The 54,613-nt window shown below is 43.3% G+C and carries 54 protein-coding genes and 2 tRNA genes (1 of these 56 running past the window's edge); all 56 read right to left on the bottom strand.

Features of this window, described 5'->3' with window-relative positions:
- Nucleotides 1–246 precede the first annotated feature (246 nt).
- Nucleotides 247–1,431, bottom strand: coding sequence for a KamA family radical SAM protein (locus PHV44_04560; protein ID MDD5592553.1), 1,185 nt, complete (start codon nt 1,429–1,431; stop codon nt 247–249).
- On the bottom strand, nt 1,424–2,431 hold the full coding sequence (locus PHV44_04555; protein ID MDD5592552.1) for an ATP-grasp domain-containing protein: 1,008 nt from the start codon (nt 2,429–2,431) through the stop codon (nt 1,424–1,426). Before PHV44_04555 ends, PHV44_04560 begins: the two co-directional genes overlap by 8 nt.
- Nucleotide 2,432: 1 nt before the next feature.
- Nucleotides 2,433–3,467, bottom strand: coding sequence for an ATP-grasp domain-containing protein (locus PHV44_04550; protein ID MDD5592551.1), 1,035 nt, complete (start codon nt 3,465–3,467; stop codon nt 2,433–2,435).
- 281 nt (nt 3,468–3,748) lie between these two features.
- Complete coding sequence (locus tag PHV44_04545) at nt 3,749–4,489, bottom strand: UPF0280 family protein (GenBank protein ID MDD5592550.1); 741 nt, start codon at nt 4,487–4,489, stop codon at nt 3,749–3,751.
- Complete coding sequence (hypE, locus tag PHV44_04540; protein MDD5592549.1) at nt 4,490–5,497, bottom strand: hydrogenase expression/formation protein HypE; 1,008 nt, start codon at nt 5,495–5,497, stop codon at nt 4,490–4,492. It lies immediately after the preceding gene.
- Nucleotides 5,498–5,664: 167 nt separating this feature from the next.
- Entirely contained in the window at nt 5,665–6,294 is a 630-nt protein-coding gene (locus PHV44_04535) for an HAD hydrolase-like protein (protein MDD5592548.1), read from the bottom strand.
- Complete coding sequence (locus tag PHV44_04530) at nt 6,291–7,298, bottom strand: PAC2 family protein (GenBank protein ID MDD5592547.1); 1,008 nt, start codon at nt 7,296–7,298, stop codon at nt 6,291–6,293. The genes PHV44_04535 and PHV44_04530 overlap by 4 nt, the downstream gene beginning before the upstream one ends.
- Nucleotides 7,299–7,310: 12 nt before the next feature.
- Entirely contained in the window at nt 7,311–8,441 is a 1,131-nt protein-coding gene (locus PHV44_04525; GenBank protein MDD5592546.1) for a M20 family metallopeptidase, read from the bottom strand.
- 24 nt (nt 8,442–8,465) lie between these two features.
- Nucleotides 8,466–9,110, bottom strand: coding sequence for a hypothetical protein (locus PHV44_04520; protein MDD5592545.1), 645 nt, complete (start codon nt 9,108–9,110; stop codon nt 8,466–8,468).
- Nucleotides 9,111–9,277: 167 nt separating this feature from the next.
- Complete coding sequence (locus PHV44_04515) at nt 9,278–9,907, bottom strand: endonuclease III domain-containing protein (protein MDD5592544.1); 630 nt, start codon at nt 9,905–9,907, stop codon at nt 9,278–9,280.
- Nucleotides 9,904–11,895 carry a PilZ domain-containing protein gene (locus tag PHV44_04510; GenBank protein ID MDD5592543.1) on the bottom strand — a complete coding sequence of 664 codons (1,992 nt, stop codon included), beginning with the start codon at nt 11,893–11,895 and terminating at the stop codon, nt 9,904–9,906. Before PHV44_04510 ends, PHV44_04515 begins: the two co-directional genes overlap by 4 nt.
- A gap of 2 nt (nt 11,896–11,897) precedes the next feature.
- Nucleotides 11,898–14,228, bottom strand: a complete 2,331-nt coding sequence (locus PHV44_04505) for a DUF3857 domain-containing protein (GenBank protein MDD5592542.1) — start codon at nt 14,226–14,228, stop codon at nt 11,898–11,900.
- Nucleotides 14,229–14,346: 118 nt separating this feature from the next.
- Nucleotides 14,347–15,441 carry a hydrogenase formation protein HypD gene (gene hypD / locus PHV44_04500; GenBank protein ID MDD5592541.1) on the bottom strand — a complete coding sequence of 365 codons (1,095 nt, stop codon included), beginning with the start codon at nt 15,439–15,441 and terminating at the stop codon, nt 14,347–14,349.
- A complete protein-coding gene (locus tag PHV44_04495; GenBank protein MDD5592540.1) occupies nt 15,428–15,637 on the bottom strand; it encodes a HypC/HybG/HupF family hydrogenase formation chaperone in 210 nt (69 codons plus the stop codon). Before PHV44_04495 ends, hypD begins: the two co-directional genes overlap by 14 nt.
- Before the next feature lie 3 nt (nt 15,638–15,640).
- Complete coding sequence (locus tag PHV44_04490) at nt 15,641–16,762, bottom strand: hypothetical protein (GenBank protein ID MDD5592539.1); 1,122 nt, start codon at nt 16,760–16,762, stop codon at nt 15,641–15,643.
- Entirely contained in the window at nt 16,752–17,585 is an 834-nt protein-coding gene (locus PHV44_04485) for an aminotransferase class IV (GenBank protein MDD5592538.1), read from the bottom strand. The genes PHV44_04490 and PHV44_04485 overlap by 11 nt, the downstream gene beginning before the upstream one ends.
- Nucleotides 17,586–17,621: 36 nt before the next feature.
- The gene (gene pabB / locus PHV44_04480; GenBank protein MDD5592537.1) at nt 17,622–18,992 is read right to left on the bottom strand and encodes an aminodeoxychorismate synthase component I; all 1,371 of its coding nucleotides are present in this window, start codon (nt 18,990–18,992) and stop codon (nt 17,622–17,624) included.
- Nucleotides 18,964–19,785: an exonuclease domain-containing protein gene (locus PHV44_04475; protein MDD5592536.1), complete on the bottom strand. Its 822-nt coding sequence runs from the start codon at nt 19,783–19,785 to the stop codon at nt 18,964–18,966. The genes pabB and PHV44_04475 overlap by 29 nt, the downstream gene beginning before the upstream one ends.
- Nucleotides 19,778–20,677 carry a phosphatidylglycerol lysyltransferase domain-containing protein gene (locus tag PHV44_04470; GenBank protein ID MDD5592535.1) on the bottom strand — a complete coding sequence of 300 codons (900 nt, stop codon included), beginning with the start codon at nt 20,675–20,677 and terminating at the stop codon, nt 19,778–19,780. Before PHV44_04470 ends, PHV44_04475 begins: the two co-directional genes overlap by 8 nt.
- The gene (locus PHV44_04465; protein MDD5592534.1) at nt 20,667–21,170 is read right to left on the bottom strand and encodes a YkgJ family cysteine cluster protein; all 504 of its coding nucleotides are present in this window, start codon (nt 21,168–21,170) and stop codon (nt 20,667–20,669) included. Before PHV44_04465 ends, PHV44_04470 begins: the two co-directional genes overlap by 11 nt.
- Complete coding sequence (gene metG / locus PHV44_04460) at nt 21,167–21,487, bottom strand: methionine--tRNA ligase subunit beta (GenBank protein MDD5592533.1); 321 nt, start codon at nt 21,485–21,487, stop codon at nt 21,167–21,169. The genes PHV44_04465 and metG overlap by 4 nt, the downstream gene beginning before the upstream one ends.
- 810 nt (nt 21,488–22,297) lie before the next feature.
- Entirely contained in the window at nt 22,298–23,425 is a 1,128-nt protein-coding gene (locus PHV44_04455; protein MDD5592532.1) for a glycosyltransferase family 4 protein, read from the bottom strand.
- A gap of 88 nt (nt 23,426–23,513) precedes the next feature.
- Nucleotides 23,514–24,473 carry a protease modulator HflC gene (hflC, locus tag PHV44_04450; GenBank protein MDD5592531.1) on the bottom strand — a complete coding sequence of 320 codons (960 nt, stop codon included), beginning with the start codon at nt 24,471–24,473 and terminating at the stop codon, nt 23,514–23,516.
- Complete coding sequence (gene hflK / locus PHV44_04445; GenBank protein MDD5592530.1) at nt 24,470–25,471, bottom strand: FtsH protease activity modulator HflK; 1,002 nt, start codon at nt 25,469–25,471, stop codon at nt 24,470–24,472. Before hflK ends, hflC begins: the two co-directional genes overlap by 4 nt.
- A gap of 258 nt (nt 25,472–25,729) precedes the next feature.
- A complete protein-coding gene (locus PHV44_04440) occupies nt 25,730–26,911 on the bottom strand; it encodes a cation:proton antiporter (GenBank protein ID MDD5592529.1) in 1,182 nt (393 codons plus the stop codon).
- Nucleotides 26,908–27,360 carry a CBS domain-containing protein gene (locus PHV44_04435; GenBank protein MDD5592528.1) on the bottom strand — a complete coding sequence of 151 codons (453 nt, stop codon included), beginning with the start codon at nt 27,358–27,360 and terminating at the stop codon, nt 26,908–26,910. The genes PHV44_04440 and PHV44_04435 overlap by 4 nt, the downstream gene beginning before the upstream one ends.
- Nucleotides 27,361–27,386: 26 nt before the next feature.
- Nucleotides 27,387–28,619, bottom strand: coding sequence for an aromatic amino acid transport family protein (locus PHV44_04430; GenBank protein ID MDD5592527.1), 1,233 nt, complete (start codon nt 28,617–28,619; stop codon nt 27,387–27,389).
- A 33-nt stretch (nt 28,620–28,652) separates the two neighbouring features.
- Nucleotides 28,653–29,513 carry a mechanosensitive ion channel gene (locus PHV44_04425; protein ID MDD5592526.1) on the bottom strand — a complete coding sequence of 287 codons (861 nt, stop codon included), beginning with the start codon at nt 29,511–29,513 and terminating at the stop codon, nt 28,653–28,655.
- 70 nt (nt 29,514–29,583) lie between these two features.
- Entirely contained in the window at nt 29,584–32,325 is a 2,742-nt protein-coding gene (locus PHV44_04420) for a cation-transporting P-type ATPase (GenBank protein ID MDD5592525.1), read from the bottom strand.
- Between the two features lie 13 nt (nt 32,326–32,338).
- On the bottom strand, nt 32,339–33,352 hold the full coding sequence (gene pyk, locus PHV44_04415) for a pyruvate kinase (protein MDD5592524.1): 1,014 nt from the start codon (nt 33,350–33,352) through the stop codon (nt 32,339–32,341).
- Nucleotides 33,353–33,379: 27 nt separating this feature from the next.
- Nucleotides 33,380–35,074 carry an alpha-glucan family phosphorylase gene (gene glgP, locus PHV44_04410; protein ID MDD5592523.1) on the bottom strand — a complete coding sequence of 565 codons (1,695 nt, stop codon included), beginning with the start codon at nt 35,072–35,074 and terminating at the stop codon, nt 33,380–33,382.
- Between the two features lie 42 nt (nt 35,075–35,116).
- A complete protein-coding gene (locus PHV44_04405) occupies nt 35,117–36,181 on the bottom strand; it encodes a mechanosensitive ion channel family protein (protein ID MDD5592522.1) in 1,065 nt (354 codons plus the stop codon).
- A 17-nt stretch (nt 36,182–36,198) separates the two neighbouring features.
- Entirely contained in the window at nt 36,199–36,582 is a 384-nt protein-coding gene (locus PHV44_04400; protein MDD5592521.1) for an OmpA family protein, read from the bottom strand.
- Between the two features lie 302 nt (nt 36,583–36,884).
- Nucleotides 36,885–37,811 carry a class A beta-lactamase-related serine hydrolase gene (locus PHV44_04395; GenBank protein MDD5592520.1) on the bottom strand — a complete coding sequence of 309 codons (927 nt, stop codon included), beginning with the start codon at nt 37,809–37,811 and terminating at the stop codon, nt 36,885–36,887.
- A 3-nt stretch (nt 37,812–37,814) separates the two neighbouring features.
- A complete protein-coding gene (locus tag PHV44_04390) occupies nt 37,815–38,198 on the bottom strand; it encodes a peptidoglycan-binding domain-containing protein (protein MDD5592519.1) in 384 nt (127 codons plus the stop codon).
- Entirely contained in the window at nt 38,183–39,001 is an 819-nt protein-coding gene (locus PHV44_04385) for a hypothetical protein (GenBank protein ID MDD5592518.1), read from the bottom strand. Before PHV44_04385 ends, PHV44_04390 begins: the two co-directional genes overlap by 16 nt.
- A gap of 3 nt (nt 39,002–39,004) precedes the next feature.
- Complete coding sequence (locus PHV44_04380) at nt 39,005–39,580, bottom strand: peptidoglycan-binding protein (GenBank protein ID MDD5592517.1); 576 nt, start codon at nt 39,578–39,580, stop codon at nt 39,005–39,007.
- A gap of 490 nt (nt 39,581–40,070) precedes the next feature.
- Nucleotides 40,071–40,146, bottom strand: a tRNA-Asp gene (locus tag PHV44_04375).
- Nucleotides 40,127–41,098 (bottom strand): LAGLIDADG family homing endonuclease, encoded by a 972-nt coding sequence (locus PHV44_04370; GenBank protein MDD5592516.1) that lies wholly within the window; start codon nt 41,096–41,098, stop codon nt 40,127–40,129. Before PHV44_04370 ends, PHV44_04375 begins: the two co-directional genes overlap by 20 nt.
- Before the next feature lie 11 nt (nt 41,099–41,109).
- Nucleotides 41,110–41,186 (bottom strand) — tRNA-Val (locus PHV44_04365).
- A 33-nt stretch (nt 41,187–41,219) separates the two neighbouring features.
- Entirely contained in the window at nt 41,220–41,669 is a 450-nt protein-coding gene (locus PHV44_04360; GenBank protein ID MDD5592515.1) for a V-type ATP synthase subunit K, read from the bottom strand.
- 9 nt (nt 41,670–41,678) lie between these two features.
- Nucleotides 41,679–43,430 carry a hypothetical protein gene (locus tag PHV44_04355; GenBank protein ID MDD5592514.1) on the bottom strand — a complete coding sequence of 584 codons (1,752 nt, stop codon included), beginning with the start codon at nt 43,428–43,430 and terminating at the stop codon, nt 41,679–41,681.
- 68 nt (nt 43,431–43,498) lie between these two features.
- Nucleotides 43,499–44,116: a V-type ATP synthase subunit D gene (locus PHV44_04350; GenBank protein ID MDD5592513.1), complete on the bottom strand. Its 618-nt coding sequence runs from the start codon at nt 44,114–44,116 to the stop codon at nt 43,499–43,501.
- Between the two features lie 44 nt (nt 44,117–44,160).
- Nucleotides 44,161–45,468 (bottom strand): V-type ATP synthase subunit B, encoded by a 1,308-nt coding sequence (locus PHV44_04345; GenBank protein ID MDD5592512.1) that lies wholly within the window; start codon nt 45,466–45,468, stop codon nt 44,161–44,163.
- Nucleotides 45,461–47,215: a V-type ATP synthase subunit A gene (locus tag PHV44_04340; protein ID MDD5592511.1), complete on the bottom strand. Its 1,755-nt coding sequence runs from the start codon at nt 47,213–47,215 to the stop codon at nt 45,461–45,463. The genes PHV44_04345 and PHV44_04340 overlap by 8 nt, the downstream gene beginning before the upstream one ends.
- 13 nt (nt 47,216–47,228) lie before the next feature.
- Nucleotides 47,229–47,753, bottom strand: a complete 525-nt coding sequence (locus PHV44_04335; GenBank protein MDD5592510.1) for a DUF2764 family protein — start codon at nt 47,751–47,753, stop codon at nt 47,229–47,231.
- Nucleotides 47,754–47,758: 5 nt separating this feature from the next.
- Nucleotides 47,759–48,358: a hypothetical protein gene (locus PHV44_04330; protein MDD5592509.1), complete on the bottom strand. Its 600-nt coding sequence runs from the start codon at nt 48,356–48,358 to the stop codon at nt 47,759–47,761.
- 13 nt (nt 48,359–48,371) lie between these two features.
- A complete protein-coding gene (gene pyrF, locus PHV44_04325) occupies nt 48,372–49,076 on the bottom strand; it encodes an orotidine-5'-phosphate decarboxylase (protein ID MDD5592508.1) in 705 nt (234 codons plus the stop codon).
- A complete protein-coding gene (locus PHV44_04320; protein ID MDD5592507.1) occupies nt 49,073–50,008 on the bottom strand; it encodes a dihydroorotate dehydrogenase in 936 nt (311 codons plus the stop codon). Before PHV44_04320 ends, pyrF begins: the two co-directional genes overlap by 4 nt.
- A gap of 1 nt (nt 50,009) precedes the next feature.
- Entirely contained in the window at nt 50,010–50,369 is a 360-nt protein-coding gene (locus PHV44_04315; protein MDD5592506.1) for a sulfite exporter TauE/SafE family protein, read from the bottom strand.
- Between the two features lie 97 nt (nt 50,370–50,466).
- Entirely contained in the window at nt 50,467–51,618 is a 1,152-nt protein-coding gene (locus PHV44_04310) for a glycosyltransferase (protein MDD5592505.1), read from the bottom strand.
- Between the two features lie 112 nt (nt 51,619–51,730).
- Entirely contained in the window at nt 51,731–52,591 is an 861-nt protein-coding gene (locus PHV44_04305) for a dihydroorotate dehydrogenase electron transfer subunit (protein ID MDD5592504.1), read from the bottom strand.
- A gap of 4 nt (nt 52,592–52,595) precedes the next feature.
- Nucleotides 52,596–53,279, bottom strand: coding sequence for an isoprenylcysteine carboxylmethyltransferase family protein (locus PHV44_04300; protein ID MDD5592503.1), 684 nt, complete (start codon nt 53,277–53,279; stop codon nt 52,596–52,598).
- Between the two features lies 1 nt (nt 53,280).
- Nucleotides 53,281–54,081, bottom strand: a complete 801-nt coding sequence (gene mutM, locus PHV44_04295; protein ID MDD5592502.1) for a DNA-formamidopyrimidine glycosylase — start codon at nt 54,079–54,081, stop codon at nt 53,281–53,283.
- A 136-nt stretch (nt 54,082–54,217) separates the two neighbouring features.
- Complete coding sequence (locus PHV44_04290) at nt 54,218–54,610, bottom strand: secondary thiamine-phosphate synthase enzyme YjbQ (protein ID MDD5592501.1); 393 nt, start codon at nt 54,608–54,610, stop codon at nt 54,218–54,220.
- Nucleotides 54,582–54,613, bottom strand: the final stretch of a protein-coding gene (gene carB, locus PHV44_04285; protein ID MDD5592500.1) for a carbamoyl-phosphate synthase large subunit. The gene runs 3,262 nt beyond the window's last position; the window shows 32 of its 3,294 coding nt (coding positions 3,263–3,294); its start codon lies off the right edge, out of view; it ends in the stop codon at nt 54,582–54,584. The genes PHV44_04290 and carB overlap by 29 nt, the downstream gene beginning before the upstream one ends.

Raw genomic sequence — 54,613 nt, 5'->3', positions numbered from 1 at the left:
GTATACCGCGTGTGCTGACTTGATTAATCGCATGCATACAGTATATCACACTTCCTACGTTATGGAAGACGCAGGAAACAGGCTCTCACCCCCGCCTTCACAGGCGGGGAACTCCCGCAGAGTTAGAGCCGCCACCAATAAAGTCAAAGCCACCTATTGGTTTCCGTATTTACAGTGATCCCGGAAAAGATTAAATATGCCTCGGCAGGACCCGCTACCTCGTAAAGCGAGAAAAAGGGGAAGGAATTATTCCAGATAGGTGTAGATTTTGCCTTTGTAGTTACGCAGGACGTATTTACCCTTTGCCTGGGAGAGGACGTAGTTAGGGCCTACCGGAATCTTACCGCCGCCTCCTGGCCCGTCGATAACATAAGTAGGCACGGCATAACCCGAGGTATGGCCCCTGAGTTTCTCGATAATATTTATCCCTACTGCCACAGGCGTACGGAAATGCTGGGTCCCTCTTACGGGGTCGCACTGATAGATATAGTATGGCCTGACCCTGATCTGTAAGAGTTCATGCACCAGGCGTTTCATCGCATAAGGCCGGTCATTTATGCCCTTTAAGAGGACAGTCTGGCTGCCTAAGGGTATGCCGGCGTCGGCCAACATATCGCAGGCAATCTTACAGCGTTTGGTAATTTCTTTGGGATGGTTAAAATGTATGCTCACCCAGATGGGCGCATATTTTTTAAGCATGTTCACCAGTTTTTCCGTAATACGGTGCGGTAAAGTTACGGGCACGCGGGTACCTATCCTTAAAAATTCCACGTGCGAGATACCGCGGATCTTCTGGATCAGGCTTTCAATCTCTTCATCCTCTAAGATAAAAGGGTCGCCGCCGGAAATCAGTACATCCCTGATCTTTTTGTTTGCTTTTATATATTCGACTGCCGCATCGAACCTGGAAGGAGAATCGCTCTCTGCGTGCTCTCCTACTAATCTGCGCCTGGTGCAGTGGCGGCAATACATGGCGCAGGATTCAGTAGCTAACAATAAAACTCTATCGGGATAGCGGTGCACAAGATGCGGTGCCGGAGAATCCCTGTCTTCGGCGCACGGGTCAACCATCTCGTGCGGAGACGCTGTGGATTCAAAAATTACAGGTACAGCCTGGCGCCGGAAAGGGCACTCGGGGTCTTCGGGGTCAATCAGGGTCGCCCAGTAAGGCGTAATCGCCATAGACAGCCTGCCGCTGGCCTTCTTTATGCCTTCTTCTTCCTCGCGGGTCAATTTTATCACCTCCGCGAGTTCCTCCCGGGAGCGGATGCGGTGCTTTAACTGCCAATGCCAATCTTCCCAGTCTAACGGGTTTACGTCTTTATACAAGCTGATCTGCTGGTAATCCTGCGGCCTTCTAGAGATACGCGTCTGTACTACGGTCTCTGCAAGCAACCTCTGGTGCTCTGCTACGCCTGTATTATTACTCATTTTTAACCGCCCTCCGTTCAGAGGCGCCCATTAATATGGCCTCAATAATATCTTCGTATTTCATACCGGCAGCATAAGCCATAACCGGAAAGTTTGACTCCGTAGGATTCAGCCCCGGCAAAGGATTTATTTCCAGTACATAAGGGATATTATCCTGGCTCAAACGTATGTCCGTGCGGGAAATATCGCAACAACCCACTGCCTGGTGAGTCTTTAGGGCCGTTTCTTTTACCAATTCCTCTGTTTCTCTATCTAACCTTGCCGGACAGTGGAAAGTAGGCACAAGGCCGAACTCTTTATTGCCCTGATATTCCTTCATACGCCAGGAATAAAAATATTCGCCGCTTTTTTTACAATTGGCAAAATCTATCTCTAGGATAGGTAATATTGTAGACTTACCGTTTTCTAAAATTCCTACGGTCAGCTCTTTCCCGTCGATAAACTCCTCAACCAGCACTTCCTGTTTATACGATTCCCGTATCTCTCTAATCTTATCTAAAAGTTCTGCCTTACCTTTAACCACGTTAGAGGCATTTATGCCTTTAGCCGAACCTTCGCGGTTAGGTTTTACTATAAGAGGAAATTTTAGTCCGGGATTCAATTCTTCGTTTCCTTTTGAAAAAACCTGAAAACAGGGGGTAGGTATATTTTCTGCCTTCAGTATTTTTTTAGTGAGGGCCTTATTCAGCGCTAAGGCCAGAGAAAAGGTATTTGAGCCGGTATACGGGATATCTAAATAGTCTAGTATCGCGGGTATCTCTGATTCGCGGAATTTTCCGCACTTGCCTTCTGCGATATTAAAAACCATATCTACGCGGTTCTTCCTGAAATAAGAAAATAACTGCGGTTGTTCGACATCCACCAGGTCAACCGTATGCCCTTTTTGTTTGAGCGCGCAGGATATGGCATCTATGGTTTCTTCGGAATCAAACTCCGAGAAATAATCTGCGGGCTTTGTCTCGTCTTTTTTCTTGAGGTTATAGGCAATGGCTATCTTCATCTTAATTCTCCCGCCTATCATTTAATCTGGTGGCGGGATCCCGTTTGGCGGGAAAATCGTACCTCTTAAGCGCGCTGTTTAATATTCTGCCGATTATCTCTTCGTAAGTAATTCCTATTTCCTTTGCCACCAGCATAAATACATCTTCCGTAGATAAAGAAGGCAGGGGGTTTATTTCTAATACATAAGGACGGCCGTCGTTATCTACCCTGAAATCCACCCTGCCGAAATCGCGGCATTCGACGGCATTGTATGTTTTTAAAGCCATTTCGGAAATCTTTTCCTTTAAATCATTGTTTATGCGCGCCGGACAAATATATTCCAGCCTGTCTGATTGAATACGCGCAAATGTATAAAATTTATCATTGAGTTTAAATCGCCCATCTATCTTTATCTGCACGATTGGCATAACTTCAGGCTGGTCGTTACCGACTATCGCAACCGTAAATTCCTCACCCCGGATAAACTCTTCGATTAGAGCGGGCTGCTTATAAGTATTCACTATATATTCAACCTGCTTTTTTAATTCTTGGGTATTTTCTACGCGGGAATTTTCGGTCAGGCCTTTGGATGAGCCTTCAAAACGCGGCTTTACGATCAGGGGGAACTTAAAATGGTTGGTATTCAATAGCGCCTCTGGCGCCTTTATTTCAAAAAACTTCGGGGTGGGAATCCCTTCGGCAATAAAAATCTTCTTTGCCATAATCTTGTCTAACGTCAGGCTCAATGTCAAGGCATCTGCCCCGACAAAAGGGATACCTGCCATTTCCAATAATATCGGCACCTGGGATTCCCTGTTCCTGCCGGACAACCCTTCAGAAATATTAAAAACAATATCTACGCCAAGATTATCTATCTTCTCAAGGAGATCTGAAACATTACCGATTCTTTTCACCTTAAAACCGCAGTCCTGGATAGCAGAGGCAATGACCTTTATGGTGGAAGGGGCGTCGAATTCGGCATTAGCATCCGGGGGATCGTCTTTTTTGAACTCGTAATCTGTCTTTAAATCGTAGGTTAAGCCGACTGTTTTCATCTGAATATAAAAAATAAGGGCTCCTTCATTTAAGAGCCCTGAATTCTTCGCCTACTTTTTTCAACTTAATTTATTTAACCTCCCAAAAGGCTTAAGAGATATATCCTAAATCTTGTATCTACATTCTTTTTTACCACAACATCTTGCTATTGTCAAGTATTTTTTGTTTTGGGATGAATTTACTGCCTTCCGTTTTATCGACGGGAAAATAAAAAAGCAACTATACAAAAGGGATTAATGAGCGGCGGGTTTAATTAATTTTCTTTTTTGAAAAGCGGATTTCAAGTTACAAATTCAACCCTGCCCCAACTGGCAAGGCAGCCTTTTATTATAATGACAACGCCTGATACCCCTTTTATCGACTTAGCAAAATCTACTGCCTTCTGTAAATCTTGCGCTGATTTGACGCGGTTTGCTACTGCCGTAGCTGCCGCGTCTGCCAAAGAAGCATTTTTGGATAAAATTGTCACGGCATCAGCCAAGCCAAAACTTAAAGAATGGCCTACGCTACCCGAAGAAGTACAAACGCCCAAAGGAGTATCCTCAGGCCTTATTTTCAATTTAAGCCCCTTGGATAACCTAAAACTCTCTCCGGCATAAATCCCTATCCTGTAATTTTTACGGACTGCTAAGAATATATCCCCGCCGTTCTCAATAATTATGTCTTTATAACCTTTCCTTAATAAACCCCTGCCCAAAAATTCAGCGATAGCGCCTGCTACTGCTGCCATCGGCCCGACATTGGCCAGGCAGGCTGCTTCAGCCATCTTCTTCACAATAGGCGCGGCATGAAGCTCTACCGCTATGGGTTTTAGCGTCGTTAAGAATCTTCTGTCTTTAGCTATATAGCCTTCGATATCACGGCGGTAGGAATTAATCTTATTTTTAACAAAATCCTTATCCAGAATCTTATTACTAAAAATCTGCAAATCCGTCTCTTCTACTACTATATGCGAAAGATACAGACTTTTACTATTTACCCAATCCCGATAAAACCGTCTTTGATATTTATTGGTTTTCATTTAACAGATACGCGGCAGGGGTTCGCTAGTGAGCATATCTACGATGCGCTGCGTACCGACAATGGTCTTCAGTACCACCGTCGCCTTAGGCTGCCTTGTCACTACTCCGATTTCCTGCGCATTCCTGCCTAAAGGATGCTTCCTCAATAAGGTTAAAACTTTATCAGCACCGTCTGGACTAACTACCATTACTGCGTTTCCTTCGTTGGCGATGTATAAGGGGTCTATCCCCAATAATTCAGAAGCCACCTTGACTTTTGCGGATATGGGTATGCTTTTTTCATCGATAATAATACCCAGCCGGCGAGACTGCGCAATTTCATTTAGGGTAGTAGCTATTCCGCCGCGGGTAGGGTCGCGCATAAATTTTACGGAATCCGTCCTCTTGAGTATGGGCAGGATTAAATCGTTTAAGGCAGCGCAGTCGCTCTTTATATTAAACCCCAAGCTGAGCTCTTTTCTCTTGGCTAATACCGCTAAGCCGTGCCGGGCAATGCCTCCGGTGAGAATAATCTTATCCGCCGGCTCTATGTTTTTTACGCAGAGTTTCTTATTTTTAAGAATCCTGCCAATGCCGCAGGTATTGATAAATATTTTATCGCAGGCGCCTCTTTCCACTACCTTGATATCGCCGGTTACAATACAAACGCCGGCTCTGTTGGCATGAAAAGAAAGAGAATCTACAACCTTTTCTAATATACCGTAATCCAGCCCCTCTTCCAGGATAAACGCCAAAGAAAGATATTCGGGGACAGCGCCGGAGACCACCAAATCATTTATCGTCCCGCAGACCGCGAGTTTTCCGATATCGCCTCCAGGGAAAAACAAGGGGCTGACGACAAAAGAATCGGTGCTAAAAGCAAGCTTCTCTTTATAGTTTATCCTTGCGCTATCAGAGAGCTCTTTTAATATGGGGTTATGCAGCTTTTTAAGAAATAGCCCTTTGATCAGGCTGTGCATTAACTCACCGCCGCTGCCATGGCCTAATAATATTTTGTTAGAAAACATAGAATTTTATATTTTGGGCGATAGTTTCTGTGTAACGTTAAATGTGTAACGTGTAATGTAGGTTTAATATTTTACCGTGTAATGCAAGTGTTTTTCCCATTACACCTGTCTTTTGCATTACACCCGCTTTACACATTACACTTTACACATTACACAAATTTAACAATTTATGTAACATTTACGCCGTTATCCAAAAGGTCTTTCTTTAATTGCTCTATCCCTGTGAAGGTAAAACTGCGTATGCCTAAGCGGCAGGCGCCCTCTATTAATTCCGAGCGGTCATCAGTATAAAAGACCTCCGGGGCAGAAGCCTTCAGGACATTCAACGCCTCTTGATATATAGAAGGATGCGGTTTTCTGAATCCCGATTCGTAAGAAGTAATCACGGTGTGGAAGGCATCAAACACGGAAAAATTCTTTTTTAGATAATCAAAGTGCAGGATATTTATATTGGACAAAAGCACAACCTTATAGCGCTTCTTTAAGGATTTGGCCAAAGCGTATACCGCCTGATTTTTTTCGCTTAAAAAGAATATCTCATTCCAGATAGGCAAAAACCCGTTATAATCTAATTTCAGATCGAGCGTTTCTTTTACCTTTAAGAAGAATTCCCGGGAGGAAATCTTCCCTTCCTCGAATAGCCCTGTGAGTTTGGAATCAAAGAAGAGATCAAATATCTCCTGGGCTGTTTTTGGGGTGAATCGGGATATTTTTTTTGCCGCTATTCTATGGTCAAAATCTACCACGACATTACCCAAATCAAATATTATGGCCTTTACTCTATTATTGCCTGTCAATTGTTCCCCTCTTTTTTCTTTTTGAATAAATCCAGGAACCTGTCTTCATATTCTTTATACACATTCCATTTATCAAGTTCGGTTTTAAGCTCATTGGCGCGCGAGATATCAGCCCTGGCCTGGCTGAAGAGTTTCTCGATATTTTCTTTTATCGAAACCGGTAGTTTCGTCAGCTGCGTCAAGGATTTTTTTATCTTTTCTATATCTTCTTCGCTGATCGGCCCAATAGGCGCGCCTAATTTAAGATAGTCCAGGAGCTTGTTGATTTCACCTTCCATAATATGCGCTTCTTCGTTAAGTTCAGAAAAATCTATTTTTATGTTGAGTATTTTAGCTAATGCCTCAAGGGTAGCGCCGCAGGCCCTGGGATTTTCAATCTGAATGGTATAAAGCGGTATCTCGCCCAAAAGGCAAAAACCATCAAAGCCCTCCCTTTTAGCTATCCCCAGGAATAGCCCGTTCATACCGCTGATCTGGCCTTCGGCTAGAAGCCGCAGGTTATGTTTCTTTAAGCTATCGGCCACCTCTCTTGAAGTAGCGGCAAACCATACCTTTGACGGCTGCGTATGATCGATTGCCTGCGGCATAGCCGCAAGGCTGATTACTGCTTTTACCCTCAAACTCCTGGCAACGGAAATAATCCTTTTACAGTAATCCTCTGCCTTTGCCAGATCCGGCTGGGCATTACTGATGAAAATAATCAAATCATTCCCTTCGGGCTTTCCGCCGGAATTCCTGGCGGACCCGCCGATCTTTGTGGCGGGATTTTTCCAATAATAGAATCTGCCAAAAGGCAGTTCCGGGACCTTCAGGATGCCCTCTGTGACAATGCTCTCCGTAAGATAGAAAAAATCTTCCGGAGGCACCTGGGCAAACTCTTCGGCTTTAAGTTTATGCACCAGGTGCGTCGCTGCCTTAAAAGCCACCTCTCCCATGCCCGGCCAGGCAGCGATAAAATAAGGCTTCTTTAATTTAGGATTCTTAGAAAATTTTATGCCTTCCATATATTTCTCCCTTCAAGCATTAAACTGATAAATTTTTAAAAATTCTTCCAATACCAAAGCGCCTTTATATAGATTATCGGCTTTTACGTATTCGTCTGTCGTATGGGCGCAGCCTGAGCATCCGAAACCAGTGGCAATCGCCGGTATGTTTTTATCCTGAAAAAAAGTGATGGTAGTAGCCCCTTCTGAACCTTTTATAGGGGAGGGAACTTTTATCTTCTTTGCCGCGGCCATAAAATATTCTACCAGGGGATGTCTTTTATCTATCTGATAAGGCTTTTGCATCCCTTCTATCTCTACCTTGAATTTAGGGTCCCGTTTTCGGATAATATTTTTTACGCCCTGTAAAATGATTCTTGGCGACATACCCGGGAGGAACCGTAAGTCTAACTCAAATTCGCACCAATCAGCTACGATATTTACCTTATCCCCGCCTTTTATGGTGCCGACATTTAAAGTAGGGGGCCTTAGATATTTATTTTTGGCGAAGGCGAATCTGTATACCTTTAATGCCTTGATTATGTCGATAGCGGCATCTATGGCATTAACGCCCTGCCAGGGATAAGCGCCGTGCGCCTTTTTACCCTGTATTTTTACTTTTAAATGCATGAGCCCTTTTTGGGCAATGATAATATCAAAATCGTCGGAATCTAAAACAACTGCTGCGTTTGGCCTGAGTATTCTCTTATCCAATAAAGGGATTAGCCCGAATGATGAACCGCTTTCTTCATCAGCCGTGGCTGCAAAAATCAGATTATAACCTAAGGTTGCGCCGTCTTCAACAATACTATTTATTGCCTCTAAGCTGCAGGCTAGATTTCCTTTGCAGTCAGTAGCGCCTAAACCGTAAATCCTTCCGGAGCGTACCTCGGCCGCAAAAGGAGAAAAATGCCAATTCTTGCCGCAGGGCACGGTGTCTAAGTGCGGGGTGATTAATAATGAGCGCTTTTTATCAACGCCCTCCAAAAACGCTACCACATTCGAGCGCCTCTTTCTAAAACCATAAATTTTTGTTTTTAATCCCAACCTATCGAGATAATTTTTTACAAAAACAGCGATTCTGTATTCGTCCCCGGGAGGATTCTCCGAATTTATCCGGATTAATTTCCGGGTAAGTTTTATAAGGCGTTTTTTATTTATCATTATTTTAAGGCGCTTTAAGGAAGGTTAAAAGCTGTAATTCAAGCTAAATGCTACGGCCTCGCTGTCAAACAGCTGGCCTTCTAAATTAACCCAGGTTTTTTGCGTAAGAGGCAAATCCAGGCCTAAAATTAAACCAATGCTTTTGGTGCGGTCAGACATCTTGCGCTTTTTGTCACCGGCTACTGTATGAATGTAGTCTATCCTGGACCATCTTGTCCCTAAATAGGGCGTAAATTTTTTTCCCGCCCATTGTTTAATAGATGGCGGGATCCCGCTTTTGCGGGAAAAATCATAAGAAACCAATAGAGAAGCCTGCCAGTCGTCTAATATCGCCTGATTCTTGACTGTCCCTAAATGGGTACTCTTAGGATGCACGCTGATGTGCTGGAAACCAAAAACCATTTTCAGATTTCCTTTATCGTAAAGCCTTAAACGCAGGCCATAACCGCCGGCAAACCCGGTGCGATAATCAACCTCGTCGCTTGTTGTGGGGCGCTGTTTGATATTGCCCGCCCCTCCTTTTAAATCTATAGAGAGCCAGTCGTATACGCCGTAGGAGAGAAGGAGAAAATTTTGAAAGCTTCTTACTTTTCCGTATTCGTTTTCCAGGTATCTTTTAAAAATAGTGTGGGTCTGGACCCCGGTAAAGAACTCTTTTTTCTCGGGCATTTTTGTCCCATAGCAGGGGGCTGCGTAAATAAAATTCCAAGCACCAAGCACCAAATTACAAACAATTACCAGTGGACAAATAACCAATGACCAAAATATAAGTTTAGAATTTTGGACATTGGATATTTGAATTTGTTTGTGATTTGTAATTTGTAATTTGTAATTTATTATCTTAACGGGCATATTTCACATCTCGGTTTATTCTTCAGGCAGAACTCCTTGCCTAATTTTACCAGCAGGGCGTGGTATTCATTAAATAATTTTACGCTTTTCTTTAGATTCTGCATAAATAAATTTTGCGTTTGGTGATAATCGGCGCCCTCCGGGATAAAGCGGTGGCGCGAGAGTATCCTTCTGGTATAGGCATCTACCACGAAAACAGGCTTATTTAATGCATAGAGTAATATGGAATCCGCGGTCTCAGGGCCTATGCCTTTTACGCCAAGCAACTGATTACGCAAAGCCAGGGTATCCGAATTTAACATCCCTTCCAAGCCCTGATAATATTTGAGGAAAAACCTTAAAAAAATTTTCAACCTCTCTGCTTTAATATTGTAGTAACCAGCCGGCCTTATCAGCAAGGCCAGCCTTTTAGAAGAGAGCTTGTAGAGTTTATCTGCCGTCAAGACCTTGTGTTTTTTGAGATTATTTATTGCCTTTTCTACGTTCAGCCAGCTGGTATTCTGGGTGAGGATTGCCCCGACCATAACCTCAAAAGGGCTATCTCCCGGCCACCAATGCTGCGGCCCGAAATAAGAATACAGCTTTTTATAAATGAGATTAAGCTTAGGCTTCATTGCTTAAGCTCTAAGGGATTATAGTTATAGTAGGCAAACAGGGCATAAACAGTCCCTGCCACCGAACCCGTGGATTCGCCCTTAGGAGTCATCCATCCATGGCCTGTATCTACAAAATCCTGCGTGGCGTAAGGAAGGCAGCTTTCGCCTTGGCCGGAGGGAGAAGGGCTAGAGATAATCATATTGCCTAATTGGTTGAGGTAATCGTCGGCTTTCAGGGCATATGACCTGGCCTTAGCAACCATATCTTTCTTATAATAAAAATCTGCCATGATTTTAAAGGCGATGACCATCTGGCCGGTCCACTCCGAAGAAACCACGCCCCCCCTGGCGAGGTGTCTTTGCGGGGCAAAATCAAAACCCTTCACTTTTACGGTTTGCCCCTCGGGCCTCTGATAAGAAACTTCGACACCACAATTTTTTTCCGCAAATTCCACGATCATACCGGGATTCATGCCTAATTCTTCTAATTTTTCCGGGCCGATGGCGGCAATGGACCAGGCATAGGTATCGGTAGCAATAGTCGAATCCCCCTTGCCGCGCTTAATAGGGATGTCGGCCTTATCATAAGTATGCTTGGTTAACCAGGCTAATATTTTATCCCTGGCATCAAGATATCTTTTCTTGGCCGTGATTTTATAGAGCATGTTAAAAAACGCGTAGGCATCAAGGTTGTGCTCGGTGGCATACCAGGTTGCGTTCGGCCCGCCGCGTAAGCCTCCCTCGCTATCCTGATTCTGTAAATCCATTATATCTGAAGCGATCTCTTCGGCTGTTTTCAAATAGTTATGGTCCTGGCTCTTTTGGGTATATTGCAATATGGCTATACCCAGCCAAATATTGGGGCCGCTATGTACAATAGCCTCCGCAGGGTTTCCGTCATTGACATAATATGCGTTATAAAAACTCCTTCCCTGCCGTTTTGCCTTCTTAGCAAAGAAGTCTAACATTCTTCTTGCCCGCTCAAAATCGGAAAAGTTTGTATAGGCCTGAGCTACCAGGGACTGGTCATAAGTAAACCCCAAATTGGCCATATCGTTATCCCCCTCAAAACTCATCACCAGGCCCGTGTGCGGATTCTGATGTACTTTTAACCACTGGTACATCTTGTCCAGGTTTGCCTTCTCTAGGGTAGCCTTCTTCTGGTCCAAGCGCAGGAGGTCTTCGGTAACCTTGTTTTCTTTATGTTGTACGGCGATTAGTTGTTCCTGCAGGATAGCCTTTTCCCGGGTCAACTGCTCCAGCAAACTATTGAATTCTCCTATCTTCTTGGCTGTTTCGCTCTCCTTAAACTTAACCTTCTCCTCCAACTTTGCTTTTTCCTCTAATCGAATCTTTTCACTTAAGGCGCCCTTTTCGTCCTCTACTGTCTGCATACGCAGCTCTAGCGCCTGAATCTTCAATTGCAAGTCTTCCCTTTCCTTATTTATCTGTTTTATCGTCTGTTTAGCAACGCTGGACTCCTGTAAAATATTGACCAGTTGTTCAACGAGGACCTTATTGCCTTTGATTAGTTTTAGGTTTATGTAGCTTCCGGCGGCAAAGCCTAAGCCGAGTATAAAAATTATAGTAAACACAACCGGGGCAAATAATCTTTTTGTTATTGCGTAACGTATCAACCGGCTGTTCGCCGAAGAGGCAATTTCTTCGTAACTTAATCCTATAAGGTGTTTATCAGGCTGCGTGGCTATATCTTTAACCCATGTCACCTTTGCGGATGCTGATGCCGGATTTATTGCCAGGGGTATTTCTATATTCAAAGCCAGCTTCACCTGCCGGCCCTTGACGAGGTTAACCAATTCGGGTTTTAAATTATTGACCGAAAGGCATATGCCGCCTTTACTGATATTATTAGTAAAACCCTGCAGCCAATCAGAAAATTCCTGCTTGCCATCGAGGCTTAAGATGCGGAATTGCACGGGGAATACCGAGTCCAACCTGATATACTGCCTGCGTTCTTGCCCCAGGGGGTCCTTCTTGGGTGCCATCTTTATCCTTTCTCCAGAACTATCCTCTGCTTGATCTTCTTGGCCAGGCCTTCAAAGAAAACTTTAAAATCGGGGTATTCCTTTTCGGGAACAATACTCTTTTTTAATTCTATCCTCTGCCTAAAGTATATCTTATTATTTTTTTGGTTATATTCAACTATAAATTTAAACCATGGGGAATCTTCCAAAACGCCCGGCGGCATATGACTTACGCTGAAATACTGCGGGATTTCTATTTCGACGGCGGCCTCTTCAATATCTAAAACGGAGAAGTCTATCGGGTATTTACGGTTATCTTTTGCCGTTAGCGTTGTATCCAGGTGAGCCAACTGCGGCATAATCCTATTCTCTCCGGCAACGGTAAAGTACTCCGGGCCCTTAAAGGAATATCTTAATACTACCGGCGTATTAAGATCGGATACGTTTTCTATATTATATTTATCCAGCGTTGCCCCTATGGAGATAGACTGTATTCTCTCTTTCAGCGCCTCGCGAATCAGCTCCGGAGGCGTATAAAGTATCCAATACCTCTGCGCCTGGTCATAAATTCCATAAGTAAAAATAGCTCCTTCAACGGCTATACTCTCATCGCTGTTAATTTTAACCATGAGTTCCTGTTTTTTAAGGTTGTGGCTGGCCGGATATAGCGGCGTATCCAGGATTTGATAACCGTTTTCTTTGACTATTAACGCCGCGCGGCCCTGGTCATCTTCCGGCAGGTCGCCGAAGGGGCAAGTCTGGGCAGTAGGGTCCATAAAAATAATTTTATCTTTTAGCTCCACCGCGGCAATACAATGATTGAAAAACATCGCCGGGAAATCTTCGTTTAAAGCATAGGACGCCCTGGTTGGTATAAGCACCGGCCAGGCGGAAAGGCCCGCCTCCTTTAATATAGTCACTAAGAGTATTGCCTGGTCTTTACAGTCGCCGTATTTATTCCGGAAAATATCCGCGGCTGGGTGCGGTTCATAGCCTGCCTGCCCGTATTCTACCGCTACGTAACGGATTTTTTGGGCGCAAAAATTATAAATTGTCTTGGCCTTTTCTTCTTCGGAACCGCAATTTACAGTTAATTCCCGGACCTTACTTTTTATGGCTGAATCCGCCCTGATCGTTTCCTGCGCCAGTTTCCACCACCAGGCATAAACCTCCTGCCAGGACGAAAATGTAGAGGCAAGGACCGAAGGATTTATTTGCGCATCCGGCGGCATATTGGATTCAGGGATGATTTGAGGAATATCCTTAAAATGCCAGCCGTAAATCAAACGGCCATCCTCTTGCTGCGGCTGGCACTTGAGATTGGCGCCAAAATCATTATATTTATCGTTTAATGTCTTTATGTGTAACGGCTTGTCTTTAGGTAAAACAATGCTAAAATGTGCCGTCATAATCGGCTCTTGCGCCTGCAGCGGGTAAACGGTAAAAAAATCTTTTTTATTAATCAGTTGATTGCGCAGGATCTTTACTTTATATTCTATACTTGCGCCTTCGGTGATCTCTGGGAAAGAAATTATATAAACGCGCGCGTTACTGTAAAGGGGAAAGTTCAAATATTTGGAAACATCGCGTATATGGCGGCTGCCTACCTCTACGACCGTGCCATCCGGCTTGATGATACGGGCATACTCCAATTCCACCTTCTCATAGGTAGAATCATACTCTATCTGGCTTTCTGAGAATTCCTCCTTGCCTCTTTCGTTTAGAATTTTGACTAAGTAGCGCAGGGTTGAAACCTGGGTATTCTGCGCGGTAACCTCTATTCTTTCATCGCAGAATAATACAAGCGCCCCTGCCTGCGGGTATTCAGCCTGCGTGGGTGCAGCCTTTAAAATATCGTAAACTTCAGGGTCGATATCTTTTATCTGCCTGGGCACTGATGCCTTCTCGATAATGTCTATCCGTTCCATGGCAAGGGGGGAGAATTCTTTACCCTGTATCTTCTTATAAAGGGCGAGTGCCGTGTCAAAGAGGTTTAGTTTTTCGCAGGTTAAGCCATAATAATAGAGATATTCATCGTCGCTGCTTTTCTCCTTGGCAAAGGCCTCCAGCGCGTCGGTAAAATTACCCATCCGATAATAGGCAATCGCCAGAAATTTCTTTGCCTCGGGGTAATCGGCCTGCTTAAATTCTTCTATTGCCTGTTTTAATTCTCCCTGATTATAGTATAACCGGCCCAACTCAAAACGCAACCTGGCTGAATCCTTGTCTTTAGCAATTAAATCTTTATAGAGGCTGACCGCGCGCTGATAATAATTTTCGGATGCCTTAAGATAATCCTGTGCCTGCTGTACTTCATCTTTTTGCGCGCAGCCGGATAAAATTCCAATAACCAAACACCAAATTACAAACAATGTCCAATGACCAAAACTTATAGGCTTGGAATTTGGAAATTGAGATTTGGAAATTGTTTGGGATGTGGAATTTGGGATTCGGGATTTAAATTTTGTTAAATTATTTTCTATATTTATAATACGCACTGCAAGCTCCTTCGTTTGAGACCATACAGGGGCCTATGGGGTGCTCCGGACAACAGGCCTTTGAGAATAAGGGGCATACTTGCGGAGAAATCAGGCCTTTTAAAACATCGCCGCATCGGCATTTTGGTCGTTGGTCGTTGGTCGTTGGTCGTTGGTCGTTAAAAGAGAAATTTTTCTCGGCGTCAAATAGGGAGAATTCGTCTTTTATCTTAAGCCCGCTATCAGGGATTTTGCCTAAGCCGCGCCAGGAAGCAGAAGATACTTTAAAGACCCGGGAAATAACTTTTTTGGCGGCCGGATTTCCCTGCGGGCTTACTGCGCGCGTATATTGATTTTTAAGGCAGGGCTTATGCCTGAGGAATTGCTGTATGAGAAAGTAAATACCTTCTAAAATATCCAAAGGCTCAAAACCTGTGATACAGCAGCCTATTTTATATTTTTTTAGGATAAATTCGTATGCCTGGGTGCCGATGATACAGGAGACATGCCCCGGGCAGAGAAAACCAGAGAGTTTTAACCTTTTATCCCTGGCCAGATAATCCATTGCCGGCGGAATCAGCTTCAGCGAAGATAGAAAAAAAAGGTTCTTTAAATTCTGTTTCTTCGCCGAAAGAAGGCTCAAGGCTATAGTAGGGGCTGTAGTTTCAAAGCCTACGGCTAAAAATATCACTTTTTTAAGTGGGCTCTGCCGGGCAACCGTCAGGCTATCCAGCGCAGAATAAACTATCCTGACATTGCCATTTTTGGCGCGTTCTTTCTCCAGGCTGGATTTTGTGCCGGGGACCCGCAGCATATCCCCAAAGGTCAGAATCAGGTTATCTTTATCTTGAGCGAGCTGTATTGCCCGGTCAATGTATTCCTGGGGGCTGACGCATACCGGGCATCCCGGCCCGGAGATTAATTTTAAATTATCCGGGAGGAGCTTATCCAGGCCGAATCTGAAAAAATTCTGCGTATGCGTGCCGCAAACCTCCATAATATTTATATTCTGGCGCGGCATGATAGAATTTATTCTCTGCGAAATTTTATTAATCAGCCCGATATCGCGGAATTCATCAACGTATCTCATCTACTAACCTAAGGGTCTCCTTTGCCTTGCCCGGGTCTAATTTCTCTATGGCAAAGCCGGCATGGACAATGATATAATCCCCGGCTTTTGCCCGCGGCAACATCTGGATATTGGCCCTGCGTATAAGCCCGCCTGCTTCCACTTCGGCAAACTCACCGCTAATACTTTTTATTCTCATGGGAATAGCCAGGCACATCTCTTAATCCCTGAAATTCGCTATCGCTGCCTGCCCCAAAGAAATACCGGAATCATTAGAAGACAGCTTATTATGCGTAAATACCCGAAAATCTTCCTTATATAATAAATCCAAAACCATTCTAAGTAAAAGGTTATTTTGAAAAACGCCTCCGGATAAAACTACTGTATTTATTTTATTTTCTTTTCTTAAAATCAGGCACATCTTTCTGGCCATTTGCGCTATCGTCAGATGGAACCGGTAAGCAACCTTCTCTCTTGGTTCCCTGTTTTTTAAATCTGCGATTATTTCTTTAAACATTAGGGCAGGGTCTAGAATATACGTATCATTGTCTTTACTGATTTTAAATTTATAGCTTATGGCTGATAGCTTACAGCTTACAGCTATTTTTTCTAACTCCATGGCTAATTCTGCTTCGAATTTAGCCTCGGCCTTGCCTAAGACGAGGCTTGCTGCGGCGTCAAAGAGCCGGCCCATACTGCTGGTTAAGGGAGAATTGAAGCCCGCTAAATACATCTTTTTTAAAACCCCCCACTTCTCCCGTTTTATTTTTTTTAGTAAATCCAGCCCTAAATTTAGGAATCTATCTTTATATATCAGGTAAAGCCAGATAATAGCCAGCCTGATAGGTTCTGATATTGCTCTCTCTGCGCCTAAGAGGGGAATTTCTTTTAAATGCGCCGCCCTTTTAAAGTTTTTATAATTACAAATAAAAAATTCCCCGCCCCAGAGCCGGTTATCAGCGCCTAACCCTGTGCCATCAAAGGCCACGCCAATTACTTTTTGATTCTTAAGGCTATTTTCAACCATGCAGGAAGCAATGTGGGCGTGGTGGTGCTGGATAAGCTGTAAGCTGTAAGCTGTAAGCTGTAAGTTTTGGCCGTATTTAGTGGATTGATATTCAGGATGCAGATCACAAGCAATAATCTTGGGGTTCTTTTTCAAGAAATATTTTACACTTTTCTCAAAACTAAAAAAATCTCCCGGATTATTTAAATCTGCATGTAAAGGGCTCATATATGCATAATTACCCCGGGTGAAACAAACCCTGTTTTTTTTCTGCGGCCCCAAGGCCAAAACCGCTTTTTTTATCTTAAAGGGAAGTTTTATTTTTTTAAGTTCCACGTGTTAGTAAAGAATGGTATTCTTGCATAAAAAACCGGGTAATTCTATACCTGCCTGTGCCTTTGCCGGCCCTCTGTTTTTCTACGGCTGCCAAAGGCATAATCCCCAGCAGAGAATTAGTCAGGAATGCCTCATCAGCAGCATACAAATCGGGTAGGCTAAGATTACCCTCATACGCCTTAATATGATATTTTTTTGCCAGGTCCAATACGGCCTTACGGGTAATGCCGTTTAAACAACCGCATTCTAAGGCAGGCGTCCATAATTCCTGATTTTTTACTAAGAATATGTTAGTACTGCTGCCTTCACAAATATAACCTCTGGGGTTCAAGATAACCGACTCGTCAAAACCCTGCTCTTTCGCCTGCTGGTAAGCTAACCTGTATAAAAGATAACTGGTCGTCTTAAGCTGCGCTAAATGAGAACCCTCGTTTTGCCTGAAGGAAGAAACGCAGGCACGAAAACCATTTTTATACTTTGCGTAACTATAGGGGCAATATTTTTTGACGCTGACCAGAGTATCTGCCCCCGCCGCGAATTTCCAAAGAGTCAACCTGACGCGGGCATCCGTAAAAGCATTGGTTTTCACTGTCTCCTGGATAATCCCTTTTAATTTATTCCGGGAATAAGGCATGTTTATGCCGATTAATTTACAGGAACGGTTAATTCTTTCTAAATGCGCATTAAAATAAACTATCTTCTCATGATATGCGCGCATCGTTTCAAATAACCCCCAGCCGTATAAAAATCCGGGCGTTAAAATTGATATTTTCGCCTCACGCAAAGGTAAAAACTTACCATTTAAAAAAATGATTTCTTTCATTCTACGGTTCGTTATTGCGTTACTTGCTTTTGAACGCTATAACGCGTTTATTGCCTCCATCATCGCCTTAGCCTTCACCAGCGTCTCTTCATATTCGGCTTGCGGCCTTGAGTCTGCGACAATGCCACCGCCTACGCTAAAATAAAGCTTATCTTCTTTTTTCAAAATAGTGCGGATTAAGATATTCAAGTCCATATTGCCGCAAAAGCTCAAATAACCCAGGCAGCCTGTATATATAGACCTCCTGCTTGGTTCCAATTCTTCAATAATTTCCATGGCGCGGATTTTCGGGCAGCCGGTAATTGAGCCTCCGGGGAAACAGGCGCGGATGAGATCAAGGTTATCTTTATTTTTATGCAGCGAGCCATAGACACTAGCCGTAGTCTGGAATACGGTGCTATACTCTTCTAATTGCCTAAAGGTATCTACCTTTATGGAATCATAATTGCAGACACGGCCCAAATCATTCCTCTCTAAATCCACGATCATGGCCAACTCTGCCTTGTCTTTAGCGCTATCCAAGAGTTCTTTTTTTAATTTTGCATCTTTTATCCGGTTTTGAGAACGCGCTCGCGTGCCTTTCATCGGGCGCGTAGTTACCCGCCCAGCCTGTAACCTTAAAAAGCCCTCCGGAGAAGAGCTTAAGATCTGCTGGCCTCCTGCATCAAAATAACTGCTAAAATAAGAAGGGCTGATTTTGCGCAGGCGCCGATAGATTTCCCAGCCGGATAAAGTTGCCTGGGCCTGAAATTCCTGCGCCAGATTGACCTGATAGATATCGCCCCTTCTGATATATTCCTTGGCTTTTTTTACCGCTAAAATATAACCTTCTTTTGTAAAATTTGATTTTAATCCAAGGGGCTTATTCTGGGGTTTATTCTTTCCGTTACCTGACTCGCATGTATTAATACGCGAAAGTAACCTCTCTATCTTTCTGACATTAGATTCACAGAGCGTTTTTTCCAGGCGGTATTTTTTCTCAGGAAACCCTACTGAGGATATATGCGTTATTTTTTTTAAATGGTCGAGGATGATTACGGTATTGTAGAAGGCAAATAGGCAATCCGGGATCCCCGGGCTTGGTTTAGGTTTAATCTTTAACTTCTTTTCTAAAATAAACCCCAGGTCATAGGCCAAATACCCCACTGCGCCTCCTAAAAAAGGAGGGCCGTTTTTATGATTAGCAACCTTATATCGAGCCAAAATTTCTCTTAATTTCGGTAAGGGGTCTTCTCCTTTCGTTTCTAAGATATAAAAAGGGTCAATACCCAAAAAGGAATACCTGCCCAGAAGATTTGCGTTCAGGCTGCTATCTAAGAAGAAACAGTTCTTCTCCTGCCTTAGGGCGGTAAAAATCTCAAAAGGCGTAAACTTTAATTTATACGATTTCAAGATGGAGTATGCCATCTACCCTAAAAGTGCGTTCTTCTTTTCTAAGGCAACAGTAGCCTACTAAATAATGCCTGTTCTTCTCCTGTTTGATTTCTTTGGGGATAACCTCGCGCTCTGAAACCGTGGCACTGGAACTGGAGAGATATTTTATTTTCAGGCTCACCCTCAGGTCTAAGGCCTGTTGTATCTTGGCGAGCTTCTGGTTATTTATATCCTCTAAAAAAGCGGAATTCAGGCCGAAGAGCCCGAGGAAATTTTGAAAATCCATGATGCCTTTATCCTGCAATATTGCCTTTAATTTATGGAATACCTCCAGCGTTAATTCTACGTCGGAGAGCGCGCGGTGTTTCTGCGCGGCCTTTACTCCGAGTTTATCCGCCACAAACCATAAGGCATAACGCTCCAGGCGCGGCAGGATTCTTCTGGCCATTTTTAAGATGTCCACGACCGCATTATTGTAAGTTAGTGTTTTGCCTATGGACTTAAGTTCGCTATTTAAAAATTCTAAATCAAATCCGGCGTTATAAGAACATAGGCAGCTGCCCTGAATAAAATCCAGGAATTTCGGCAGCACTGTCTCTATGCCGGGGGCATCCCGCAGCATCTCCTGCGTAATCTTATTAACGGCAAAGGCAGCCTCGGAGATCATCCGGCGGGGATTAACCAGCTCCTGGAAAACGGCTATTCTTTTCTCGCCTATAAACCTGATGCCGGCAATTTCTACTATCTTGTCGCCTGATTCCGGCTCTAAACCGGTTGTCTCAGTATCAAAGATAGTAAATTCTACTTCATCTATATTTTTATCCATTTTTTCTCTCTGCGATATAAGCCGGGACCAGCCTTAAAGGATGATAAGAGAGCTTCACCTTCTGCAGGTTTTCTAACCCCGAATCATCCATAATATTTATGTATTTATAGCCCTTTAAATCCTGGCAGAACCTGCTAAAGACAAATTGGCTTAGGCCCTTGATAGACAGGTCTGTTATCTCGTATAATATGGAGAAGGTATCTTTATTCAATTTAAAGCCGAATGTAAAGGCCCTGATTTGTTTATTTATTCTCACCAGCCCTCCTGTAAAATTTAAATCCGCATAATTTGCCAACGCGTTTTTCAGTGATTTGCGGCTATCCTCCAGCATGGCCTGATAAATATGGTCTTGATTTTTCCCCTGGCGTTCTCTCATCCAGGAATCGTAGAGCTTTAAACATCCGTCTCTATCTTTTGAGGAAAAGGGTAGATATTGGAATGCGTAGTGCTTGATAAAATAATTAAAGCTGGCGCGTTTAGATTTGAATTTATTGCCGCTCAACCGGGCTAAATCACTCCTTAGGCACAGGTAATCGTAAGACTTATTCCGGCAGATAAAACCCGCTTTTTCATAAAAAGCAATTTCCTTCTCCTCGATATTTTCTATGCGTGATACGTCTTTGTTTTTATTAAACCTGTCCAAAGCCCGAAAAACTTTCTGAATAGCTTGTAGATTCTGTGTTTTGGCTAAAGGCGCAAGATACAAAAAACAGCCCATCTTATCCTTAAAAAATACACAGAGGCTATTTTCAATTACCGCCCAACGGATATCGAAAAGTTTTTTCCAGATATAGATATTTTCAAAGGTATAGACGCAAAGCTCATGCCTAGTCAGCTTCAAAAATTTATTGAATAGACCTTTATCTTTTAAGGATAAATCCTTAAGCTTCATCGGGTAACCCTAATTCGATGATGTCCAGGACTTCTTCGTAGGCCTGGATAATCTGGGGATTGTCTTTTAAAATTTCAACCTGAGCAGGGGAGTTGAGAAAATTAATTAAATAATCAGTATAAGCCTTGAACTCTTTGTCCTTTAAATGTTCTCTGACGTAAGGGCAATTTAAATCCAGCGTCAGGATAACTTTCTTGTCCCTTAAATTAATCAGAAAAGGGTACAACTGGCATTCAAAGGGCCGCAAGCCATAGATTTTACACTTATTATCTTTTGCCTCTAAAAAAGGACAGATAAAACCCTCACCCTGCGGGTTGGGTATGGGAAGCAGTTTTTTCTGCGCAGAAATAAGCGCAGGGGGGATCTTCTGGTCCAATAAATCCTGTATCTCCTCGTCTAAAAGGCAGGGCGACCAGGCAGAACCCATCTCTTTAAACCTGCAGCAACCCTGGCATTTTAAACAAAACTGTTGAGGAATAACCTGTTTAATCATTTTACAATACTGCCTACCTGAACTTTTCTCTGCGGGCTGACAATGGTAATGCCTGCTTCATCAGAGGCGGCCAAAAGCATGCCTTGGCTCTCTACGCCCCGCAATAGCGCCGGCTCTAAATTATCTACCACCACTACCTGCCTGCCTATGAGGTCCTCCTTGCTGTAATAATTCTTAATCCCGGCTACGAGTTGTTTGGTTTTATCCCCTAAATCTACGATCACCACATAAAGCTTATCGGCATTAGGATGCTCCTGGACCTCTTTTATTGTGGCTACCTTTAACTCTAATTTCCTGAAGTCTTCTATTGTCGCCATTTTATCTCTCCTGGTTAGAAATTAAATATCCTGATAGAACGATACGCCGGCTCCCTGGTCTAAATACCGCCTCATCTATAAAGACAGGTCTTTGAGACAAAAACCCATAGAAAAGATAAGAGCAGTTTTTTGAGCATTTCCGAGGGTAGAGAAGGCGTTTATTTTTGGCGGGACCTATTCCGTAGGGCTCTAACTTCTTAAAGATCCCGAATGAAGATAAGATACCACAAGAGATTCCTTAGGGCAAGCTCTTTTAGGCATTGTGCGCTAGTAACTATTGCCGCTAATATAACCCCAATCCGAAGTCCGCATTGCGCGAACAGCGAATTTTAAACCTGCTTTTTCTGATTTTGCCATTCTTTATCCGAATTTTAGCCAGAGATAGAAAGGCCCAAAGAAAAACAGCGACAAGGGTTCCTAAGGTAATGCATATAAATAGCATCCTTCTCCCCTGCCTATCTTATATTTAACCTGTTTTCTTTTCGCTTACGATTATTCATAAAAACGAATAGCAATGAAAATAGAATCGCAAGAACAAAAACTCCACATTGTTGCAACATAATCACCGGCATCCTTATTTCCTATTTCTTTAGTCTTTTTAGCGTCTTGGAATCTTCTCCGCCAAGGCCCTTCCTAAATATTCTACTAAAACAAAAAATAAACATACTAAGAATAAAACCCCATGATATTATCATAAATATCCAGCCAATGAGTTTCATTTAAATATGCCTCTTTCCTAGAGTATCAACTGTTATTTCTTACTTTTAAAGCCGGTTATTATTTTTGCTCCGACGCGCCCGTTTTATGCTTTTAAATTTTTCCTTCAAACACAAAACCATTAAGAAGTTTATAGAGGTTATCTTTAAACCTATTATTGTTAATGAACTTATCAGCAATCGCGATCGCCTTCCCTGAAAGCCTTTTTCTTAAAGCGCGGTTTCTTATCAAAAGATCATATTTCCCGGAAAAATCCCCGCTATTTACGTCAAAAAATAACGCGGCATCCTTAAATTTCTCCAAAACCGGAAGCCGGTTTAAAAGTAAGGCATTATTGCAGAGCGCGCTTTCGTGGGTGCTTAAAGAAAACGATTCGCTTAGGGAGCTGTTAATATAGATATCGCTTAAATAATAATACTGGAATAATTCGCTTTTATCCAAATATTTTTTATAAAAAAATTGCCCGGGGAACCGTCCGCACAGGCGCAATAATCTTTCATACAGGTCTTTCTCCAGTGACCTACCTACAAAAAAAAGCTTAAGATGCCGGTGCTTCCTAAGAATCATAGGCGCTTCTTTGAGTAAAATATGGGCCCCCTTTATCCTCTCAAGCCTGCCTACATAAAGTGAAACTATATCATTCTTTTTAATCTTATGCCTATCCCTTATCTCTTCCATCCTCTTTTTATCTATCCCGAAGGTTTCAACCGTATTCTCGATAACAACCACTTTATCTATAAAAGAGGGGAAATATCTGATAAAATTATCATATTCATAGGTAGAAGGACAGATTATCCTGTCTGCTAATTCAATCATTTTCTCCTGGTTATACAAGAAGTGGTTTAATGTCCTGAACCCAGATTCTTTCTCTCTTCTTAATATGCTGTGGAAGTGATATATAATCTTGGGCTTTCTTCTTTTTTGTACCGTAAGCTTTTTAAGCTCTTTAGTCCAGTTAACAAAATGATGGATTATATAGCCAAAATTACACCAGTCATAATCCCTTAAGAACGCCCCAAGATTAGGATAATTTTTGATGGAATTGTCCGAAAATAGCAGCTTAACGGGATCTTTTCTGGCGAAACCAGAGCTTATAAGAACGTAGGTTTCATAACCCAAAGCCAAAAGGGCATCCCTGCTTTGCTCTACAATCTGACCGACGCCGCCACAGTATGATTTTCCGATGGGGTATTCAAATGAAATAAGAAGTATTTTCTTCACGGTAAGAGCCCTCTCAAGAGCTAAAAATGCCTTCCCAAAAATCTATTTTTCCGGGGGATAAACAAATAAACGGAAAGGTTTTGGGTTTTTATTTATCCAAGGCCTTAAGATATTTATAGTAATCGCTATCAGTAGTCAGGATCACCGTTGATTTTTCGTCAATAGTGCCTTTATATGTTTCCAGCGTCTTCAGGAACGAATAAAATTCGGGATTCTGTTCATAAGAGCTGGCATAGATATTTATCGCCTCAGCGTCAGCTTTTCCAACAATAGCCTGCGCCTTCCTATAAGCCTCTGAAGTTATTAATTTCAACTCTTTGCCGATCTGCCCCTCTATTTCGGCCGCTTTTCCAAAACCCTCTGAACGGTATTTTTCGGCAGCGCGTTTTCTTTCCGCGATCATCCTGTCATAGACTTTATTCCGTACCTCCTCTACATAATTTATGCGCTTTATGCGCACATCCATAATCTCAATGCCATATTGAGGGGCAAGTACCTTCGCCTTTTCCAATATAGAACGGGTCAATTGCTGCCTTCCGATATCTATACGCTCAAGCGCTTCTTCGCTGACTATAGCGTCTTCCCCTAAATCCTTGCTCTCAAGTATACGGTTTGAATCCCTTACTGCCTCAACTAAAAGATTTCCGGTAACAGCGTCCCTGGTGGCCGAGTTAATAATATCATTGAGCCTGCTACTGGCGCTTATCTCATTGCCTACAGACTGCAAAAACTTTAGCGCGTCCACTATTTTCCAGCGCGCTGTCGTATCTACCCAGATATATTTCTTATCTTTTGTGGGTATCTGATTCGGGTCACCGTCCCATTCTAAAAGCCTCTTCTCAAAATAATGCGCCTGCTGAATAAAAGGCGTTTTAAAATGCAGGCCCGAGGATGTTATAGGGTCTCCTACTGGTTTGCCGAACTGGGTAATCACTACTTGTTTCGTTTCATCCACAATAAACAACGCCCCGCTTGCAAACGCAAGAAAAACAATTATAACCAGAAAAAAAACTAATCCCAAAATTGCTCCCAATCTGCCTTCTTTCATTGTTGCGGCCCTCCTTTCTTGCCTATATCCAATAACGGCAATATGGAAGATTGCCTTGGGTCAATAATATATTTTTCTTTCACCTTAGGCAGGACCTCAGCAAGGGTTTCAAGATAGAACCTTTTACGGGTGATCTCCGGGGCTTTCTTGTATTCGCCTAAAGTTGCCAAAAACCTCTCTGACTCGCCCTTGGCCCTGTTTATCTTATCAAGAGAATACCCCTCTGCTTCACGAATAGTCTTTTCAGCTTCACCCTTAGCCCTTGGTATAGCCTTATTATATGCCTCCCAGGCCTGGTTAATCATTTTCTCTTTTTCCTGCTTTGCTTCATTAACTTCGTTAAAAGCCGGCTTTACCTTATCCGGAGGGTTTACATCCAGCAATTTCACCGTAATAACCTGGATCCCGGTCTGATAATCATCTAATATCTTCTGCATTTCAACTTGGGCTAGGTGATCTATTTCTTCCCTCTTAATAGTCAACACCTCATCCACAGTATAATCTCCCACAAGCCGGCGCATAATTATTTCAGAAACATCTCTTATAACATTGCGCGGGTTACGCACTACGAACAATAATTTTATTGGGTCTTTTATTTTAAATTGGACAATCCATCGGACATCAAGTATGTTTAAGTCCCCGGTAAGCATTAACGACTGTTCTAAATCCGAACTATAAGAATGCCTCTGGTTAAACTCTGCGCCCGCGCCGTTTACCCCAAACTCCTCCTTAAAAATCTTCTCCACTTTTATAGGAGTTACTTTATCGATACCAAAAGGGATCTTGGCATGCAGCCCCGGAGAACTTAAGCCCGTATATCTGCCAAATCTCTGCATTACCCCTACCTCATCCGGGCCTATCGAGTATATAACGCCTCTTAAGCCTATAATGGCAAGTAAACCAAATATTATCAAAGGAACATACTTGCCGTAATCGCGAAGCCTCTTCCTGCCTATATCAATTATTTCATCAGGCGTAGGAGTATTTTGCCATTCCATAAGGGCTCCTTTCTTTTTTAGTACCTGTTAATAAAATAGAAAAGCCGCCACCTGTAATAAACGCAGATGGCGGCCCGACCACCTAAAAACCTTCAGGGGAATTCCCCTGAACCCATTTTATCTATTATAAAACTTAACTACATTTATTAGTCTACTATTATTATATTCCTTGTCAAGAATAATCGAAAGAAAGATTTAGGGGAATCCGAAGCTTGCATAAAATCCTTTCGCCTCACTTATAGTTATAGTATGTTAAAATTAATGTATTATTATATCTTCCGCTTTTTTTAAAGCATATTTTGTGCATAAAGGCCCAATTAGTTCATATACAACTGTAGTAGCCACAATTGTAGTAAAAATCATATTCCCTACTTGTGGGAAATCGCCCTTAACAATAAGCGCGCACCCTAAAGCTACGCCTGCCTGAGGAATTAAGGCATAACCCAAATATTTTCTTACGCTATTTGTGGACTTAGAAATTTTTGCGCCCAAATTTGCTCCCAGCATTTTACCTGTTACCCTAAAAATAAGATAACTTAAGCCGATTAAACTGAGTTTATTTAAAATGCCTACCTCTAAATTTGCGCCGGCTAGGACAAAAAAGAGTAAAAATAAAGGCGAATCTACCATTTTCAAGCTATCAAAAAATTTAAAATAATAGCGATTTAAGTTAACCAATGCCGCGCCTAAAAACATACTGGCCAAAAGAACAGACAGATTCAACCAAATAGCAATACCAATATTTAAGAATACCAAACCCAAAGTTAAAATTAGTAAATCTGCTTGCGTACGTACAAATCTATAGATTATAGACAGCAGAACCGCTATGGAGGCTCCTAAAATAAAGGAACCGAATATGCTCAAAAGCGAATTAAAAAATACTTTTATCATAAAAGATGCTGCTACGGTATGTGCGTAAATGGCCTGTGATATGGCAAGGGAAACAGCGAATATAATAAGGCACCAGGCATCATCAATAGCCACGACACCAAGAAGCGTATCCGTAAAATTACCTCTTGCGCGATATTCTCTTATTACCATCACTGTCGCAGCAGGCGCTGTTGCAGATGAAATTGCCCCGAAAATTAAAGATATATAGAACGGCTGTCGTAAAAGAAAATAAAAAGCAGAAGTAACTAATGCCAGGGCCCCGCAAGCCTCCAAAACTGAAATCCATATAACTGCCTTGCCTATACGGCGCAGGTGAAACCTGGAGAAATTTTGGCCTATACCAAAAGCAATTATCCCTAATACTATATTAGAAATCAACCCTGAAGACTTGAGGATATCCTGTGGTACTAAATTTAATATTGAGGGGCCGATCAATATGCCTAATAACAGATAAGCTGTTACCGCAGGAAACTTAATCTTTTTTATTATCTTGGCGGATAATAAACCGGCAATTAAAATGAACCCCAACCCTAAAATATTGTTGCTCACCTTATAATCCCCTTTTGCCTAAAAACTAATTTTATTATATCGAATATTCCTATTCTCCCTACTAACTTACCTCCCCTATCCACAACGGGAAGCTCTTCCTTCAAATGCAGCTTCATCAATTTATAAACTTCCTCCAGCGAAGTATCCTCACGGATAAAAATATATTCCTGATCCATTATATCTTGAACTACTACTAAATCTCCGATGTCTTCAAGTATATCTATCTTGAATATATTCTGCTCTTCTTCATCCAAAAAAGGCACCAGCTTTAATACATCCGGATAGGAAGATTGAAATACATCTATGATATTCCGGAAAGAAACAACTCCGATAAGACGTCTATCTTCTTCGATAACCGGGACTAAAGGAAATATATGGAAACCTTCAAATATCCCCAGAAGCTCCTTTAGCTTCATTGAGCGCTTGACCGAAATTACCTCTCTTGACATTATTTCCCTTACCTGCATAACACTCCTTATTTATGAGAAAAAAACCTGAAATTAGTCCAATATTCTACTCCCGGCCTGATTTTAGAAAGGTTTAAATTTTGCTGTACTTTAAATAATAAGATAGCAATAAATAGAAGCAAAACCAGTATGAGCAGCAAACGTTTTAAAAGAAAACCCTTATTTTTTAGTATGATTATGCAAGGTAAAATCCCGAATAGTATTACAACACCTATCCCTCCTACAAAATCAAGCGCCTTAAGGAATATATTGGGGCAAAAAATAGCGATAGCTAAAGGCGGCGAAAAAGCAACTGTTATCGCCAGAGCTTTATTTTTTACTTTAAAGTAATTTATCATAAGGTCATCGATAAAATCTAATGTAGCATTCCCGAAAGACAAATATGAGGTAATAATTGCCAGGAAGGCAAAAAGAAGCGAAAAAGGGACAAATAAAGGAGTTTTTATTGCCTGCCCCAAAGGCACAGTTGCGGGTAAATTATTATTTAACGCATGGATGATGCCGTTATTACCTAATAATGGCAGGGTTCCGATACCTACCTGAATCCACAATGAATTCATAACTAAACCAATAATAGTTGTAACGAGTATTGCTATAAATATCCATTTAATATTCCAACCCAGCTGTTTTGAAGCAGTAGGTATAACGTTATGAAAATAAGCCGCCATCACAATAATAGGCAGAGCAGAAGGAAGCATTCCCCAGTCTGAACGCGTAAATCGTTGTGTGTTTATAAATTGCTCCCCCATTAAGACAATCACTATAAAAGAAACTATTAATAATACGACGAACAAGGCATTAAACCTAAGGAGCCTTCTTGGATTAGCTATAGTAACCGCTGTTAAAGGGAGAAAGAATAATAATATAATTAGCTCTCTGGGAATATGGATATTTGCAATCCTGATAATAATCGCGGTTGCCCCGGAAAGATATACTACAAGCGAACCATAGAGTATAATCAGGTTGGCTATAGTAGCTGCCCATTTCCCTGCGGAACCAAAATATTGCTGGTACATGCTGGGATAATGGAATGTCTCCCGGCGTGTCTTTACCGCCTCTTGCATTAAGATAAGGGCAGTTATAAACATAGCGAAGCTTATAACCAGCGTTCCTATTAAAGAGGGAAATAAGCCAGCCATTCCTGTTTTAATAGGAAGCCCTAAAATCCCGGCCCCTATAAGGCTACCGGTCATAAAGAAAATAACCATTACCATAAGAGAAAAAGGCATTTTTTTGTTCATAATAATCTTAAATCCATGCCGGTACCTGAAGAATTATAAAGCTTTTTCTCTGGCAATCCTTATCTGCGGCAAGGGCAGGCCTTCCTGTTTGAATTTCCGGATTAACTTTTCCCTTATTTCGCAACGTAAATCCCACGCCTTAGTTGCATCTGAAGCCTTGCATAATATTCTTAAGGCCATCGACTTCTCAGTGAAATCAACAACCTCCACTACGCCTATTCTCTCCGAAGTTGAATTCTGGCTTACCGCTACAATCTCCTTAACCCATCCTTTTATTTTATCAACATCGCACGTATAGTCTACATATATCATAATCACCCCTAATAATGAAGGGTCTTTAATAGTCCAATTTTCAATTACTTCATTTACCAGCACATTATTGGGGACGACTATCCTTCTATTATCCCAAGTACGTATAATAGTATGCATCAACGCTATCTCTTCAACCCACCCCCAGTCATTCCTAAAAATCACTGCGTCATCCAGGCGGACTGGCTGTGCAAAAGAAATACAGATTCCACCGATAATATTAGAAAGGGTATTCTGGGCTGCCATGCCTATAACTATCCCCGCAATTCCCGCAGAGGCCAAAAGCGCTGTTCCGATATGGCGCATCGCCGGAAACTGCTGGAGAAAAATAATAAAAGCAAATAAATAGATACCGGTCTCAATAATCCTGCGGATTATTGTAATCCTGGTCTCAATTGCAGCCGCCCCGGGCATCCCTACCTTCTTAAACTTTGCTATAATTCTCCTCTGAAGATGATATAACGATACCGCTACTATTTTAGTTAAAATAACAGTAACCAAAACGATAACAAAAGATACCAGAATCTTAGGAAAAGCGTTATGCCTTATGATTACATTAATATTATGTGAAATTTTATCGAACATAAATTCTCCTTTCTCTGGAAACACCCGCTGTCATTTTTTACTTTTAAAATCCGGGCAGACACCAATTAAATCATGGCTGTTTCCGATTCAAGAAACGGCTACGGCCCCATTTTTCAATTTCTATAATAACGTAAATCAATAAACCAATCAAGAAAATCCGCACCCAAGCATTCAATGAAATCGGCGCGCTATGAAAAAACCGATTCATAACGGGAGAATAGGTAAAGAGCATCTGCAAACCTATCATGATTAAAACCCCTGAAATTAACCAACGGTTTGAAAATACCCCCAGGACGAACATAGGCCTCGATAAAGAACGGCAATTAAAAAGATAAAAGAGCTCTCCTATAACCAAAACACCGACAGCTGCGGTTCGCGCTTCTTCGATGCTTAGTCCGTTATTTCTTTCATAGAAAAAGAGCCCAAAAACCCCAAGAGCTAAAAACACGCCCACCACAATTGTCCGCGCAATGAGATCTCCGGTCATAATCGGCATTTTAGGGTCGCGGGGAGGCTGTTGCATCAAATCGGGTTCTTTAGACTCAAAAGCCAACATCATACCTAAACATAGAGCGGTAGTCATATTTATCCAAAGTAATTGAACCGGCGCAACGGGAAGCACAATACCTCCAAAGATGGCAACCATAGTAGCAAGGGCTTCACCTGCGTTTGTCGGCAATGTCCAGACAATAAATTTTCTTAAGTTATCAAAGACGCATCGCCCCTCTTCCACCGCGGCCTCAATGGAAGCAAAATTATCATCCGTCAAGACCATATCAGCTGCTTCCTTGGCGACTTCTGTGCCTGTGCGACCCATGGCAACGCCTATATTAGCTTGTTTAAGCGCCGGGGCATCGTTTACGCCATCTCCGGTCATAGCCACAATATACCCTCTTGCCTGAAGCGCTTTGACAAGCCGCAACTTTTGCTCCGGAGTGACGCGGGCGAAAACGCTAACACGATCAACAGATCCCTGTAATTCCTCGTCATTCATATTTTCAAGTTCGCTTCCGCTTAACGCTACCAAACTTTTAACGGACTCTTCCGCGTCAAGACGGCTTTTAAGGTTTAATTGCCCGGCAATGGCTTTAGCCGTCAGTACATGGTCCCCAGTTATCATCTTAACAAGGATTCCCGCGGAATGGCAACGCCGCACAGCCTCAATCGCTTCCTTGCGCGGAGGATCTATCATCCCCTGTAACCCTAAAAGCGTAAAAGATTCAGTAATATCGCTATGATCAATACTATCTTTCTGCGAAGAAATACTGTCACGAGCAAAAGCAAGTACTCTTAGCCCTTTTGCCGCCATAATTTCAATCTGATGCTCAATAAGGGCGCGTTTTAAAGGACGGATTTCGCCATTTTCATCGAGATGATTAACGCATTTGGCTAAGATCTTTTCTGTCGAACCTTTTAAATAAACAATGCCGTCCCCGTTGGGTAAAATATGAAAGGTCGCCATGTATTGATATTCCGATTCAAACGGAATAGAGTCTTTGCGCGGCAACACAGGCATGCCTGCGGGAAATAAGCTCTTTCCTTTATTCGCAGATACAATAAGGGCCGCCTCTGTCGGATCACCTTCCACCTGAAACAGCCCTTGCCGCTCCACAATCCTGCTATCATTACACAATAGGCCTGCTGTCAAACATTCCTTAAGAGCTATGGAAGATATCGCTCCGGACTTACGCGAAAACTCTTGGATAGCGCCCTCAAAACTATATCCTACCCCTGAAACTTGATATATCTGGCCTGCGCTAAAAATCTCTTGCACGGTCATCTGATTTTCAGTAAGCGTTCCGGTTTTATCAGAACAAATAACTCCGGTACTGCCAAGCGTTTCCACTGCCGGTAGCTTGCGAATTATAGCGCGGCGCTTAGCCATTCTTGCCACGCCTATAGCTAAGGTTATCGTTACAGCCGCAGGCAATCCTTCAGGAATCGCCCCTACCGCAAGTGCGATTGCGGCCATAAACATTTCTACAAATGCTTGGCCTCGAAGCACTCCAACAACAAAAGTAAGTGCAGCCAGACCCATGATAACGAATAAAAGGTAACGGCTAAAGTGGGCTATTTTAATTGTAAGGGGCGTTTCTAAATCCTCAGCCGTAGTGATTAACTCTGAGATTCGTCCGACCTCAGTTGCGTCTCCTGTGGCAGCAACGACAGCCTTCCCCCTGCCATAGGTAACAAAAATAGAGGCGTAAAGCATATTTAATCTATCTGCTAACACGGTTTTCTCATCTAGGGGCTTAATTTGCTTCTCAACCGGGACAGACTCTCCCGTAAGAGGCGATTCGTTAGTTTGCAGGTCTCGGCTATAAATAAGGCGCATATCAGCTGTAATCTTGTCGCCAGAGGCAATCATAACCACGTCCCCGGGAACCAATTCAATAGATGAAATTTGCTGTTCCTTACCGTCTCTTAATACGGAAACGGAAGAGGTCATTGAGCGAGAAAGAGCCTCAAGGGCCTTTAAGGCCTTGGCCTCCTGTAGAAAGCCAACGATGGCATTAATAAGAACGACGCCGAAAATTACCGAAGCGTCAACCCATTCTTTTAAGAATAGCGTGGTCGCCGTCGCCACCAGAAGAATATATATGAGGGGCTGATGAAATTGCAACAAGAAACGCAGCCACAGGGGCGTGCCTTTTTTGGGAGTAATTTGATTTAAACCAAAGCGATCCCTGCGTTTCTTGACCTCATCCGAGGATAGGCCGGTAGAAATATCTACTTCAAGCCGCTTGATAACTTCATCAGCAGCCAACGAATGCCAGATTTCTTTAGTAATGTCCAGAGCCTCATTAACCATATGCTATTTCTTATTATAAATTATTTAAATTTCTTTCCGTGAACTTTATAATATTGTTCATCATAACTATTGTTTCAAGCGGGTATTTGCCCACGGCCGATTCCGCCGAAAGCATAACAAAATCAGTGCCGTCTATTATGGCATTGGCGACATCCGTTACCTCAGCGCGGGTAGGCCTGAGGTTCTCAGTCATGCTCTCAAGCATCTGCGTAGCGGTAATGACAAATTTCCCCGCGCGGTTGCATTTTTTTATGATCATCTTTTGAACGATAGGTATTTCGTAGATAGGCAGTGATACCCCCATATCCCCGCGCGCTATCATAATGCCATCCGAAGCCTTGATTATTTCATCGATATTTTTTATGCCTTCTCTGTTCTCTATTTTAGCGATAATCTGACATTTTGAACCCGGCTTAAGCAATTTTCTTACATCCGAAATGTCATTCTTAGTACGCACAAATGACTGCGCGATATATTCCACGCCGCGCTCTTCACAGAATAATATATCCTGTATATCCTTCCGGCTTATCCCGCCAAATTCAAGCCTTGCCTCCGGGATATTTACACCCTTATGCTCTTTCAGCAGGCCGCCGGCTATTACCTTGGCTTTAAGTCTGTTTTTAAACCTGCCAATTACTTCTAAGGCGATATTTCCGTCGTCTATAAATATCTGGTGGCCATTCTTAATGCTGCGTAGCGGGCCATGATAATCAAAAGGTATTATTTCATGCGATCCTTTTATATTTTGCTGGGTAAGCCATACTATCCGGCTTTTTTTAAGCAAAACAGGAGCAATACGTCCGCCTACTCTTATGCGATGCCCTTGAAGATCACCGAGAAGCTTTATGCGCCTGCGGTATTTCGCGTTTAAAAGCCGGACGAGGCCTATTCTATGAAGCAGATCATGCGGTTTACCGTGCGAGAAGTTCAAGCGGGCAACATCCATACCAGCAAGCATCATTTTCCTAATCATAGCCTCATTTGATGATGCCGGGCCGAGCGTACAGATTATTTTGGTCTTAACCATAGAATCCCTTCATATCGCCTGGCTTACTTATAAATAAGCATTTAAGACATACTCCTGAACCATTCTTTGAGTATTAAAAAATGAAGCATTCAGCGCTATGGCGTGGCGCATAACTCCAAGCCATTTATCTTTCTCTTTGTAGAACATCGGAATAATCACTTTTTCTAATTTCTGATATAAATCATCAGCATCTTGAGCGCTATCCGTATTCTGCTTTTGTGCCGAGCCGATTGCCCAGCCGGTGACGTTTTCAATACACCCTTCTATCCACCATCCGTCTAAAATACTTAAATTCGGCACGCCGTTAAGGCAGGCCTTCATCCCGCTGGTTCCGGAGGCCTCCTGCGGCGGAAGGGGATTATTCAGCCAGAGGTCAACGCCGCTGGTGATTAATCTTCCTTGCGCCATATCGTAATTCTCTAAGTATGCAATTTTAATTTCCGGGCTTAATTCTTTAATCCTTGAAAATATATTTTTTATCAACTCTTTTCCTCCGCCATCCTTAGGATGCGCCTTGCCCGCATAAATGATTTGTATCCTGCCTACTTTATCATTAATCTCAACCAACCGCTTTATATCGCTTAATAAAAGACCGGCCCTCTTGTAAGGCGTAGCGCGCCGGGCAAAACCTATAGTAAAGGTATCATAGTCCATCCCAATGCCTGTTTGGCTATTTACATAATCAATGAGTTCTCTCTTTGCCTCCCTGTGCGCCTGTAATATTTCCTCTTTGGGGATACTCAGGGCGTAACGCAAGGAAAAATAATCTGATTGCCAGCCGGGAATATATTTATCGTAAAGCCTTTTGAACGCAGTAGCCACCCAGGTTAACAAATGAATGCCGTTGGTAATAGAATCTATGGTATAACCGGGAAACATCTCTCGGGTAACCTCGCCATGTTTCTTGGCTACTCCATTAACATATTTACTCAAATTCAAAGCAATCAGGGTCATATTCATTTCATTATCCCGGATAAATATACCAGGCATTTCAAAAGGCAAGTTGCTGCGCAAGGCTCTTTTTACAAAATCAAGAGGAAAACGGTCATGCCCGGCAGCTACAGGAGTATGCGTGGTGAAGATGCATTTATTTCTTACAGACTCAAGGTCATATTTCTTATAAATGTCTTCTTCGCCGTCTTTTTTTGTCCTCTCTAATAATTCCAGAGCCAAGAGGCTGGCATGGCCTTCGTTCATATGGTATTTTCCGATATTTTGATAGCCAATGGCTTCGATTGCCCTCACGCCCCCTATGCCAAGGATTATTTCCTGGCAAAGGCGATACCGCTGGTCGCCTCCGTAAAGAAAACTGGTGAGGGTGCGGTCGTATCCGGCATTTTCCAGTAAGTTAGTATCCAGAAAATAAACAGGCACGGTGGTGCCGGTAATCCCCTTCACTATATATTCCCAAATCCGGATTTTCACTTCTCTTGTTTCAATATTTACGCTTACTTGTGCCGGTAAAAGAGTTAAAAACTCCTCTTTCGGCCAGTCCACAGGAACCTCTGCTTGGGCGCCTTCTGCGTCCAGTTTTTGCGCAAAATAACCTTTTTCGTTAAGCAGGGTTACGGCGATAAGCGGCACGCCTAAATCCGCGCAGGATTTTATAGTATCTCCTGCCAGAACCCCTAATCCGCCGCTATAGGTGGGCATTTTAGAATCAAGGCCTATCTCCATAGTAAAATATGCAATCTTTCTTTTATCTAAGTCTTGTTTATTCATCTTTTTTTATCTCAAATCGGCAGCCCCGTATACATTAGGCCATCAGGATGCTTTATACGTATACAGCGTTTGCGTAGGATAAGCAAATTCTATGCCCCGTTTTTCAAATTCCTCTGTTAGGGCAAAATTAATCTGCTGCTGGGTATCCATATATTTGTTATAATCGCCGCCGATAACGTAATACACGATTTCAAATATAAGGCTGTAATCGCCGAAAGAAAGAAAATGCGCCCGGTCAAAAAACGTATCGTCAATGCTGGCAATAATGCCTTTGATCATTTCCGGTATTTCCTTTAACTGCCTAAGCGGCGTTTGGTACACCACTCCTATTTTAAATACCACACGGCGCTTTTCCATTAATTTGTAATTGCGCAGGCGCGAATCGGTAAGATCGGAATTGGAAAAAATCAGCATCTCCCCTCCTAAGCTACGTATGCGCGTGGTCTTTATCCCGATGTGCTCGATAGTGCCCATAAAATCGCCTATAATAACAAAGTCCCCGACTTTGAAGGGATGGTCAAAAAGGATGCAAAAATAACTGAAGAGGTCCTTAAGGACAGTTTGCGCAGCAAGCGCAACAGCAACGCCGCCTATGCCTAACCCGGTAATCACCGCAGAAACCTTAAATCCGAGATTATCCAAAAAGAAGATAGCCGCGCCGGCCCAGACAACCAGCTTCACCACGGCCATTATTCCCGAAAGACTTTTTTCTAATGCGGCATCTTGGCCTTGTTTCTTCAGGTACGCTTTAAATCCATAACCGATGAACGCAATCGCTGTTCTTACCGCAAAAAAAACAACCACCCCTAAAATAATATAATTAAACGCTTTTTCCCAAAGTTCGGGGAAGACCAAGGTCTTTAGCGTAAGATATACAGCCACCAAATGCAATAAAGGCAATATAATAGTTTCCAGCAAATTAACCAAAAAATTATCGAATGTAGAGGTTGTTCTTTCGGCAAGCTTTTTTAAGCGCTGTATGGCTTTGCGGATGATTAATTTGATAGTTAGCATACCGGCTGCAAATATAAAAGCAGCAACCAAATACCTGAAAATAGTATTGCCGAAAACTATGTAATTCAAAACTATTTGGGCTTGCGCATACATATTACCCCTCTCCTTTTTTAGCGCGCCTTCACCTTGCTTACTTGAGAAGGCAGAATAACGATTTCTACCCGCCTGTTTTTCTGTTTATCCTGCGGCGTATCATTAGGCGCTACCGGGTGATATTCGCCATAGCCGTTTGCGGATAATCTCTGCGGCACAACCTTACATTCGCCGATAAGATAATGCACGACTGCCAAGGCGCGGCCAGAAGAAAGCTCCCAGTTTGACTTCCAACCGGAATATTTTATCGGGTCATTATCGGTATGCCCTTCTACCGCTACCTGGGAATTAGGCATATCGCGGTTTAAGACCTCCGCGACCTTATCAAGCGAAAGTTTACCATCAGCTTTTATTATGTCCTTGCCGGAGTCAAAAAATACTTCCGATAAGAAAGTTATCACCGGCCCCCGCCCGGTCATCTAGAGCTTTGCTTTGTAATCCCCGATTTCTTTCTTTAAGGATTCCTCAAGCTCCCTTTTTGCCCGTTCGAGCTCTGAAAGCTCTTTATCCTTTTCTCCGGACACCTTTTGCACTTCTTTTGTTTTTTCTTTCTGTAGTTGAGTTACCCTGTACCTTAAATTAGCATTTTCCGCTTCCAGCTCATCGCCCTGCGGGCTTTCTCAATGAAGGCGCAGCCCGATGATGAAAATGCCGCTATGGCAAATACTACCAGCGCAAATTTTGTTTTCATCATTACCTCCATTTACGGTAACTGCTCAAAATATTTATAAGCGTATAATGAAACCTTTGCGATAAACTCTTTGGAAGGCGCGCTGTTTGAATTTAGATGCTTTGTCAACACCGCAATAATAAAATCGCCTTTACGGGTAAATACTATGCCCGCATCATGGCAGACGCCTCGCTCAAGGCCGGTCTTATGCGCAACGGTTATCTCGGGTGGTAAATACTTAGGAATACGGTCATTCATACGTGTCAATTTCAATACATTTATGCACTGATCCGAAACGTTTTTATTCCCGATGACCCTGCGGTACATTTTTTCTAATAATAAAGCCATATCTTCAGCTGTTGTGTAATTCTCAATACCTTCATCCCGCGATTGGTAATCGGCGATCTTTCTGGATAAATCCGTATTCTTTAGCCCAAAATCCTTAAACGCGTTATTCAGGTAATCAATGCCAATTAGGTTTGTAAGGATATTAGCAGCGGTATTATCGCTGTCATAAATCATAAGGCCGATGAGCCTCTCTACAGTAAAGATGGCACCTGCAGGCATATCTTTCAAGACCCCGGATCCCGTAAGTTTATCGGCTGATTTAAGCGCGATATTACGCTTAAGTTTAAATCTCCCTTGGTCAACCGCAAGAAAACACGTTGCCATAAGGGGAACCTTAGCCAGGCTCGCGGAGGGAAACATCTTAGCCTTCTGATACGAAAATTCCCAACCGGTTTCTAAGTCTTTGATAACTACCCCGGCATCACCCTTAAACTGGCTTATTTCAGCCTTGACGCGTTGCTGTAATTCCTGCCATGCAGATTTTTGTGTTTCATAGAGAAAATACTCTTGTTTGCCTTTTTGGAATTTTGCATAATACTGCTGGCCAAAATATGCCCCAAAGCTTAAAAAGAAAATCACTGCTATAAAAAGAAATATTTTCTTTGCTTTCATTTTTTATCGGGATAAATATTTACTCAATTGCGCAGACGTCCTTTTACCGACGATTCCGTCAGCCTTAAGGCCTTTTGCTTTCTGAAATTTAATAATGGCCTCTTTAGTCTTTGACCCGATCTTGCCGTCAATAGGCCCTTGGTAGAAACCCGCGCTCTTTAATGCCCGCTGAATCTGCTTTGGGCTTAATTGTATTGCGGCTTCAGGATAAGTTTTCTTTGCCGGCTTTTCATAGCTGTCAGATGACCAGGCATCATCATAGTCGTAATCCTGGGAATATGATTCTTGCGCTACCGGCTGTGACTGCGTGATCTGCTTCTTCGGGTTTGTAGCACATCCAACTAAGGTAAATACAAACAAAACAGGCAAAATCATTCTTGTAAACATATTGCCTCCTCCTGCTTAATATACGAATTAACCCTTTTTTTCCAACCCGGCAGCCATTTCTGTTCATTGCGGCCTGAGGGAGAATTTCTTACACGATCTTCAAGCACGGCATTTGCCGAACGGGCAAATTCTCTGACAACATCCGGAGCCTCATTTTTACCCTTCATCCCCTCTAAAACTTGAAGTAACCCCCAACCTTTGCCTTGATACTTTTCGGTTGGCGCTATTCCCAACCCTTTGAAATTTACGTAGTCTGCCAAGGCATAAATTCCTGAAGGCGTAGAAGCGATACGATGAAACCGCGAAGCTATCTTCTCGCGCCTATTTTCCGGAATTATATTAAGCATAAGAGGCAAAGACTCCTCTAAGCGCTTCACAATAAAAGCGGCCTGCAAAGACTTTGTCCTTATCACAAATTCTCGTAATTCTGTTAACCGGCTGTCGCTTTGCGCGCTTAAAAAATAGTCGCGTGAACCCCATGGACACCCCGGTAACGGCGTTATATCAAGCCAACTAGGAATTTGCTCTCCAAAGTTTTTTGCATATTCAAGGAATTTTATAAAGCTTCCTTCAAAAGAATCTTTTACATTCGCTGGATGCCAAATAAAATGCCCGATCCCTAAAGACAAAAAATCCTCGCCCTCATTCCATGTAATCAGGTTTTCGTCTTTCAAGGCGCATTCGTTCTCAAAGACTCTCGCACCAATCTGCTGAATCTCCTGCTGGGATAACGATATCTTTTGCGCGGCTGCATCTGTCAAAAAAAGCAAAAATGGCGCCAAAAATAGCATTGCCTTTTGCATCACTTACTCTTTCAAATACTTATTCAGCTCAGCCCAGGTTTGAGCGCCTACGGCACCGTCCGCCCTTAATCCTTTGGCCTTTTGAAATGCCTTGATCGCTTTTTTTGTTTGCGGGCCTATTTTCCCGTCAATCTTCCCTTTATAAAAATTAGCTTTTTGTAAGGCCATTTGAATTTGTGTTTTTCTGTCTTGGGGAAACGCTACTTTGGCTATTTTCTCCTGGGGCTCTCTAATTTTTGCAATTTCTTCCTTAGATTTTACGTCACGGGGATACTCTTCGGAAAGCAAGGCCAAAGGTTGCGCATTTGCTTCTTCCTTAAACGTTTCTTTTTCCCGATTTAACTCAAGCCAGGTTTTCGAATCCACTCTGCCGTTCGGCCAGAAACCTTTTTCTTCCTGGAATTCCCTGATTGCCTTTCGGGTGCGGCTACCCATTACTCCATCCGCAGGGCCGGGATCAAAATGAGCGTTTTTTAAAATCCTTTGTATCTCTTCTACGCGCGGGCTGTATCCTGAAACCGTTCCGATAATCTGTTCTTCTTTTAGCTGAGATTTATCTCTCAAGAAAAGATTATTCATATAGTTTCGTATAGGAGTAACAAACATAACCGTGAAAATAAACGCTATACCAACAAATAGTAATGCCTTAAACATATGTAGATACTTAAAATTCCCTTCCTAGATAATAAAAAACGCCATCCCGCATTATCATGCAAGATGGCGGCCCGACCATCGAAAATCCTCCGGGAATACTTTTGTATATTCCCAGACCACTTACTTATCTACTATTGCTTTTAAAACAATTATACCATACGCGATAGCAAATGCAACGAGTTTATAGCTGGTATATTATATCAGCGAGATTATAAATGTAGAGCATTATTTACATATGTTATGTATCATTTCTGCCCGAATAAATTCTCGCAGCTAATTCGTTATCAAGCCAATTCGACGCGGCCCTGCCTCCTCCCGCCCTTTGGGGAGGTTTCTTATTGGGCTTAAGGGGCGGCGAGTGCGCAATCAAAAAGCCACAACGATGCATTGTGGCTTTTGATACTGAAACGAAAAGCGGGGCTGACGGGATTCGCACCCGCGATCTTCTCCGTGACAGGGAGACGCCATGAACTAGACTAGGCCACAGCCCCTATTAATTTCGAATGCCTTCCTAAACTTCTTATATTTTCTTTCTAAGTATTGCCCCTTATTAACGTTTGTATAAATATACTGGAATAACTTAATGCTGTCAAGCTTAGAATAAGCAAGGTGGCCACCTTTTTTATCTATATATCCTCCGTTAATACCTATATTTTCTTTCAAAACCTTGGAGATTCCCCTTAAAAAACGTAAATTTGCCGAAGATAAACAAGTTAAAAGGTATGAAGTCATCTTATTATTTCTATCTTTTCTTTTAAAATACCCATAAGTAACGCTGCCATCACCATCAAAATACCCTCTAATAAAGTGCCTCATATATTTTTTAGGCACGGCCGGCAATTTAAATCTAGATGCTTTTTTAGGCATAAAACCTTTTTTTATTAAATCCTGATACATCTCTTTGGAACCAATTTGTAAGGTAAAAGCATCTTTCCAGTTTCTATTCTGCCTATTTTTTACACTAAACTTATGCTCAGAGCCCAACATCCGCTTGACTTTCTGCAAGATTTCGCGGTCACAAGAAGTAAATGAAATATATTTTGACCCCCGCGGATTAATAAACATGCACCCATCGGCAGCGAAATATCCCAATACATAAGCCATCTCTACTGACCATTTCTTGAAGAAATCTACATTTAATCCCTGTCTTGTCCGCTGGAGCCTTTTGTCTGGACCGCTATAGCGGGGTTTCTTTTTTAATTTTCCAATTTTATATAGCCAACTTGTTAGATTCATATCAGTAAATCTGCGGCAACTCTGAGTTGGCACCTGCAAACGGCGAAACCATCTTGTTATTGTTGCTCTCGGCGCATGCAAATTTAGGGCAATATCCCTATGCTTCATATCTTCCAGCCAATGCATCTGATAAAGCAAATCTTCAATGGGAGAATCAAATCTTCTCTCTATTCTTTTAAACCTGTTTGTACGTTCGAGAAGGTGCATATTTTTTATTTTGGTGGGCGGTAGAGGACTTGAACCCCTGACCTTCTCTGTGTAAGAGAGACGTTCTAACCAGCTGAACTAACCGCCCGATGAATATAATCTTATTTATCGGGGCATTATACTAAAACTTGCCCAAAACGACAAGGGTAAAGACCATCACAAACAAGGCCACTGTCTCTGTCATACCCAGGACCGTCATATAGTTAGCAAAACCCTTGCCTGTTTCACCCAAGGCGTCGCAGGCAGCTGCCGCGCACTTACCCTGCCAATAAGCCGAAAGGCCTATGGCCGCACCCGCAAAAATTCCTATAGCCCAGAGGAATTGGCCTCTTGCCACTAACTCCATCATTCTACTCATTACAATAAACCCGTAAATAGTCTGGGTCAAGGGGGCAGCCACTAAAGCCACCAAAAGGAAATTGGCGCTCTTATTCTGGGAAAAATTCTTCTTCCATGCCCCTACTGCCGCCATACCCGCGATACCTACGCCTGCGCCCGAACCTAAGGCAGCCAGCGCTAAAACCGCAATTGCGCCTAAATCCTTAAATTGCATTAACAGGTTGTTCTCCATATTGCCTCCTTATTCCTTTAATGGTTTATATGCCAGGCCGCTCCAGGTAACATTGCCGTGCAATAAGGAAAATTCCAGGACATTCAGCCTCACACCGTGTACCAGCACCGATATCGGCCCCAGTATAATATTTATCGTATGGCCGATAAAGAGAATAATTATCCGTGCCGCAATGTTTACGCCTGCGCCGGCAGCAAGCATATTGACGGAATCAGCCACTGCCACGCCGGCTAACCCTACCGCGAAAAGGCGGATGTAAGAAACTACATCTGAGAAATTACCCACCGCGCCAAGCGCTAACGTCCCCAACCCTTCGCCTATTGCCTTGAAGATATTTTTCTGCGGGCTGACAAAAAATATGATTAATGTAACTCCTGCCAAAGCTAACCATTTACCGGCAACCGGAAAGGGGTCTCCCAGGATAAACATCTTTGCCAGAAGAAAACCTACCCACAATAAACAAATAAAGCCGATATCTGCCAGCGCTGTTAACGACGGAAATTTTTTACAAGCCCGCCATACGTGCGCCAGGCTTAATTGCACAGCCCCCAGCAAAAAGCAAAAAGACATAAGAAACTTAGTATTATTTAAAGCCGGCGCCAGAGCTGGAAAGCCCTGGGCGAGATACCATTGCTGGCCAAAAACCGTTCCGGTTAATAGGCCCCACGCAATAGCGCAGGAGCTGAACAGATAAAATAAAAAGAAGACCCTTTTATCTTTTACTTTATTGGCGTATTTACGTTGGGCTAAAAAAGTAAGCGCGCAATATACCGCCCCGTAGCCGGCATCTCCAATAATCATTCCGAAAAAGAGGGATAAAAATAATAAAAATAAGGGGCTGACATCCAGCTCGCGGTAACCCGGGACCACTTCCATTAATTTGAAAACCGGATTGATGAGAGAAATCCATTTCGGGTTACGCAATAAAACCGGGACGTTGTCTTCGGCTGAAGGTTCGCCAATAAGAATCCCCCACCCTTCTTTTTTCGCTAAATCCATAAGTTGCTCTTCATTTTCATCCGGGGCATAACCCACTAAATACGTTAAATCTATCGTCTCCGCCATGCCGCTTACGGCCTCATGGAATTCCAACTCTCTTTCCAAGGATCGCTTTATTATTAACAATTCTTCCCGGTAAAACCCGTATTCATCCAGTTTTAATTTAATTTCATTTATTATATTTGCGTCTTCCGTCAGCCGTTTTTGCATTGAGCCAAGGCTAAGCCTGGGAAGTTGTAATTCTTTAAACCCTATATCTATGTTTTTTTGCGAGATTACGGCGCAATAAACCATTCCGGATTTAGAGGTTATCTCCTCTACAATTGCATCCACAGGCAATCCCTGTAATTCTTTTCTCGGTATCCTATAGAGTTTTACATAAACATTCTTTTCTGCTAAGCCTGCTATTGCCGACGGATCAAAATCGCCCCAGGCCTGCCATTCGCCTATCTGTTGCGTAAGGACCTTTGAGTATTCCTGCAGATGGTCCAGCCTCTTCCATAAATCAATGATGTGGCTGGCTGTCTGCCTCCAATCAACAAAAACTTTTTCTTTTTCCCGGGGTCGTTTTTTTTCAAGGGATCCTGCTTCTGAAATAATTCCCAGCGCCTCATTCGCCAATGCCAAATCCTCTTCCAGGAGGCTGATATCTTTACCTTTAGGCACCTGCTGATGCTCTACGTGCATTACGCCTAAAGAACGCAAGGCCATAATGCCTTCTTCGGCATCCTTTTGCTGCATAATTATGGCGGCTTTTTTCATCGGGACAATCATCGATTTTTTCTCTCTTAACTATCAGAAAATTGACCCCGAGCAGTTATTATTTTTCTTCAGGCTGCGAGGGGCGCTTCTGTGAACTCTTCTATCTTTCTTTTAGCAATCTTACTGCGGCCGACCGCGTTAGCCATCTGGTCGCCGATGTAAATCTTAATCAGGCGGATGGCCTCAATAGCCTCAGGAATCTTCACCTTCTCAAAAAGATTGACCCTTTGCGTGGTAATGCGCAGTTCCTGTTTTAAGATTGCGATGCCTTTCTCCATAACCTGAATCTCTTTTTCTAAAGACACGATTCCTCTCAATGCCTCAATAGCAAAATCGACCCAAAGCGGAGTAATGAATAAGTCGTATTCTGCTTCCTTAAACTCTGCGCGCTCAAATAGGGGTAAATCTACCCCAGCCACATTTTTTGCACCGGTAATTATATTAGCGGGGATAAACCACTCCTTGATATTTACTAGTGGATCTGTTAATAATCCTGCCCAGGCCTTTGCCGCTTCTTTTTTCCTTTTCTCGGCTTCTCTTTTTTCCGAAAGCAAATTTATCTGCTGTAAAATCTCAAGCTGCAGCTGCTGTTTTTTAAGCTGCAACGTCGGCAGGTATCTTTCATATTGCCTTAAGGCATCCCGCTGACGTTTTAACCCGCCTTTGGTGAGTTTTATCTTGGACATATTCTTTCAGGGACAGTCCCCTAGGTATCCTTTGGATTAGCTATCTACGGGGACAGTCCCTGTTTTGGCCAGTATTTTTCAATTATCGCTTTTCTGATTCCTGTCTCTTCGGGGTTAAAACACTCAGCCAGTATCTCCCATCCCAGGTCCAGGGCCTTTTCCAGGGGTATATTTACTTTCAAGGACATCATCTTCTCTTCAAAAAGTTTTCCATAATGCAGGAGTTTTTTATCCCATGAACTCATCTGAAAACCCATGGCCTGTTTCTCAACGGTTTCGCGGTAATTCGCAAAGAGCTGGATCATCGTATCCATAATTGTGCGGTGGTCGTCGCGGGTCTTGCCGTTTACCTGCTGCTTAAGCCGGCTTAAGGAACCAAAAGGTTCAATCACGCCTCCTTTTAAATAAAACTGTCCTTCGGTAATGTAGCCGGTATTATCCGGGACAGGATGAGTGACGTCGTCTCCGGGCATGGTAGTGGCGGCGAGAATAGTAATTGAGCCTGCGCCCTCAAAATCCACTGCCTTTTCATAGCGGCTGGCCAGCTGCGAATAAAGGTCTCCGGGATACCCGCGGTTTGAAGGGACCTGTTCCATGGTAATGGATATTTCTTTTAAGGCATCGGAAAAATTAGTCATATCCGTCAATAAAACTAAAACACGTTTTCCTTCCAGCGCAAATTGCTCGGCAACCGCCAGGCTGATGTCAGGCACAAGCAGGCATTCAACTACGGGGTCAGAGGCAGTATGGATAAAGAGGATGGAACGCGTAAGCGCGCCCTTTTCTTCAAGTATATCCCTGAAGAAGAGGTAATCGTCGTATTTTAAGCCCATCCCCCCTAAAATAATGATATCCACCTCTGCCTGAATGGCGATCCTCGCTAAGAGCTCATTGTAAGGCTCCCCGGCGATGGAGAAGACCGGCAATTTCTGTGACTCAACCAGAGAATTAAAAACGTCTATCATCGGAAGGCCGGTGCGGATCATTTTATTGGGGATAATCCTCTTTGCCGGGTTTACCGAGGGCTTTCCGATTTCAATCAGATTATCGGATAATTGCGGCCCCTTATCTAAAGGCAGGCCGCTTCCGTTAAATACGCGGCCCAAAAGATTATCGCCGCTTGCCACACGCATAGTATGCCCCAGGAACCTGACCTCATCGCCGGTAGAAACCCCTTTGCTCCCGGCAAAGACCTGCAAAGAAACTTTCTGCTCGTCAATGCGGATAACCTGCGCCAGGGATTTGCCTTGTTTGGTAGAAACTTCGGCGATCTCTAAATATCCGATGCCTTCGGCTTCTACGGTGATCACATCCCCTGCAATTTGAATAATATTGGTATATACTTTATGCATCCGCCTCTTCCTCTTTGCCGGAAATCTTTTCTGATAATAATGCAGATATTTCTTGTTCTGTACCCTTGAATTCCTCGCTAGCCCAAGCGCTTGAGTTCCATCCTTTAAAAACCTGGCGCAGCTTCTGGAAGAAATGCAGGGCATCTGCTTTATCAGAAAAAGAAAAATCTGTTTCTAAAATATTATAAATAAAATTAAATACGTAGGTTTGCCTATCTTTTGCGGTTGCCTCATCAACCTTGTCAAAGGCATTCTGCTGCAGGTAGACAAAATCAAAGAATTCACCCTTTAAATAATCTACGTAGTCAGGAAGCGATGCCCCCTCTTCGCCGATAACCTTCATCATCTGGGCGACATCATGGCACTTGCGCAGAATCTCATGGCCTCTTTCTTCCTGTTTTTCCTCAATAAAGCCCTTGTATTTACTCCAGCTGATTAAGGGGTCAATTGCCGGGTATCTCCTGGCGTCTGAGCGCTCGCGCGATAATCCGTGAAACGCGCCGACGACTTTTAATGTGGCCTGGGTTACCGGCTCCTCGAAATTTCCTCCGGCTGGGCTGACTGTCCCGCCGATAGTTACCGAACCGATACTGCCGTCAAGGAGTCTGACCACGCCTGCGCGCTCGTAGAAAGAGGCGATGCGCGACTCTAAATAAGCGGGGAAGGCCTCTTCCCCGGGTATCTCTTCCAGCCGGCCGGACATCTCGCGCATGGCCTGCGCCCACCTCGACGTAGAATCCGCCAAGAGTAAAACATTTAAACCCATCTGGCGGTAATATTCCGCAATGGTAACCGCCGTATAAACGCTGGATTCTCTCGCGGCAACCGGCATGGAGCTGGTGTTACAGATAATCACTGTGCGCTCACTCAAGGGTTTTCCGGTCTGAGGATCAATTAATTCGGGAAAGGTTTTAAGCGTCTCCACTACTTCTCCGGCGCGCTCACCACAGGCGGCGATAATCACAATATCTACCTCGGCGTGGCGGCTGGTTAACTGTTGTAAGACCGTCTTTCCGGAGCCAAATGGCCCGGGTATGCAATAGGTGCCTCCCCGCGCAACCGGAAATAAGGAATCTATTAAGCGCATCCTGGTTACTAAAGGCTCTTGAGGCTTTAATTTTTCAGCATATGCGGGAATGGGAATCTTTACCGGCCAATTCTGCGAAAGAAAAATATCTATCTCTTTACCGTCCTCATCCTTTAGCTTCGCCACCGGCTCTTCTAAATTATAATCGCCTGCCCCTGCAACCTGCGTTACTTCTAAAATCCCCCGCAGGCTAAACGGCGCCATAATATAATGTTTAAAAATCTTCTCCGGCACAAAGCCGATTTTCGCTCCGGCCAGGATTTTATCCCCGGGTTTAACCAGGGGAGTAAATTGCCACTTGTTCTCTTCAGGCAAAGCCTTTATATAGACCCCGCGCTGTAAAAAGAAACCGCACTTTTCGGCTAAAAGCGGCAGGGGATTCTGCAGGCCGTCAAAAATCTGGCCCAGGAGCCCTGGCCCAAGCTGGACAGAAAGCAACTCTTCGGTAAATTCAACTTTATCCCCGACCTTAAGGCCCGAGGTGCTTTCGTAAACCTGCAATTCCGCGTTCTTCTGCCGCACGCGGATTACCTCTGACTTAAGGCGTTCCTCGCCGTGGATGATATAAGCGACCTCATTCTGGATGACAAAGGTATCAAACCCGACGGTAACCATGTTGGCATTAATCCTTTTAATATAACCTGTTCTTTTTTGCGGCATCTAAAACCTCTTGTTAATTTCCGGCTAAGGCCTCAGTAAGTATTTTATTCTTATCTGCTGACTTAATCCTCTCCCAATGCTCCAGGATCAAGAGCTTGCAGGCATAAATAATCAGAAAATCCAGATCAAAATAGTGCCCGAATGACAACTCCTCTAAAAAATCCCACTTTGCCAGGGCCAATATCCTCTCGCCTTCAAGGGGCGAAGGATTCCTTTGCGCAGCCAGAGCCACATGATAAAGTATAGCTCCTGCAGATCCGTCGGGCCGCAGGTATTTAGCCGGGTCTATTCTTTTACGGCTGGCCCTTAACTTTACTAATTCATTGCGCAGCATAATCTCAAAATCCACCCATCTTCTTATGGTTGCCTGGGCCCCTTTATATTCGCATTGTAAGGGAAGACTCTCTAATAGCGTAAAATCATCCTGCGGGATGAGTTCTTGGCATTTTAAAAGAAACTGCTCAAAAGAAATATGCGCTGGCGCGCCAAAATGCAGCATGGGTAAACTTGCGATAAGATAAGGATATAAATCCGGCATGCTTTCTAACTCTTTAGGATTTCTTTCAGTTTTGGCTTAAGGTATGCCCCGATATATTCGGCCAGGGCCTTTTCGCTAAAATCAAACTGCGATTTACCGGCATCAAAGCTGATGACAAATCCCGCGCCGATACTCTCCGAAGGCCTTAAAAGTATTTCTTTCTTGGTCTCTGCCTTAAGCTTGGCTAAAAAGCCGCTCTCTAGGGCCTTCAGGTCTTCCTTATTAAGGGAAATTATGATATCTGTTTTTTCCTTTACGCAGGAACCCTTGATGGCGCTGCTTAAAATTTTAAAGAGATTTTCTGGCGTCAGCATATCGCGCAATTCCCTGACGATGATTTTTTGCAACATGATATTGACCTCCTGCTTAAGCGTAAGCAGAAGGTCTCTGCCAGCCTGCGTAAGCGAGGCCCTTTCTTCTTCGCGCATCTTAAGAATCTGCTCTTTCGCGTTATTCAAGAGGCTGCTAGCCTCGCGTTTTGCTTTAGCTAAAACCCGCTCTGCCTCCTGCCTGGTTTTCTCTTCTATTTCTTTAGCCTTCTTCTCAGCTGCAGCTATGCCTTCCTGATTTATTTTGTCTATTAACGACTTAATGTCTTCTGCCATGGCGTTCTCCTGTCTATCCCGTCAATATCTCTTCTACTACCTGTCTTGGATTCTTTGCTTTAAGTATTGGCCTGCCGACGACAATAAAATCTGCACCGGCTTCCCTTGCGTCTTTGGGCGTGGCAATCCTTTTCTGGTCTTCTTTTATAAAACCATCTGGCCTTATCCCGGGAGTAAGAATAATAAAATTCCTGCCTAAGCGTTTCCTGATTATCCTTGCCTCCTGCACAGAGCAGACCACGCCGTCTAAGCCGCATCTTCTTGCCATTCTGGCTAAATACAGGACTTCACTCGACACTGGCTTATTAATTCCTAAATCTTTCAGGAAACGGCCGCAGATACTGGTGAGCAGGGTTACCCCTAAGACCTTAGTATGGCTTCCGCGGCAGATATTGCTAACCTCCTTAAGCGCGGTTGGCCCGGATAAGGTATGCACTGTAAACATGGCTGCTTTATGCTTTAATGCCTCTTTAGCTGCTTTTGCCATGGTGTTAGGGATATCATTAAATTTTAAATCCAAAAAAACGCTCGCCCCTGTTTTACGGATAGCCCGAATAATCTTGGGGCCGCCTGCTGTATAAAGCTCTAAACCCACCTTAAAAATTTTTACTTTCGGATAAAGCAACTTTACCCAACGTAGCGCCTCTCTAGGGTTATCTACGTCCAGGGCGAGAATCAGTTGGGTCGCTGTTCGCTGTTCGCTGTTCGCTGGTTTCATGTTTTAAGGCTCCCGCTCAGTATTTTAATATCTTTTATTTTATTGGTAATCAAATATTCCTTTATACCCTGGATTATTTCCATGGTTACCTTGGGATTAATAAAATTCGCCGTGCCTATGCTGATTGCCGTTGCCCCGGCAATAAAGAATTCCAGTGCGCTTTTGGTATCCATTATACCACCCATTCCGACGATAGGGATTTTAATCTTTTGATAAACCTCCCGGACCATCCTCACCGCAACCGGCCTAATTGCCGGACCGCTTAAACCTCCCGTAACGCTTGCGATCTTAGGTTTCTTCGTTTTTATATCTATGCTCATGCCGGTAAGCGTATTTATTAAAGAAACCGCGTCGCTGCCGGCTCTTTCAGCTGCCAAAGCGATTTCGGCGATATCGGTAACATTAGGGGAAAGCTTGGTAATAATAGTCTTGCTGGTAACCTTGCGCACCTGCCTGACTAAATTATAAGTTGCTTTTGGATTCTGAGAGATTAGTTTGGGATTTGGGATTTGGGATTTGGGATTTTTAACATTAGGGCAGGAAATATTTAGCTCTATCGCCGCGACTCCCCTGACTTTATCCAGACGCTTTGCAAGGCTGATAAATTCATCCGGGTTATCCTCAGAGGCAATGCTGATAATTATCGGCACGCCTATCTTTTTCAACTGGGGTAATTTCTCTGCCAGAAAAACTATAAGCCCGGGATTTTCTAAGCCGATAGAGTTAAGCATGCCCGCGGGAGTTTCACAGGTGCGCGGGGGCAGGTTGCCTTGGCGGGGCTTTAAGGTAATGGTCTTGGTGACAATCGCGCCCAGTTTTTTTAAATCCATAAAGCCCCGGAATTCATCGGCATAACCAAATGTACCTGAGGCAACCATCACCGGGTTCTTGAGTTTCAAGTTACCTATATTCACGGAAAGTTTGTTTTGCATTTTATTTGCTTAAAATCATCTGGATAGAAACGAAAAGCAGGAATATGCCAAATAATCTTTTCAGGAGCGGGTCGGATAAATTCTGCACAAAGTTTGCGCCGATTAACCCGCCGATAAAAAACCCCAGGCAGATGAACCCGGCCATACCCAACTTTACGTTACCGCTATAATAATAACGCAGTGCTGCCAAGAGCCCGATAGGAGGAATCATAATAGCCAAGGTTGTGCCTTGCGCCTGATGCTGTGTCAACCCGAAGAGATAAACCAAAGCCGGGATAAGAATAGTTCCTCCGCCGATGCCAAACATCCCTCCGAAGATACCAGCGACTATGCCTAAAATTATATATAAAATCTGATTCATTATATTTCTCCTAATGTTGTGTCAAAGTGTCAGTGTATCAAAGTATCAAAAAATCTACACTTTGACACATTGACACCTTGATACTTTGACGCCGCTTCTAAAAACTCGGCTCAATACATAATACCTTATGTTTACTAAGACCCTTAAGCCCCCCGCGGATAAAACTCAAATTAGTCAGGTATTTCATCCTGCACCAGGTAAAGAATTTATCCTTCGGCTCCATGCCAAAGTTCCACTTTACATACTGATAGAGAAAATATATGGTCAAAAATAAAGAGGCGAGCGTAAAGATTTTCCAAAATACGCCTAGCCAGATAAAATTGCCTACCACGCCCAAGATAAAAAGCAGGGCAAAAATATGTAACATATGGAAATTACCCAAATAAATAAACCCTTTTAGAGGAAAGGGCAGCACAAATGAAGGGTTGCCTTTTAAAAATTGCAGGATAATCTCCAAGTTATTTTTACGCACATACTTCTGGATTAAAGGCAAATGCGCCTGGCCATAGGTCACCCAGACCCGAAGCAGGGCCTTTAAATCTGCGCGGTGCATATGGTCGACTTTGGCTTTAGGCGCAAAATAAAATTTCCAGCCTGCCTGGCGGTGCTGATAACTTAAATCCATGTCTTCGCCAGTGGGCCTCTCCCAGAATTTAGCCCCAATCTCGCGCATGGCACTGCGGCGGTAAGCGACATTACAAGTACCGAAAAAATAAGCCTTATGCCCGCCGATATCCGAGGGCTCAGGGTCTCTGGGGAATTCCGGGTAGTACCCCTCCTGAATAAAACCGTAGCGGGGAGAGACCATATTGAAACGGAAGTGCTGGCACCAGGCCTCTACCAGATTGTTGGGGTCGACTTTTAAGGTGAAGACTTCGCCTCCCACGGCGGCAATCTGCGGGTCACGGCTAAAGTGCTTGAGCATCTCGTTTATCCAGTTCTTATCCGGCGCGCAATCAGCATCAGTAAAAAAAAGAAAATCGCCCTTTACTGCTTCCAAGGCTTTGTTACGGGCAAATCCCGGAGATGGACAATTAGGGATTTGGACTAACTTAATGAAAGGGTAGATTTTGCGCCAACTTTCTATAATTTCTACGGTCTTATCTGTAGAACCTCCGTCGGCAATCACCCATTCCCAGGAGTCCCGCGGGTAATCCACGGCGAGCAGGTATTCAAAGGTCTTCTCAATGGTGCGCTCAAAGTTCTTTACGGGTATAATGATGGAAACAAAGGGATTAAAGGACGCCATTGTCTGCCTCCTTTTTTAATGAGCAGATAACTTACGAGCACAAAGTGTGAGTAAGTTATTGTGCGAATTAAACCCGCCACAGAACTTTGGCGGGTCAAATTCAGACAGAGACTTACGTTCGCTTCGCTCCATAAGTCTCGTCTTCATTTGACCAGATTATACTATCAGCGCTAAAGACCGGGCCTTCTTTACAGACTCTCTGAAAACCTCCTGTCGTATTCACTACGCAACCTAAACACGCACCTATGCCGCAGGCCAGATGTTCTTCTAAAGAAATCTGACCGGGAATTTTATGTTTTTGAGAAATCAACGCAACTTGTTTTAACATCGGCCTTGGGCCGCAAGCGTATATGGTCGTTGGTCGTTGGTCGTTGGTCGTTGGTAGAATATGTTTTAACAACTCAGTAACCTTGCCCTTAAAACCTCTTGAGCCGTCGTCAGTGGCGATTTTTACTGCGCAACCTAAATCTTTAAACTCTTTTTCGCAGAAAAGCTGATATTTTGTCTTAGCTCCTATTAATACCATACTTTGATACTTTGACACTTTCCTGCCTGCCGGACAGGCAGGGACACTTTGACACCTCTGTATTTTTTCCGCGAGGAATAAAAGCGGCGCGACTCCCATGCCGCCGGCAACTAATATCCGTAAGCTGTAAGCTGTAAGCTGTAAGCTGTAATTAAAACCATGCCCTAATGGCCCAATCACATCTGAATATTCCCCTGCCTTGCGAGTTGATAAAATCTGCGTCGCCTCACCCAGCACCTCATAAAGAATCTCTATGCTACCTCTTGAGGCCTTATGGATACTAAAGGGCCGGCGCAGCAGCGGTTCAAAAGCGCCGCCGTTTACCCTGATATTCACAAATTGTCCTGGCTGGGCTTCTTTGGCTATCTGCGAAGCTCCCAGGACCAGTTGAAAATAATTACCCTTAATCCTTTTATTATAAAGTATTTTTGCCTTGATTTGAAGCATCTTTTTACCGTTCACCTGTCTTTTTGAGCAAATAAATAATCAGGCCTGAGAATACGATAATGACACTTAAGGTTAATACTGTTTTGCGTAGATACATACTTAAACCCATGCTGAGCGCATCGTTCCAACCCTCTATCAAAAAAACAACAAAAAGCACGGCTAATATTGAGCCTATTTCTTTTTTTAGCCAGAGCGTTTTTAATGGAAGGTATTCTGCGATATCTTTCTTTAATAGCGCGCCCCAAGCAGGGATAAGGCGGGGGACTCTTTGCTGGTAATCCTGGTACGCCTGGCCAAACACTGCTACAAGTTTCTTTTCTTCCTGAAAGATAAGGAAGATGTAGCGTACAATAAAAACGCACAGGAAAATAACCAGCGCCCAGAAATTAAAGAGCGCAAGTACAACCCCCAGCCCGGTTAAAAGTATACCCAGATACATGGGGTTACGCACCAGGGTATAAGGCCCCCGCTCAATCAAAGAGCGGCTATTTTGGGAATTTGCGGATTTGTAACCCCGGCCAGAGGCCCGAAAAATCTGGCCTAAAAGAATAAGCGCAATACCGCAGATATTGGCGAATCCGTCCCAGAAAAGTGCCTGCGGCCGCCGGAAAAATATCTTAGGAAAAGCCAGGATCAAAACAACTGCCAGAAACATAATCAGTCCGTTTATCTTCAGGCGTTTTTTCATTTTAGCGCTGGCACCTCGGGCAGAAATAAGTCCCCCTGCCGCCTAAGGCCATCCTTTTAATCGGTGTTTTGCAGACCAAACAAGGCTTACCTTCGCGGCCATATACCTTATGATATTGCGCGTAGTCTCCGGGTTCACCCGATAACTGCACGTATTGGTCTACCGAGGAACCTTTGTATCTTATAGCTTCGGATAAAGTATCTTTTATTTCCCGAAATAACAAAGCTTTTTCTCTATCTGTTAAAGAAGACGCGGGCCGTTCAGGATGAATCCCGGCCCGAAAGAGCGCTTCCGCAGCATAGAGATTGCCTATGCCGGAAATAAATGTTTGGTCCAAAAGCAGTGGTTTGATTTTAGTCTTTTTACTGCTGAGCATGCCTTTGAATTCTTCCGCGGTTATAGCAAACGGCTCCGGGCCTAATCCCTGGATAAATTTTAAGCTGCGCCAATCATCCATCAGCCGCAGTTCCGCAAATAATCTCTGGTCGTTAAAATCCAGGGTTTTACCGCCGGATAATTTAAAACTCACCCGGCTGGCTTTATCATTACCCGGATAAACCAGTTGGCCGGTCATCTTCAAATGAATAACCAGGGCCTTACCGTTAGAAAGCTCCAAAATCAAAACCTTGGCCTTACGCAAGATATGCTTAATGCTGGCGCCGGTTAAGCCCAGCTTAAATCTCTTTACAGAGGGTTGACGAATAACCACAGCACGATGCACATAGACCTCGGTAATCTTCTTGCCCAGGACTGCTTTTTCTAATTCCCTTTTTATGGTCTCAACTTCCGGTAACTCCGGCATTTCTTCTCCTTGCACTAGGTGCCGAGCTAATCTCGTACCAGGTGCGAAACTAATCTTGTACCGTTTCCAAATCTAATCTTGTACCTGGTACAATCTTGAATTCGCACCTGGTGCCCGATTGGATTCACACCAGGTGCTAACTTAAAATTTTAACCCAGACCTCTCTGGAGCGCGGTCCGTCGCCTTCGCAAAAATATATCCCCTGCCAAGTGCCGAATGCCAAGCGGCCACTCTCAATAAATATAGTTAGGGAAGAACCAAAGAGCGCTGCCTTGATATGGCTATCGGAATTGCCTTCACTATGCGTGTATCCGGCATTTTCCGGGATGAGCTTATTCAGGGCACGGATAATATCCTGCCTGACCGACGGATCTGCGTTTTCATTGATAGTCAGCCCGGCAGTAGTATGCGGACAGAAGAGAAAACACACGCCATCTTTAACTTTGCTTTTAGATACTATTGCCTGGATTCTCTCCGTAATATCCACTAACTCGATACGGCTATTTGTTTTTACGCTTATCTTTTCCACTTT

This window comes from Candidatus Omnitrophota bacterium, assembly GCA_028717245.1.
GTDB lineage: Bacteria > Omnitrophota > Gorgyraeia > Gygaellales > Profunditerraquicolaceae > JAGUYA01.
This window is presented reverse-complemented; position numbering and strand designations above follow the sequence as displayed.

Excerpts from the sequence above, each read along its gene's own strand:
- PHV44_04340 (MDD5592511.1), bottom strand. The coding sequence starts at position 47,215 with ATGCCGCAAAAAAGAACAGGTTATATTAAAAGGATTAATGCCAACATG.
- PHV44_04435 (MDD5592528.1), bottom strand. The coding sequence starts at position 27,360 with ATGTCAAGAGAGGTAATTTCGGTCAAGCGCTCAATGAAGCTAAAGGAG.
- PHV44_04420 (MDD5592525.1), bottom strand. The coding sequence starts at position 32,325 with ATGGTTAATGAGGCTCTGGACATTACTAAAGAAATCTGGCATTCGTTG.
- PHV44_04475 (MDD5592536.1), bottom strand. The coding sequence starts at position 19,785 with ATGGATAAAAATATAGATGAAGTAGAATTTACTATCTTTGATACTGAG.
- hflC (MDD5592531.1), bottom strand. The coding sequence starts at position 24,473 with ATGAAAGAAGGCAGATTGGGAGCAATTTTGGGATTAGTTTTTTTTCTG.
- PHV44_04330 (MDD5592509.1), bottom strand. The coding sequence starts at position 48,358 with ATGGCAGAAGACATTAAGTCGTTAATAGACAAAATAAATCAGGAAGGC.
- PHV44_04390 (MDD5592519.1), bottom strand. The coding sequence starts at position 38,198 with ATGTTTACAAGAATGATTTTGCCTGTTTTGTTTGTATTTACCTTAGTT.
- PHV44_04560 (MDD5592553.1), bottom strand. The coding sequence starts at position 1,431 with ATGAGTAATAATACAGGCGTAGCAGAGCACCAGAGGTTGCTTGCAGAG.
- hflK (MDD5592530.1), bottom strand. The coding sequence starts at position 25,471 with ATGGAATGGCAAAATACTCCTACGCCTGATGAAATAATTGATATAGGC.
- glgP (MDD5592523.1), bottom strand. The coding sequence starts at position 35,074 with ATGAATAAACAAGACTTAGATAAAAGAAAGATTGCATATTTTACTATG.
- pyk (MDD5592524.1), bottom strand. The coding sequence starts at position 33,352 with ATGGTTAAGACCAAAATAATCTGTACGCTCGGCCCGGCATCATCAAAT.
- PHV44_04510 (MDD5592543.1), bottom strand. The coding sequence starts at position 11,895 with ATGGCACCCAAGAAGGACCCCCTGGGGCAAGAACGCAGGCAGTATATC.
- PHV44_04310 (MDD5592505.1), bottom strand. The coding sequence starts at position 51,618 with ATGGCGTCCTTTAATCCCTTTGTTTCCATCATTATACCCGTAAAGAAC.
- PHV44_04465 (MDD5592534.1), bottom strand. The coding sequence starts at position 21,170 with ATGATTAAACAGGTTATTCCTCAACAGTTTTGTTTAAAATGCCAGGGT.
- PHV44_04370 (MDD5592516.1), bottom strand. The coding sequence starts at position 41,098 with ATGCACCTTCTCGAACGTACAAACAGGTTTAAAAGAATAGAGAGAAGA.
- PHV44_04555 (MDD5592552.1), bottom strand. The coding sequence starts at position 2,431 with ATGAAGATAGCCATTGCCTATAACCTCAAGAAAAAAGACGAGACAAAG.
- PHV44_04350 (MDD5592513.1), bottom strand. The coding sequence starts at position 44,116 with ATGTCCAAGATAAAACTCACCAAAGGCGGGTTAAAACGTCAGCGGGAT.
- hypD (MDD5592541.1), bottom strand. The coding sequence starts at position 15,441 with ATGAGATACGTTGATGAATTCCGCGATATCGGGCTGATTAATAAAATT.
- PHV44_04315 (MDD5592506.1), bottom strand. The coding sequence starts at position 50,369 with ATGAATCAGATTTTATATATAATTTTAGGCATAGTCGCTGGTATCTTC.
- PHV44_04520 (MDD5592545.1), bottom strand. The coding sequence starts at position 9,110 with ATGCCCGAGAAAAAAGAGTTCTTTACCGGGGTCCAGACCCACACTATT.
- PHV44_04485 (MDD5592538.1), bottom strand. The coding sequence starts at position 17,585 with ATGAAAGAAATCATTTTTTTAAATGGTAAGTTTTTACCTTTGCGTGAG.
- PHV44_04305 (MDD5592504.1), bottom strand. The coding sequence starts at position 52,591 with ATGCTTCAAATCAAGGCAAAAATACTTTATAATAAAAGGATTAAGGGT.
- PHV44_04345 (MDD5592512.1), bottom strand. The coding sequence starts at position 45,468 with ATGCATAAAGTATATACCAATATTATTCAAATTGCAGGGGATGTGATC.
- PHV44_04320 (MDD5592507.1), bottom strand. The coding sequence starts at position 50,008 with ATGCAAAACAAACTTTCCGTGAATATAGGTAACTTGAAACTCAAGAAC.
- metG (MDD5592533.1), bottom strand. The coding sequence starts at position 21,487 with ATGGCGACAATAGAAGACTTCAGGAAATTAGAGTTAAAGGTAGCCACA.
- PHV44_04405 (MDD5592522.1), bottom strand. The coding sequence starts at position 36,181 with ATGTATGCGCAAGCCCAAATAGTTTTGAATTACATAGTTTTCGGCAAT.
- PHV44_04430 (MDD5592527.1), bottom strand. The coding sequence starts at position 28,619 with ATGAACAAAAAAATGCCTTTTTCTCTTATGGTAATGGTTATTTTCTTT.
- PHV44_04530 (MDD5592547.1), bottom strand. The coding sequence starts at position 7,298 with ATGGAAGGCATAAAATTTTCTAAGAATCCTAAATTAAAGAAGCCTTAT.
- PHV44_04515 (MDD5592544.1), bottom strand. The coding sequence starts at position 9,907 with ATGAAGCCTAAGCTTAATCTCATTTATAAAAAGCTGTATTCTTATTTC.
- PHV44_04360 (MDD5592515.1), bottom strand. The coding sequence starts at position 41,669 with ATGGAGAACAACCTGTTAATGCAATTTAAGGATTTAGGCGCAATTGCG.
- PHV44_04495 (MDD5592540.1), bottom strand. The coding sequence starts at position 15,637 with ATGTGCCTGGCTATTCCCATGAGAATAAAAAGTATTAGCGGTGAGTTT.
- PHV44_04355 (MDD5592514.1), bottom strand. The coding sequence starts at position 43,430 with ATGAAAAAAGCCGCCATAATTATGCAGCAAAAGGATGCCGAAGAAGGC.
- PHV44_04395 (MDD5592520.1), bottom strand. The coding sequence starts at position 37,811 with ATGAAAGCAAAGAAAATATTTCTTTTTATAGCAGTGATTTTCTTTTTA.
- PHV44_04335 (MDD5592510.1), bottom strand. The coding sequence starts at position 47,753 with ATGCCGGATTTATATCCTTATCTTATCGCAAGTTTACCCATGCTGCAT.
- PHV44_04545 (MDD5592550.1), bottom strand. The coding sequence starts at position 4,489 with ATGAAAACCAATAAATATCAAAGACGGTTTTATCGGGATTGGGTAAAT.
- hypE (MDD5592549.1), bottom strand. The coding sequence starts at position 5,497 with ATGTTTTCTAACAAAATATTATTAGGCCATGGCAGCGGCGGTGAGTTA.
- mutM (MDD5592502.1), bottom strand. The coding sequence starts at position 54,081 with ATGCCGGAGTTACCGGAAGTTGAGACCATAAAAAGGGAATTAGAAAAA.
- PHV44_04380 (MDD5592517.1), bottom strand. The coding sequence starts at position 39,580 with ATGAATAATCTTTTCTTGAGAGATAAATCTCAGCTAAAAGAAGAACAG.
- PHV44_04300 (MDD5592503.1), bottom strand. The coding sequence starts at position 53,279 with ATGAAAAAACGCCTGAAGATAAACGGACTGATTATGTTTCTGGCAGTT.
- pabB (MDD5592537.1), bottom strand. The coding sequence starts at position 18,992 with ATGGCATACTCCATCTTGAAATCGTATAAATTAAAGTTTACGCCTTTT.
- PHV44_04525 (MDD5592546.1), bottom strand. The coding sequence starts at position 8,441 with ATGATAAATAAAAAACGCCTTATAAAACTTACCCGGAAATTAATCCGG.
- pyrF (MDD5592508.1), bottom strand. The coding sequence starts at position 49,076 with ATGAAACCAGCGAACAGCGAACAGCGAACAGCGACCCAACTGATTCTC.
- PHV44_04550 (MDD5592551.1), bottom strand. The coding sequence starts at position 3,467 with ATGAAAACAGTCGGCTTAACCTACGATTTAAAGACAGATTACGAGTTC.
- PHV44_04385 (MDD5592518.1), bottom strand. The coding sequence starts at position 39,001 with ATGCAAAAGGCAATGCTATTTTTGGCGCCATTTTTGCTTTTTTTGACA.
- PHV44_04470 (MDD5592535.1), bottom strand. The coding sequence starts at position 20,677 with ATGAAGCTTAAGGATTTATCCTTAAAAGATAAAGGTCTATTCAATAAA.
- PHV44_04425 (MDD5592526.1), bottom strand. The coding sequence starts at position 29,513 with ATGTTCGATAAAATTTCACATAATATTAATGTAATCATAAGGCATAAC.